55 protein-coding genes and 1 pseudogene (1 of these 56 cut by a window edge) are annotated in these 55,780 nt (G+C 64.7%); 29 read left to right on the top strand and 27 right to left on the bottom strand.

The features are described from left to right. Nucleotides 1–209: 209 nt before the first annotated feature. The 11 genes from NX782_RS19790 to NX782_RS19840 all read left to right on the top strand — a co-directional run bounded on the left by NX782_RS19790 (nt 210) and on the right by NX782_RS19840 (nt 10,058). Nucleotides 210–1,703 (top strand): B12-binding domain-containing radical SAM protein, encoded by a 1,494-nt coding sequence (locus tag NX782_RS19790; RefSeq protein ID WP_258847206.1) that lies wholly within the window; start codon nt 210–212, stop codon nt 1,701–1,703. Nucleotides 1,704–1,774: 71 nt separating this feature from the next. Further along, the gene (locus NX782_RS19795; RefSeq protein ID WP_258847207.1) at nt 1,775–2,911 is read left to right on the top strand and encodes an MlaE family ABC transporter permease; all 1,137 of its coding nucleotides are present in this window, start codon (nt 1,775–1,777) and stop codon (nt 2,909–2,911) included. Continuing rightward, nucleotides 2,911–3,756, top strand: a complete 846-nt coding sequence (locus NX782_RS19800) for an ABC transporter ATP-binding protein (protein ID WP_258847208.1) — start codon at nt 2,911–2,913, stop codon at nt 3,754–3,756. Before NX782_RS19795 ends, NX782_RS19800 begins: the two co-directional genes overlap by 1 nt. Before the next feature lies 1 nt (nt 3,757). Further along, entirely contained in the window at nt 3,758–4,705 is a 948-nt protein-coding gene (locus tag NX782_RS19805; protein WP_258847209.1) for an MlaD family protein, read from the top strand. Next, nucleotides 4,702–5,340, top strand: coding sequence for an ABC-type transport auxiliary lipoprotein family protein (locus tag NX782_RS19810; protein ID WP_258847210.1), 639 nt, complete (start codon nt 4,702–4,704; stop codon nt 5,338–5,340). Before NX782_RS19805 ends, NX782_RS19810 begins: the two co-directional genes overlap by 4 nt. Further along, nucleotides 5,337–6,464 (top strand): VanZ family protein, encoded by a 1,128-nt coding sequence (locus NX782_RS19815; RefSeq protein ID WP_258847211.1) that lies wholly within the window; start codon nt 5,337–5,339, stop codon nt 6,462–6,464. The genes NX782_RS19810 and NX782_RS19815 overlap by 4 nt, the downstream gene beginning before the upstream one ends. A gap of 52 nt (nt 6,465–6,516) precedes the next feature. Continuing rightward, nucleotides 6,517–6,843, top strand: coding sequence for a (2Fe-2S) ferredoxin domain-containing protein (locus tag NX782_RS19820; RefSeq protein WP_047821142.1), 327 nt, complete (start codon nt 6,517–6,519; stop codon nt 6,841–6,843). Between the two features lie 16 nt (nt 6,844–6,859). Further along, nucleotides 6,860–7,489, top strand: a complete 630-nt coding sequence (locus NX782_RS19825; protein ID WP_258847213.1) for an alpha/beta hydrolase — start codon at nt 6,860–6,862, stop codon at nt 7,487–7,489. A gap of 96 nt (nt 7,490–7,585) precedes the next feature. Further along, the gene (locus NX782_RS19830) at nt 7,586–8,734 is read left to right on the top strand and encodes a D-alanyl-D-alanine carboxypeptidase family protein (protein WP_258847214.1); all 1,149 of its coding nucleotides are present in this window, start codon (nt 7,586–7,588) and stop codon (nt 8,732–8,734) included. Nucleotides 8,735–8,832: 98 nt separating this feature from the next. After that, nucleotides 8,833–9,759: an aldo/keto reductase gene (locus NX782_RS19835; protein ID WP_258847215.1), complete on the top strand. Its 927-nt coding sequence runs from the start codon at nt 8,833–8,835 to the stop codon at nt 9,757–9,759. Beyond that, the gene (locus NX782_RS19840; RefSeq protein ID WP_258847216.1) at nt 9,756–10,058 is read left to right on the top strand and encodes a metal-sensitive transcriptional regulator; all 303 of its coding nucleotides are present in this window, start codon (nt 9,756–9,758) and stop codon (nt 10,056–10,058) included. The genes NX782_RS19835 and NX782_RS19840 overlap by 4 nt, the downstream gene beginning before the upstream one ends. Nucleotides 10,059–10,088: 30 nt before the next feature. Here the strand turns inward: NX782_RS19840 and pssA are convergent, their stop codons facing one another. Further along, on the bottom strand, nt 10,089–10,874 hold the full coding sequence (gene pssA / locus NX782_RS19845; protein WP_258847217.1) for a CDP-diacylglycerol--serine O-phosphatidyltransferase: 786 nt from the start codon (nt 10,872–10,874) through the stop codon (nt 10,089–10,091). Nucleotides 10,875–11,023: 149 nt separating this feature from the next. Between pssA and NX782_RS19850 the strand changes: the two genes are divergently transcribed. Beyond that, nucleotides 11,024–11,989: a CAP domain-containing protein gene (locus NX782_RS19850; protein ID WP_308633045.1), complete on the top strand. Its 966-nt coding sequence runs from the start codon at nt 11,024–11,026 to the stop codon at nt 11,987–11,989. Next, on the top strand, nt 11,986–12,546 hold the full coding sequence (locus NX782_RS19855) for an Hpt domain-containing protein (RefSeq protein WP_258847218.1): 561 nt from the start codon (nt 11,986–11,988) through the stop codon (nt 12,544–12,546). The genes NX782_RS19850 and NX782_RS19855 overlap by 4 nt, the downstream gene beginning before the upstream one ends. Here the strand turns inward: NX782_RS19855 and NX782_RS19860 are convergent, their stop codons facing one another. The 3 genes from NX782_RS19860 to NX782_RS19870 form a co-directional block, all read right to left on the bottom strand. Then, on the bottom strand, nt 12,547–12,765 hold the full coding sequence (locus tag NX782_RS19860; RefSeq protein ID WP_258847219.1) for a hypothetical protein: 219 nt from the start codon (nt 12,763–12,765) through the stop codon (nt 12,547–12,549). A gap of 322 nt (nt 12,766–13,087) precedes the next feature. After that, a complete protein-coding gene (locus NX782_RS19865; RefSeq protein WP_258847220.1) occupies nt 13,088–13,657 on the bottom strand; it encodes a DUF1439 domain-containing protein in 570 nt (189 codons plus the stop codon). A 50-nt stretch (nt 13,658–13,707) separates the two neighbouring features. Beyond that, entirely contained in the window at nt 13,708–14,475 is a 768-nt protein-coding gene (locus NX782_RS19870) for an SDR family NAD(P)-dependent oxidoreductase (RefSeq protein WP_258847221.1), read from the bottom strand. A gap of 106 nt (nt 14,476–14,581) precedes the next feature. Between NX782_RS19870 and NX782_RS19875 the strand changes: the two genes are divergently transcribed. After that, nucleotides 14,582–15,481 (top strand): LysR family transcriptional regulator, encoded by a 900-nt coding sequence (locus NX782_RS19875; protein ID WP_258847222.1) that lies wholly within the window; start codon nt 14,582–14,584, stop codon nt 15,479–15,481. A 28-nt stretch (nt 15,482–15,509) separates the two neighbouring features. On the opposite strand, the gene mnmE is transcribed toward NX782_RS19875, so the two are convergent. The 5 genes from mnmE to rpmH all read right to left on the bottom strand — a co-directional run bounded on the left by mnmE (nt 15,510) and on the right by rpmH (nt 19,580). After that, a complete protein-coding gene (mnmE, locus tag NX782_RS19880; RefSeq protein WP_258847223.1) occupies nt 15,510–16,889 on the bottom strand; it encodes a tRNA uridine-5-carboxymethylaminomethyl(34) synthesis GTPase MnmE in 1,380 nt (459 codons plus the stop codon). Nucleotides 16,890–17,056: 167 nt separating this feature from the next. Further along, nucleotides 17,057–18,721, bottom strand: a complete 1,665-nt coding sequence (gene yidC, locus NX782_RS19885; RefSeq protein WP_258847224.1) for a membrane protein insertase YidC — start codon at nt 18,719–18,721, stop codon at nt 17,057–17,059. A gap of 10 nt (nt 18,722–18,731) precedes the next feature. Then, a complete protein-coding gene (gene yidD / locus NX782_RS19890; protein WP_258847225.1) occupies nt 18,732–18,974 on the bottom strand; it encodes a membrane protein insertion efficiency factor YidD in 243 nt (80 codons plus the stop codon). Beyond that, nucleotides 18,971–19,411 carry a ribonuclease P protein component gene (gene rnpA / locus NX782_RS19895; protein ID WP_258847226.1) on the bottom strand — a complete coding sequence of 147 codons (441 nt, stop codon included), beginning with the start codon at nt 19,409–19,411 and terminating at the stop codon, nt 18,971–18,973. Before rnpA ends, yidD begins: the two co-directional genes overlap by 4 nt. 34 nt (nt 19,412–19,445) lie before the next feature. Then, the gene (rpmH, locus tag NX782_RS19900) at nt 19,446–19,580 is read right to left on the bottom strand and encodes a 50S ribosomal protein L34 (protein ID WP_040378179.1); all 135 of its coding nucleotides are present in this window, start codon (nt 19,578–19,580) and stop codon (nt 19,446–19,448) included. A gap of 359 nt (nt 19,581–19,939) precedes the next feature. Here rpmH and dnaA point away from each other — a divergent pair, with 359 nt between their 5' ends. From dnaA to gyrB, 3 genes are all read left to right on the top strand, one after another. Continuing rightward, a complete protein-coding gene (gene dnaA, locus NX782_RS19905; protein WP_258847227.1) occupies nt 19,940–21,364 on the top strand; it encodes a chromosomal replication initiator protein DnaA in 1,425 nt (474 codons plus the stop codon). A 177-nt stretch (nt 21,365–21,541) separates the two neighbouring features. Beyond that, the gene (gene dnaN / locus NX782_RS19910; protein WP_258847228.1) at nt 21,542–22,648 is read left to right on the top strand and encodes a DNA polymerase III subunit beta; all 1,107 of its coding nucleotides are present in this window, start codon (nt 21,542–21,544) and stop codon (nt 22,646–22,648) included. A 92-nt stretch (nt 22,649–22,740) separates the two neighbouring features. Next, nucleotides 22,741–25,245, top strand: a complete 2,505-nt coding sequence (gene gyrB, locus NX782_RS19915; RefSeq protein ID WP_258847229.1) for a DNA topoisomerase (ATP-hydrolyzing) subunit B — start codon at nt 22,741–22,743, stop codon at nt 25,243–25,245. A 63-nt stretch (nt 25,246–25,308) separates the two neighbouring features. Here the strand turns inward: gyrB and NX782_RS19920 are convergent, their stop codons facing one another. Both NX782_RS19920 and NX782_RS19925 read right to left on the bottom strand, forming a co-directional pair. Next, a complete protein-coding gene (locus tag NX782_RS19920; RefSeq protein WP_258847230.1) occupies nt 25,309–25,629 on the bottom strand; it encodes a BAR domain-containing protein in 321 nt (106 codons plus the stop codon). A gap of 70 nt (nt 25,630–25,699) precedes the next feature. Then, the gene (locus NX782_RS19925; RefSeq protein WP_258847231.1) at nt 25,700–28,906 is read right to left on the bottom strand and encodes a DUF3427 domain-containing protein; all 3,207 of its coding nucleotides are present in this window, start codon (nt 28,904–28,906) and stop codon (nt 25,700–25,702) included. A 308-nt stretch (nt 28,907–29,214) separates the two neighbouring features. On the opposite strand from NX782_RS19925, the gene NX782_RS19930 reads away from it, so the two are divergent. After that, on the top strand, nt 29,215–30,630 hold the full coding sequence (locus NX782_RS19930; protein ID WP_258847232.1) for a TonB C-terminal domain-containing protein: 1,416 nt from the start codon (nt 29,215–29,217) through the stop codon (nt 30,628–30,630). Between the two features lie 13 nt (nt 30,631–30,643). On the opposite strand, the gene NX782_RS19935 is transcribed toward NX782_RS19930, so the two are convergent. The 5 genes from NX782_RS19935 to NX782_RS19955 form a co-directional block, all read right to left on the bottom strand. Beyond that, nucleotides 30,644–31,798 carry an acyltransferase family protein gene (locus tag NX782_RS19935; RefSeq protein ID WP_258847292.1) on the bottom strand — a complete coding sequence of 385 codons (1,155 nt, stop codon included), beginning with the start codon at nt 31,796–31,798 and terminating at the stop codon, nt 30,644–30,646. Nucleotides 31,799–32,065: 267 nt separating this feature from the next. Then, entirely contained in the window at nt 32,066–32,437 is a 372-nt protein-coding gene (locus tag NX782_RS19940) for a hypothetical protein (protein ID WP_258847233.1), read from the bottom strand. Then, nucleotides 32,434–32,907 carry a penicillin-insensitive murein endopeptidase gene (locus NX782_RS19945; protein ID WP_258847234.1) on the bottom strand — a complete coding sequence of 158 codons (474 nt, stop codon included), beginning with the start codon at nt 32,905–32,907 and terminating at the stop codon, nt 32,434–32,436. The genes NX782_RS19940 and NX782_RS19945 overlap by 4 nt, the downstream gene beginning before the upstream one ends. Nucleotides 32,908–32,921: 14 nt before the next feature. Further along, on the bottom strand, nt 32,922–33,413 hold the full coding sequence (locus NX782_RS19950; protein ID WP_258847235.1) for an Hcp family type VI secretion system effector: 492 nt from the start codon (nt 33,411–33,413) through the stop codon (nt 32,922–32,924). A gap of 75 nt (nt 33,414–33,488) precedes the next feature. Then, on the bottom strand, nt 33,489–34,265 hold the full coding sequence (locus tag NX782_RS19955; protein ID WP_258847236.1) for a hypothetical protein: 777 nt from the start codon (nt 34,263–34,265) through the stop codon (nt 33,489–33,491). Nucleotides 34,266–34,319: 54 nt separating this feature from the next. On the opposite strand from NX782_RS19955, the gene NX782_RS19960 reads away from it, so the two are divergent. From NX782_RS19960 to NX782_RS19985, 6 genes are all read left to right on the top strand, one after another. Then, nucleotides 34,320–34,946, top strand: a complete 627-nt coding sequence (locus NX782_RS19960) for an HAD hydrolase-like protein (RefSeq protein WP_258847237.1) — start codon at nt 34,320–34,322, stop codon at nt 34,944–34,946. Nucleotides 34,947–35,071: 125 nt separating this feature from the next. Continuing rightward, nucleotides 35,072–35,548 (top strand): MarR family winged helix-turn-helix transcriptional regulator, encoded by a 477-nt coding sequence (locus NX782_RS19965; protein WP_258847238.1) that lies wholly within the window; start codon nt 35,072–35,074, stop codon nt 35,546–35,548. Beyond that, nucleotides 35,545–37,578 carry an FUSC family protein gene (locus NX782_RS19970; RefSeq protein ID WP_258847239.1) on the top strand — a complete coding sequence of 678 codons (2,034 nt, stop codon included), beginning with the start codon at nt 35,545–35,547 and terminating at the stop codon, nt 37,576–37,578. The genes NX782_RS19965 and NX782_RS19970 overlap by 4 nt, the downstream gene beginning before the upstream one ends. Beyond that, nucleotides 37,575–37,781: a DUF1656 domain-containing protein gene (locus NX782_RS19975; protein ID WP_258847240.1), complete on the top strand. Its 207-nt coding sequence runs from the start codon at nt 37,575–37,577 to the stop codon at nt 37,779–37,781. Before NX782_RS19970 ends, NX782_RS19975 begins: the two co-directional genes overlap by 4 nt. Nucleotides 37,782–37,788: 7 nt before the next feature. Beyond that, nucleotides 37,789–38,784 (top strand): efflux RND transporter periplasmic adaptor subunit, encoded by a 996-nt coding sequence (locus NX782_RS19980; RefSeq protein ID WP_370661814.1) that lies wholly within the window; start codon nt 37,789–37,791, stop codon nt 38,782–38,784. Then, complete coding sequence (locus NX782_RS19985) at nt 38,781–40,277, top strand: efflux transporter outer membrane subunit (protein ID WP_258847242.1); 1,497 nt, start codon at nt 38,781–38,783, stop codon at nt 40,275–40,277. The genes NX782_RS19980 and NX782_RS19985 overlap by 4 nt, the downstream gene beginning before the upstream one ends. 174 nt (nt 40,278–40,451) lie before the next feature. Here the strand turns inward: NX782_RS19985 and NX782_RS19990 are convergent, their stop codons facing one another. Genes NX782_RS19990 through NX782_RS20000 form a run of 3 tightly spaced genes read right to left on the bottom strand, consistent with a single transcriptional unit; the run spans nt 40,452 to nt 44,256 of the window. Next, nucleotides 40,452–42,659 (bottom strand): xanthine dehydrogenase family protein molybdopterin-binding subunit, encoded by a 2,208-nt coding sequence (locus NX782_RS19990; RefSeq protein WP_258847243.1) that lies wholly within the window; start codon nt 42,657–42,659, stop codon nt 40,452–40,454. Then, nucleotides 42,656–43,654, bottom strand: coding sequence for an FAD binding domain-containing protein (locus NX782_RS19995; protein ID WP_258847244.1), 999 nt, complete (start codon nt 43,652–43,654; stop codon nt 42,656–42,658). Before NX782_RS19995 ends, NX782_RS19990 begins: the two co-directional genes overlap by 4 nt. A gap of 23 nt (nt 43,655–43,677) precedes the next feature. Next, nucleotides 43,678–44,256, bottom strand: a complete 579-nt coding sequence (locus NX782_RS20000) for a (2Fe-2S)-binding protein (protein ID WP_370661815.1) — start codon at nt 44,254–44,256, stop codon at nt 43,678–43,680. 184 nt (nt 44,257–44,440) lie between these two features. Here NX782_RS20000 and NX782_RS20005 point away from each other — a divergent pair, with 184 nt between their 5' ends. Next, nucleotides 44,441–44,854: a hypothetical protein gene (locus NX782_RS20005; RefSeq protein ID WP_258847245.1), complete on the top strand. Its 414-nt coding sequence runs from the start codon at nt 44,441–44,443 to the stop codon at nt 44,852–44,854. Here NX782_RS20005 and NX782_RS20010 read toward each other — a convergent pair whose 3' ends face one another. The 4 genes and pseudogenes from NX782_RS20010 to folE form a co-directional block, all read right to left on the bottom strand. Beyond that, nucleotides 44,855–45,463 carry a phosphatase PAP2 family protein gene (locus NX782_RS20010; protein ID WP_258847246.1) on the bottom strand — a complete coding sequence of 203 codons (609 nt, stop codon included), beginning with the start codon at nt 45,461–45,463 and terminating at the stop codon, nt 44,855–44,857. 92 nt (nt 45,464–45,555) lie between these two features. Further along, on the bottom strand, nt 45,556–46,554 hold the full coding sequence (locus NX782_RS20015; protein ID WP_258847247.1) for an aldo/keto reductase: 999 nt from the start codon (nt 46,552–46,554) through the stop codon (nt 45,556–45,558). Nucleotides 46,555–46,610: 56 nt separating this feature from the next. Continuing rightward, nucleotides 46,611–46,886 (bottom strand): annotated as a pseudogene (locus NX782_RS20020) (transposase); the annotation flags it as partial. A 212-nt stretch (nt 46,887–47,098) separates the two neighbouring features. Further along, nucleotides 47,099–47,665, bottom strand: a complete 567-nt coding sequence (gene folE / locus NX782_RS20025) for a GTP cyclohydrolase I FolE (RefSeq protein WP_230027028.1) — start codon at nt 47,663–47,665, stop codon at nt 47,099–47,101. Between the two features lie 148 nt (nt 47,666–47,813). On the opposite strand from folE, the gene NX782_RS20030 reads away from it, so the two are divergent. Continuing rightward, nucleotides 47,814–48,692, top strand: a complete 879-nt coding sequence (locus tag NX782_RS20030; protein WP_258847248.1) for a hypothetical protein — start codon at nt 47,814–47,816, stop codon at nt 48,690–48,692. Here NX782_RS20030 and nudC read toward each other — a convergent pair whose 3' ends face one another. Next, entirely contained in the window at nt 48,693–49,526 is an 834-nt protein-coding gene (nudC, locus tag NX782_RS20035; protein WP_258847249.1) for an NAD(+) diphosphatase, read from the bottom strand. Nucleotides 49,527–49,682: 156 nt separating this feature from the next. Between nudC and NX782_RS20040 the strand changes: the two genes are divergently transcribed. From NX782_RS20040 to NX782_RS20050, 3 genes are read left to right on the top strand one after another with little or no spacing between them, the layout of a single operon-like run. Beyond that, on the top strand, nt 49,683–51,365 hold the full coding sequence (locus tag NX782_RS20040) for a carbamoyltransferase family protein (protein ID WP_258847250.1): 1,683 nt from the start codon (nt 49,683–49,685) through the stop codon (nt 51,363–51,365). After that, nucleotides 51,362–52,735, top strand: a complete 1,374-nt coding sequence (locus NX782_RS20045) for a N,N-dimethylformamidase beta subunit family domain-containing protein (RefSeq protein WP_258847251.1) — start codon at nt 51,362–51,364, stop codon at nt 52,733–52,735. Before NX782_RS20040 ends, NX782_RS20045 begins: the two co-directional genes overlap by 4 nt. A 12-nt stretch (nt 52,736–52,747) precedes the next feature. Beyond that, on the top strand, nt 52,748–53,800 hold the full coding sequence (locus tag NX782_RS20050) for a glycosyltransferase family 9 protein (protein WP_258847252.1): 1,053 nt from the start codon (nt 52,748–52,750) through the stop codon (nt 53,798–53,800). Here the strand turns inward: NX782_RS20050 and NX782_RS20055 are convergent. The 3 genes in view from NX782_RS20055 to NX782_RS20065 are tightly spaced (at most 4 nt apart) and all read right to left on the bottom strand, a layout consistent with a single transcriptional unit that may run on beyond the window. After that, complete coding sequence (locus NX782_RS20055; RefSeq protein WP_258847253.1) at nt 53,791–54,867, bottom strand: glycosyltransferase family 9 protein; 1,077 nt, start codon at nt 54,865–54,867, stop codon at nt 53,791–53,793. The two genes, NX782_RS20050 and NX782_RS20055, sit on opposite strands and share 10 nt — an antisense overlap. A gap of 4 nt (nt 54,868–54,871) precedes the next feature. Next, entirely contained in the window at nt 54,872–55,693 is an 822-nt protein-coding gene (locus NX782_RS20060; protein WP_258847254.1) for a glycosyltransferase, read from the bottom strand. Continuing rightward, a protein-coding gene (locus NX782_RS20065; protein ID WP_258847255.1) for a DUF4254 domain-containing protein crosses the window boundary here: on the bottom strand, nt 55,690–55,780 show its 3' end. Its footprint extends 551 nt past the window's final position; the window shows 91 of its 642 coding nt (coding positions 552–642); its start codon lies off the right edge, out of view — the gene reads right to left on this strand; its stop codon occupies nt 55,690–55,692. The genes NX782_RS20060 and NX782_RS20065 overlap by 4 nt, the downstream gene beginning before the upstream one ends.

Genomic DNA, 55,780 nt, shown 5'->3' on the forward strand with positions numbered 1-55,780 from the left:
GTTTCGCGCTTGTCGTCAACTTCTTTATTGCGTCGTGCCTTTCGGACACGTCTCGATGAAACTGCCGCAACTGCTTGAATCGGCGTCGTTTTCAACGAGGGAAAACATCATAACAAAGCCGGGAAAACCCTGCAAGGCCCGCCCGGCCACCGTGGAGCCGGAGCCGCGTACAATGCACCCTTTGCCGCTCCAAGCCAGATTCAAAAGCCATGACCATCCTGCTCTCCACCCTGAACGCCCGCTATACCCACGCTTCGCTGGGCCTGCGCTACCTGCTGGCCAACATGGGGGCGCTGCGGGAGCAGACCGTGCTGATGGAATTCGTCATCGGCGCGAAGACGACCGAGGTCGTGGAACGCCTGCTGGCGAAGAAACCGCGCATCGTCGGCTTTGGCGTCTATATATGGAACGTCGAAGAGACGACCAGGGTCGTCGCCATGCTCAAGCGCGTCGCGCCCGAGGTGACGGTGGTGCTGGGCGGTCCCGAGGTCTCCTACGAGACGGACAAACAGGAAATCGTCCGCCTGGCCGACTACACGGTCACCGGCTGGGGCGACGTGTCCTTCCCCAAGCTGTGCGGCGAGATCCTGCACGGTCCGAAGCCGCTGATGAAGGTCCACGCCGGCGTCCAGCCGCCGATGGCCGACATCGCCCTGCCCTACGCTCTATATAGTGAAGAGGACATCGCCCACCGCACGATTTACGTGGAAGCCTCGCGCGGCTGCCCGTTCAAGTGCGAGTTCTGCCTGTCTTCGCTGGACAAGACTGCCTGGCCCTTCAACCTCGATGCCTTCCTGGCCGAGATGGAAGCCTTGTACCAGCGCGGCGCGCGCCTGTTCAAGTTCGTCGACCGGACCTTCAACCTGAACGTCAAGACCAGCCAGCGCATCATGCAGTTCTTCCTCGATAAGCTGGCGGCCGCACCAAACGACCCGGTGTACGCCCACTTCGAACTGGTCCCGGACCACCTGCCGGAAGCGCTGAAAGCCACGATCGCGCAGTTCCCGCCGGGCGCCCTGCAGTTCGAAATCGGCATCCAGAGCTTCAACCCGGAGGTGCAGACCCTGGTCAGCCGGCGCCAGGACAATGCCAAGGCGGCGGACAACATCCGCTGGCTGCACGCGCATTCGCACGCCCACCTGCACGTCGACCTGATCGCCGGCCTGCCGGGCGAAGACGTCGCCAGCTTCGCGCGCGGCTTCGACCACCTGGTGTCGCTCGGCCCGCACGAGATCCAGTTCGGCATCCTGAAGCGCCTGCGCGGCACGCCGATCATCCGCCACACCGAACCCTTCGGCATGGTGTTCGATCCGTATCCGCCTTATACCGTGCTGGCCACCGACCGCATCGACTTCGCCACCATGCAGCGCCTGGTGCGCTTTGCCCGCTACTGGGACCTGGTCGCCAATTCCGGCCGCTTCGCCCACACCGTCAATACGCTGCTGGGTGAGGCGCCGTTCGCCAACTTCATGGCGTTCTCGGACTGGATGTACACCCGCACCGACGCCACCCACCGCATCGCCCTCGACCGTCTGGCCAAACTGGTGCAGGAATGGCTGCAGTTGCGTGGGATGAGCGAAGAGGCGGCGAAGGCGCTGCTGGCCAGCGACTACGCCGGTAACGTCGACAAGGCATCCAGCAAGCCGAAAGGCGAACAGAAACAGGCCGCGCCGGAGCGCCAGGTCCGCCACCTGGCCGCGTAAACGCGCGCCTGCGCCGGTACGCTAACGCCGCGCGTGTGGCAGCTAGTACGAATCTCTTTTACACTGCCGTAATGCGGATTGAAAATGCGCCAACATTAACTATCGAACATCCGGAAGCCGGTACGGAGCAATCCGTGGTGGCGCGCGGCGTATGGCAGGTGCATGCGCTGTCCAAGCGCGGCGCGCTCAAGAGCATCAACAAGACCCTGGCCGGGCTGGCGGACAAGCCCTCGCTGGCCTGGGACCTGTCGGAAGTGGCCAGCCTGGACCACATCGGCGCGCAGATGTTCTGGAGCGCCTGGGGCAAGAAGCGCCCCGGCAAGCTGACCCTCGATCCGAAACAGGAAGAGCTGTTCGCGCGTATCGAGGAAGCCAGCCAGATCGACCTGCCGCGCGTGCGTACCAGTCCCTTCAACTGGATCATCAAGCTGGGCGCGGGCGTGCTGTCCTTCTTCGAGCACATGAAGGCGGTCGTGGTCCTGATCGGCCAGGTGGTGCAGGACATCGGCCGCTTCATCCGCCATCCGATGTCGGGACCGTGGCGGGAAATCTCGGCCAACATCTATCACTCCGGCTTCCAGGCGCTGGGCATCACGGCCCTGGTGGGCTTCCTGATCGGGATCGTGCTCTCCTATCTGTCGGCGCAGCAGCTGCGCATGTTCGGCGGCGACATCTACCTGGTCAACATCCTCGGCATGGCCATCATCCGCGAACTCGGTCCGCTGCTAGCGGCAATCCTGGTGGCCGGCCGCTCCGGTTCCTCGATCACCGCGCAGCTGGGGGTGATGCGGGTGACCGAGGAACTCGATGCGATGCTGGTGATGGGCATCTCGCACGGCTACCGCCTGATCATGCCGAAGGTGCTCGCGCTGGCGATCGCGATGCCGCTGCTGGTGGTCTGGACCGACAGCATGGCCCTGCTGGGCGGGATGCTGGCGGCGAAGTTCGAACTGAACCTGTCGCTGCGCTACTTCATCCAGAAGCTGCCGTCGGCGGTGCCCTTCGTGAACTACATGATCGGCCTGGGCAAGGGCATCGTGTTCGGCATGCTGATCGCCATGACCGCCTGCCATTTCGGCCTGCGCATCAAGCCGAACACCGAGAGCCTGGGCCGGCTCACCACTACCTCGGTGGTCACCGCGATCACCGTCGTCATCATGGCCAACGCCGTGTTTGCGATCGTCTTTTCCAGCGTGGGGTTCGACTGATGCAAGAACAGAAACCGCAAACGCTGAACCTCAAGCCGGACGAAAAGGTCGGACCGCCGGTGGTCCAGATCCGCAATCTCTGGACCCGCTTCGGCCGCACCGTGGTGCACCAGGACCTGAGTCTGGACATCTACGCCGGCGAGATCCTGTCCATCGTCGGCGGGTCCGGCACCGGCAAGACCGTGCTGCTGCGCCAGATGCTGGGCCTGGAACGGCCGTCGAGCGGATCGGTGACGGTGTTCGGCGAGGACGTCAGCAGCGCCAGCCCGGAGCAGTTGCAGCGCATGCGCAACCACTGGGGCATGCTCTTCCAGCAGGGCGCCCTGTACTCGGCGCTGACGGTGTTCGACAACATCGCCCTGCCGCTGCGCGAACTGCGCGCGCTGCCCGAAGACGTGATCCGCGACGCCGTGCTGCTGAAGATGAACATGGTGGGCCTGGGGCCGGGCGACGCCAACAAGATGCCGTCCGACCTGTCGGGCGGGATGATCAAGCGCGCCGCGCTGGCGCGCGCCCTCGCGCTCGAACCCCAGCTATTGTTCCTGGACGAGCCCACCGCCGGCCTGGATCCGGACCTGTCGGACACCTTCGTCGAGTTGATCCAGACCCTGCACAACGAGCTCAAACTCACGGTGGTGATGGTCACGCACGACCTCGACACGCTGTTCGCGCTGTCGTCGCGCATCGCGGTGCTGGCCGAGAAGCACGTGCTGGCGGTCGGCCCCGCGTGCGACGTGCTGCGTGTGGAGCACCCCTTCATCAAACACTTTTTCCTCGGCCCGCGCGGCCAGCGTGCGCTGGAAGTGCTGGAAGAACGCTACGCAGGAAAGGAATCGGAACACTGACATGGAAAACAGATCGTATGCCCTGATGACGGGCTTCTTCACGGTCGCGCTGCTGGTGGCGGCCATCCTGGTCGGCCTGTGGCTCAATCGCGACCGCACCGAGATGCATCCCTACGAGATCGTCACCACCCAGACCATCCCCGGCCTGAATCCGCAAGCCACGGTGCGCTATCGCGGCCTCGAGGTCGGGCGCGTCGACGACATCGTGTTCGACCCGCGCGTCACCGGCCAGATCATGATCAAGCTGTCGATCGCCGAAGGTGCGCCGGTCACCACCACCACCTTCGCCTCGCTCGGCTACCAGGGCGTGACCGGCATCGCCTTCATCCAGCTGGACGACGACCGCACCGGTTCGCCGCTGCTGGCGAGCAGCAAGGAGCGCGTGGCGCGCATCCCGCTGCGCCCCGGCCTGCTGGACCAGCTGGAAAAGCGCGGCCTGTCCATCCTCGAAAAGACCGAGCAGATCACCAACAGCCTGAACAAGATCGTCAGCGAGGAGAACGCCAACAAGATCACGGGCGCGGTCGACAACATCAGCAAGGCGGCGCAGGCCTTCGGCGAGATCCCGCAACAGCTGCAGCCGACCCTGGCGCGGATGCCAGCCCTGACCGACAAGCTCGATCGCACCATGACTTCGGTGAACGAACTGTCGAACAGCGCCACCAGCGCGGCGCGTAATTACGACCGCCTGGCCACCAGCCTGCAGGCGCCGGGCGGACCGATCGACCGCGCCGCCGGTGCCGTCGCCTCGCTGGAAGGCGTGACCACCCAGCTCGAGATGCGCACGCTGCCGCACTTCGTCGAGATGACCGACGAGGCGCGGGTGTCGCTGCGCGCCGTGCGCCGCACCGTGGACAAGCTCGGCGACCGTCCGCAAAGCATCCTGTTCGGCGGACCCAAGCCCCAACCCGGCCCCGGCGAGCCCGGCTTCGTCGCGCCGACCAAATGAACCATGAGGAAACCGTGATCTTGACACCGCACCGCCTCATCGCCGTCCTCGCAGCCGGCACCCTGCTGCTGGCAGGCTGCGCTTCGCAGAAGGGCGAGCCGACCACCCAGTTCGACTTCGGCCCGGCCACACCGATGGCCAGCGCGCCGGCCACGCCGATGGCACTCGGCGCGATCGTCGTCAGCGACGCCACCGGCTCGGGGGCGCTGGACAACGAACGCATGCTGTACCGCCTGAGCTATGCCGACGCCCTGCAGGCGCGCGCCTATGCCAACAGCCGCTGGACCGCGACCCCGCTGCAGATGCTGACCCAGCGCCTCAGGACCCGCATCGCGCAAGCGGGCGCCAAGGTGCTGACCGAAAACGACATCTCGACCGGCACCCCGATCATGCGCATCGACGTCGACGAATTCAGCCACAACTTCAGCGGCGTGGCCCAGAGCGAAGGCCTGGTCACGCTGCGCGCCTCGGTATTCCAGGGGCACATGCTGGTCGACCAGCGCAGCTTCACCCGCAGCACCCCGGCCGGCAGCGCGGATGCGGCCGGCGGCGCGCGTGCGCTGGCAGCCAGTACCGACGCCATCGCCGCCGACATCGTGGCCTGGCTCGGCAGCCTGAACCTGAAGCGCCAATGACCGTATCGGAAGACGAGGCGAGGCCGCGCGCATCGCCGGTGTCGCGTGCCGCCCTGCTGGCCTACCTGCTGCTGATCGTGTATGCGAGCTGGTTCCCGTTCTCGGGCTGGCGCAGCAGCGGGCTGTCGCCCTTCGCCTTCCTGAACCTGCAGCCGCAGCGCTACTGGACCGGCTTCGACGTGATGGTCAACATCGTCGGCTACATGCCGCTCGGCGTGCTGATGGTGCTGGCCCTGCATCCGCTGGTGCGTGGCGTGTGGGCGGTGCTGGTGGCCGCCGTGGGCGGCCTGCTGGTGTCTGGCACCATGGAAGTGGTGCAGAACTACCTGCCCAGCCGCGTGCCCTCGAACCTCGACCTGCTGACGAATGCCGGCGGCTGCCTGGCCGGCGCCATCCTCGGCCTGTTCTTCGCTCCGCTGCTGCTCGACCAGAGCCGCCTGCAGCGCCTGCGCCAGCGCTGGTTCGCGGCCCACGCCAGCCAGGGCCTGGTGCTGGTGGCACTGTGGCCGCTGGCCCAGGTCTACCCGCAGGGCTACCTGTTCGGCAATGGCCAGATCCTGCCGCTGCTGTCGGAATGGCTGTCCGAATGGCTCGATACCGACATCGACCTGGTCACGCTGATCCGCGGCGGCGCCGGCATGACGGTCGAGCAGTACTGGCTGTCGGAGATCGTGATCACGGCCTGCGGCATGACCGGCGCCGCCCTGACCCTGCTGTGCCTGGCCCGCCGCGCTGCGCCGCGCCTGGGACTGATGCTGGCCCTGGTCTTTACAGGCGTGCTGGTGAAGACCCTGGCCAGCTCGCTGTTCTTCTCGCCCGATAACGCCCTCACCTGGATCACGCCCGGCGCCCAGGGCGGCTTCCTGATCGGCCTGATGATGCTGGCCGGCCTGGCTTTCGCGCCCCAGGTCGCGCAGCGCCGGCTGGCGGTGGTGACCCTGGTGCTGTCCCTGATCGTCGTGAACACGATCCCGGCCAACCCGTATTTCGTCGCCACGCTGCAGGCCTGGCAGCAGGGTAAATTCCTGAACTTCAACGGCGCGGCCCAGTTCCTGGGCATGGCCTGGCCGTTTTTGGCACTCTGGTTCCTGCTGCTGCCCTCGCACCGCCTGAACCGCCAGTGATAAGCGCGTATCATTAGCGAAAACCTTATCCATCGAGAGCGACATGAGCGACATGAGCGACGACAAACCCTTTTACGAACACCACGTGTTCTTCTGCATGAACGTGCGCGAAGGCGAAGGCTGCCGCCCCAGCTGCGGCAAGCACGGCGCTGAAACCGCCCAGAAGCACGCCAAGAAACGCATCAAGGAACTCGGCCTGAACGGCCAGGGCAAGGTGCGCATCAACCAGTCCGGCTGCCTGGACCGCTGCGAGGAGGGCCCGGTGGTCGTGGTCTACCCGCAGGGCACCTGGTACACCTACGTGGACACCTCGGACATCGACGAGATCATCGACCGCCACCTGCTCAAGGGCGAAGTGGTCGAGCGCCTGAAAATCTGATTCGCTTTCGTACCTGATGAACAAGCATTCGCAAAAGTTTTACCTGACCGGCCACGCCGGCAAGATGGAGTGCCAGCTGGACGAGCCGGAGGGAGCACCGCGCGGCATCGCCCTGGTCGCCCACCCGCATCCGCTGTACGGCGGCACCATGGAAAACAAGGTCGCGCAGACCCTGGCGCGCGCCTTCGTCGGCCTGGGCTACGTGACGGCCCGCTTCAATTTCCGCGGCGTCGGCGAGTCCGAGGGCACGTATGACGACGGCCGCGGCGAGGTCGACGACATGCAGGTCATGTACGAGCACATGACCTCCGAGTATCCAGGGCTGCCGGTCGCACTGACCGGCTTCTCGTTCGGCACCTTCGTCCAGGCCCAGCTGCAGCAGCGCCTGGAAGCCCAGGGCCGCCCGGCCGAGCGCCTGGTGCTGGTCGGCACCGCGGCCGGCAAATGGCCGATGCCGCCGGTCCCCGCGGACACCATCCTGATCCACGGCGAGCTTGACGATACGATCCTGCTTTCGCAGGTATTCGACTGGGCGCGCCCGCTCGACATCCCCGTCACCGTGATCCCGGGCGCCGACCATTTCTTCCATCGCAAGCTCGTGCACATTAAAAATCTTGTCGCGCAAATGTGGCGGCGTGACATTTGAGGCGATCACTGGCCTATAATGGTCCGTCTTTGTTTTAGGCAATGCTTACAGGCATTGCCTATGCGTCATCGTCCCTTCTGATTTCCTCTTGCTTCCATGAAAAAGTTAATCGCGGCTCTCGCCGCCAGTGCCCTCCTGATGTCGGCCGCCAACGCGCAGCAAGTGCCGGCCCCGCAAATCGCCGCCCGTTCCTGGACTCTGCTGGATGCCACCAGCGGCCAGATCATCGCTTCGCAAGATGCGGACATGCGCATCGAGCCGGCTTCGCTCACCAAGGTCATGACCGCCTACGTGGTTTTCGGCGCCCTGCGTGACAAGAAGATCGCGCTGGACCAGAAGGTCAACGTCTCGGTCCGCGCCTGGAAGGTCGACGGCAGCAGCTCGAAGATGTTCATCGACCCGGCCACTCCGGTCTCGATCAACGACCTGCTGTACGGCCTGATGGTCCAGTCGGGCAACGACGCGGCCGTCGCGCTGGCCGAAGCGGTCGCCGGCGATGAAGGCACCTTCGTCCACCTGATGAACGAACAGGCCCAGCGCATGGGCATGAAAAACACCCGCTTCGCCAACCCGCACGGCCTGCCCAGCCCGGACAACTTCTCGACCGCGCGCGACCTGTCGATCCTGGCCACGCACGTGATCAAGGACTTCCCCGAGTTCTACAAGATCGACTCGGTCAAGGAATTCACCTATAACAAGATCAAGCAGCAGAACCGCAACCGCCTGCTGTGGCTGGACCCGACCGTGGACGGCATGAAGACCGGCCACACCGAAGCCTCGGGCTACAGCATGATCGCCTCGGCCCGCCGTCCGAACGGCCCGGCCGGCGAGCGCCGCCTGATCTCGGTGCTGTCCGGCGCCAACTCGGACGGTACCCGTACCGCCGAAAGCCAGAAGCTGCTGAACTGGGGCTTCCAGAACTTCGACACCGTCCGCCTGTACGCCAAGGGCCAGGCGATCGCCACCCCGGAAGTATGGAAGGGTTCGAAGTCGACCGTGAAGATCGGCTTCCCGAACGACGTGCTGGTGACCGTGCCGAAAGGCGTGGCGCAGAAGATGAAGCCGGTCCTCGAGCGCAAGGACCCGCTGGTCGCGCCGCTGGCCCTGAACGGCCGCGTCGGCACCCTGAAGATGATGGTCGACGGGAAGCCGCTGCTGGCGCTGCCGGTGGTGTCGCTGGAAGAAGTGTCGGAAGCTTCGATCTTCGGCCGCGCATGGGACTCGATGCGCTTGATGATGAAGTAATACGTAGGGTGGGCACACCGTGCCCACCATGCGTCGGCAATCAGCAATAATTGGTGGGCACAGGGGTGCCCACCCTACGTTTACAAGGACGACTAACCATGACCCACGCCCTCCCCCGCGACCTGCACTGCCCCCGCATCGCCACCCGCGCGAACGGACTCGAACTGTCCCGCATCGTCGCCGGCATGTGGCGCATGGTCGACTGGAGCATGACGGTCGAGCAGCGCGTCGCCCTGATCGAGCAGTGCGTCGCGATGGGCGTGACCTCCTTCGACCATGCCGACATCTACGGCAATTACGGCGTCGAAGGCCTGTTCGGCGAAGCCCTGCGCGCCCAGCCCTCGCTGCGCGACCGGATCCAGCTGGTCAGCAAGTGCGGCATCAAGCTGCTGTCGAACAAGCGTCCCGAGCACAAGATCCAGCACTACGACACCACGGCCGCGCACATCGTCGCCTCCGCCGAGGAGTCGCTGCGCCAGCTGCACACCGACCGCCTCGACCTGCTGCTGATCCACCGCCCGGATCCGCTGATGGACTTCGACGAGATCGCCGAAGCCTTCACGCGCCTCAAGCAGGCCGGCAAGGTACTGCACGTGGGCGTGTCGAATTTCAGCCGCCACCAGTTCGAGGTGCTGAACCGCCGCTTCGAACTGGCCACCAACCAGGTCGAGTTCTCGCCGCTGCACGTGGCGCCGATGTTCGACGAGACCTTCGACGGCCTGCAGGACCTGGGCGTCGCGCCGATGATCTGGTCGCCCCTGGCCGGCGGCCGCCTGTTCACCTCCAACGACGCCAACGCCGAAAACCTGCGCCTGGTGGTCAAGGAAATCGCCGACCGCCTGCACCAGCCTTTCGCCAGCGTGATCTTCGCCTGGATCATGCAGCTGCCGTCGAACCCGATCCCGCTGACCGGCAGCGGCCGCATCGAGGCGATCGCGGTGGCGGTGGCCGGCACCACCTTCAAGCTGTCGCGCACCGACTGGTTCGCGATCCTGCGCGCGGCACGCGGCCACGAAGTCGCATGACGATCCCCATCGTCGAGGGCCGCGCCCTCAATGCGCAGCAGAAGAAGGACCTGCTGAACCGCCTGGCGCGGGTCGAAGGCCAGCTGCGCGGCGTGCAGAAGCTGATCGCGCTGGCCGACGCGCCTTCCGATTGCGACGCCGTGGCCCAGCAGATGGCGGCGGCGCGCAAGGCGCTCGACCGCTCCTTCGTGCAGCTGCTCACGACCAGCATCGTCAACCAGACCGGGAATGCGGCCGATCTGGACGAGGCCAAAAAAAGCGCCGCTCATCTGGCGGCGCTGCTCGATAAATTCGCGTAGGGTGGGCTCCCCGAGCCCACGCAGCGAACCTCAATCCTCATACACTTTCGGGGGCGCCACCCCGCGCCAGCCACCCTGCCACGCAATATTCAGCAGCAGGGTCGCGCTGATATACAGCACGAAGAACAGCGCAAAGAAACGCGTCTGCAACAGCGCCAACAGCACCAAACCGACGACCAGCGCGACCAGCATCCCCTTCGACTTCGGCTGCTTCGAGCTCGGGAAGCGGATCGTCGACACCATCAGCGCGCCCACCGCCACCATCAGCAGCATCACCAGGAAAGCGCGGCCCATCTCGGTGGCGATCACCGGATCGGGCCAGGCCACGACCACCGAGGCCACGCAAGCCGCGCCGGCGGTGATCGGCATGCCGACGAAGTAGCGCGGGTCGGTCCGGCCCACCATCACATTGAAGCGCGCCAGGCGCAGCGCGCCGCAGGCCACGAACACGAAGCAGGCCAGGCCGCCCATGCGCACCAAGGTCGGGTGGTCGGCGCCCATCTGCGCGAAGCCGTAGCAGTACAGCAGCAGGCCCGGCGCGCAGCCGAAGTTCATCACGTCGGCGATCGAATCGAGCTGCACGCCGAAGTCCGATTGGGTGTTGGTGGCGCGGGCAACAAAGCCGTCGAGGGCGTCGAAGATACCCGCCAGCACCAGCAGGATGGCGGCCAGACGGTAGTCGTCAGGGTTGCCCACCGGGGCGTTATCGACCGAGATGACGATGCTGCCAAAGCCGCAGGCGATCGACAACAGGGTCACGAAACTGGGCAGGGCGAACTTGGCGCGCGCGAGGCGCTGCTGGCGGTTAGGCTTCAAATTAACAGCTCAATAAAAGGAAAGAATGGCTTATTTTACATGGACTTACGTGCGAAACCGATTTATCGCAGCGCGTCGTCATGAATCGCGGAATTAGCCTAGAATGGGAGCTCTTTGACCCCGGTATTGACGGAAGTTGGGAGTATGACATGATGAGTAAAACGCATCCTGCAAAGAACCTGATCGCTGCCTGCATCGCCGCCATCGCGCTGGCAGCCTGCGGCGGTTCGGACAGCGACGGCACGAGCGGCAACAGCGGCTCGAGCGGCGCCACGTCGACCGGGTTCTCGGGGCAGGACGCCTCGGCACCGGTCCTGACCAACAGCGTCGCCACCGATGGTTTCAATTGGATCAACTACCGGCGCACCCAGGCCGGCGTTGGCGCGCTGACGCGCAACAACCTGCTCGACCGTTCGTCGCAGGCGCACTCGGACTACCAGCGCCTGAACAACACGGTCACCCACGACGAGCAGGCGAATAAACCCGGCTTCACCGGCGCCACGGTGGAAGACCGCGTGCAGGCCGCCGGCTATAAGCTGGTGCGCAACTACGCCTCGGGCGAGATCATCGCCGCGACCACCAACAACACCGGCTTCTACATGGCCGAGCAACTGGTCACCGCGATCTACCACCGCTTCGTGATGTTCGAGCCGCTGTTCAAGGACATGGGCGCGGGCGCGGCCAGCACCTCGGCCAACTACGTGTACTTCACGACGAATCTCGGCGCAACCAACGGCTACAGCCCAGGGCTGCCCAGCCATAACATCGTGTCCTGGCCCTTCGACGGCCAGACCGGCGTCGAGACCACCTTTGCAAGCAATTACGAAGAACCGGATCCGGTCCCGGACATCAACGAAGTCGGCTATCCGATCAGCGTGCATGCCAACCTGACCGAGACCATCGCCGTGCAAAGCTTCACGGTGCGCGCGCGCGGCGGCGCCGACCTCAGGACACGCCTGCTGGTGAAAGGCCAGGACGCCAACACGACCATGGCCTCGGTGGCCGCCATCGTGCCGCTGGCACCGCTGGCTGCACGCACGACCTACGACGTGAGCTTCACCGGCACCGTGGGCGGTGCGGCGGTCAGCAAGACCTGGTCGTTCACGACGAAATGAGCGCCATCAACCGCGCGGACGGGATCGCCCGCCTGATGGGCGACGCCGACCTGTTCGCGCGCGTGCTGGCGCGCTTTCGCAAGGACTATCTGCATGCCGCCGCCCGCATCCGCGAGGCGCTGGCGGCCGGCGATACCGAACTGGCGCTACGCCTGGCGCACACGCTCAAGGGCGCGTCCGGGATGATCGAGGCGGTACCGCTGCGCGAGGCGGCGCAGGCGCTGGAGCAGGCTTTGCGCCGCGGCGAAGCGCATCTTGCGCCGCGTGTCGCGCGGCTGGAGCATGCGCTCGACCGGGTACTGCGCGAACTGGGCGGGACGGAGGACGTGGCGCCGCTGGAACAGGCGGCGTTGGCGGAGAGCCACGGCGATGCGCATGAAAACCTCAGCGCACGCCTGCGCATCCTGCTCGAAGACGGCAACGGCGACGCAGTCGACCTGGTGCGGGAAGCCGCGGCAGGCTTGACGAGGGAATTGGGAGAAGAACGCTACCGCCGGATCGCGGCAGCGGTCGAGATCTTCGACTTCGAAGGCGCGCTGGCCACGCTCGGCGCGTGATCAGCGCGTGAATTCGGCTTCTTCGTCGAAGGCGTCGGAACAGGATTTGCCGCAGAACCGGCGCACGCTGTCCAAGGGTTTGTCGCAGTACCAGCACGCGCCCTTCGGCGGCAGGCTGAGACGCGTCGGCACCGGCCGGGTGCCGGCATCGATCGCCGCAGCGACGAGCGGCTCGACGGCCAGGCTCTTTTCCGGAAGACTTTCCTGTATCGTTTCCAAGGTCACCCCCTTACCGGCAGCACTTCAGTAACGCAAAGATTACTTTAGTGGAACACCGTGTGCATGAGAAAGCGCAAGCGCGGCTTGTCCATTGCATGCTGATGCGCACCGAAGTCGACTTTCAGTGTGCGCCGATTGCGCTAGCTCCGCAATGGCGTGCTCACGACAGTCTTGGTGACGCAACAGGTACGGTACTCTCCGACGTCATCGAAGCGAACGGTGCCGGACTTCTAGCTGCAAGAAATGATAGCAGTATTGTCAACAGCGGCTTGGGGCCTTTCAATCGTGCGCGCCCCACGTCTCTGATTTGCGACGGGCTGGTTCAGCGTGCCGGTTCCACGGTCACGACCAGCGCGCCGGGAACGGTATCGAGGCGGGTCGGCACGAACTGCGTGCCGGCGTAGCGCAGGTCTTCCATGCGGAAGCTGTAGATGGCGACGTCGCGCACCAGCTGGTTCATGAGGACGTCCGCCGCGCGGCCGAGATCCCTGGCGCGGGCGCTGTCCATGCCCTGGATGTCGAAGCGGTCGACGTGGGCATCGGCCATGAACACGCCGCTGCGCGCGGCGTCCACGTACAGGTGGCCGGACAGGGTCATGGTGCCGGCCCAGGACTGGCGTAGGAAAGGCGGCGACACCGACACGTCCATCGTCAGCGCCACGCGGTCGCTGTCCGCCAGGATCGCCAGTTGCGGGCGGGTGAGCTGGACGTCGAACAGTTCGAGCAGGCGATTACGCAGCGGGAAGCGGCGCTCCAGGCCGGCCTGCAGCTTGGCCTGCGAAATCTCGACGCGGCGCGGTCCGGACAGGCTCGCGCAGGAAGCCAGCAACGCGCCGGCGGCCAGCGCTGCCGCCGTCAATCCGAAACGCCGCCTCGTGATTCCCTTGTCCATGCCCGCCTCGCCTTTGCACTGTTCAGATGGGCGAAGCGTAGCACATCCTCTTATAAACCCATTCCACCGGAGGCTTCGATGCGCTGCCCGGTGATCCAGCCGCTGCCCTCGGCCAGCAGGCTGGCGGCGGCGCCGCCGATGTCGTCCGGCAGGCCGGCGCGGCCCAGTGCCGTCTGCGCCGCAACCCAGGCGTTCAGGCTGGCGTCATCACGCACCCGGCCGCCGCCGAAATCGGTGGCAATCGCGCCGGGCGCCAGCGTGTTCACGGCGATGCGGCGTGCGGCCAGCTCGCGCGCCAGATAGCGGGTCAGGACCTCGACGCCCCCCTTGGCCGCCGCATACGCCCCGGCGCCCGCCACCGTGAAGCGGGTCAGGCCGCTGGAGATGTTCAGGATGCGCCCGCCATCGTTCAGGCGCGGCACCAGGGCCTGGGTCAGGAACAGCGCCGATTTCAGGTGGATCGCGATCATGCCGTCGAACTGCGCTTCGGTCAGCTCCATCAGCGGCACTTGCAGGCCGCTGCCGGCATTGTTGACGAGGATGTCGAAGCGTTCGCGGCCCCAAGCGGCCAAAGTCATATCGACCTGCTGCGCGAAGCCGGCGAAGGCCGTGGTGTCGGCCACGTCCAGTTGGAACGCGGCGGCACGGCGGCCCAGCGCCTCGATCGCGGCCACGGCTTCCTGTGCCGCGGCCTCGTTCTGCTGGTAAGTCAGGATGATGTCGGCGCCGTCGCGCGCCAGGTGCAAGGCCATGCTGCGCCCCAGGCCGCGGCTGCCACCGGTGACGATCGCAATACGGTTCGTGGTGTTGGTGTTCATGTCAGGCCCCTTTCGTTAGAGGAGTCCAGTGTATTCTTCGGCCTGGCTGTAATAAACCTGCCAAAACCGAATTGACTTTGCAGGATTTACGAAGAATTATGGGAGCATGAAAGAACTCGATACCATCCAGGTGTTCCTGAAAGTGGCCGAACTCGAAAGCTTCAGCGGCGCCGCCCGCCAGCTTGGCCTGCCGAATGCGACCGTGTCCGCGGCCGTGCGCCAGCTCGAACAGCAGCTCGGCACGCGCCTGCTGCAGCGAACCACGCGCCGGGTGCAGATGACGCAGGAGGGCGAAGCCTTCCATGCGCGCAGCCGCGAGGTGCTGGATGAAGTCGAGGCCCTACGCGGCATGTTCCGTGGCGGGCAGGATGTTTTACGTGGCCGTCTGCGGGTCGACATGTCGGTGGCCCTGGCCAGCGAACTGGTGCTGCCGCGCCTCGGCGAATTCATGGCCATGCACCCGCAGCTGGCGATCGACCTCGGCACCGCCGACCGCCGCGTCGACCTGATCCGCGAAGGCTACGATTGCGTGCTGCGTGCCGGTGTACTGACCGATTCGTCTCTGGTCGCGCGGCCGCTGGGCAGCTACCGCGTGGCCAACTGCGCCAGCCCGGCCTACCTCGAACAATACGGCACGCCGCAGCGGCTCGAAGACCTGGCCCACCATCGCCTGATCCACTACGACGCCCAGCTCGGCGGCAGCGCCGCGGCCTGGGAGTGGTTCGACGGCGAACACACGCATTACGCGCCGGTCGGCAGCATGCTGACGGTGAACGGCACCGCGTCCTATAAAGCCGCCTGCCTGGCTGGCCTGGGCATCATCCAGGTGCCGCGCGCCGGCCTGCGCGAACTGATCGAGGCCGGCAAGCTGGTCGAGGTGATGGAGGACTACCGGCCGGCGCCGATGCCGGTGGCCTTCGTGTATCCGACCCGCAGGCACGTGCCGGCGCGGGCGGTGGCGTTCATGGACTGGGTGGCGGGGCTGTTGAAGCCCTACCTCCAATAACGCCCTCCCCGCGGACGCGGGGATCAGGTTATTTTCCGATACAGAAGCGGCTGAAGATCACCCCCAGCAAATCATCCGGCGTGAACTGCCCGGTAATGCTGGACAGCTGGTCCTGCGCCAACCGCAGCTCCTCCGCGAACAGATCCAGCGACTGATCGTCCTGCGCCGCGTGCGCCGCCGCCATATCGAGGTGCTCGCGCGCCGCGCGCAGCGCGATCAGGTGACGCTCGCGCGCCAGATACAGCGACTCGCCGGTCTGCTGCCAACCGGCGATGCGCAGCAGTTCCGCGCGCAGCAGCTCGATGCCGATCTTTTCGTGCGCCGACAGGTAGATGTGGGTCGCATCCGCGCTCACATCGAGCGAAGGCTTGTGGCCCGACAGGTCGATCTTGTTCCAGATGCGCACGACCGGCACGCCCGGCGGGAAGGCGGCGACGATCTCTTCGTCGGCCTTGGCCGGGCCCAGATTCGCGTCGAGCAGGTGCAGGATCACGTCGGCCTTGCCGACTTCGCCCCAGGTGCGCTCGATGCCGATGCGCTCGACCACGTCGACGCCCTCGTCCAGCGCGCGGATGCCGGCGGTGTCGATGATGTTCAGCGGGATGCCCTCGACCTGGATGGTCTCGCTGACCTTGTCGCGCGTGGTGCCGGCGATCGGCGTGACGATGGCGACGTCCGAGCCGGCCAGCGCGTTCAGCAGCGAAGATTTACCGACGTTCGGCTGGCCGACCAGCACCACGTTCAGGCCTTCACGCAGCAGCGCGCCCTGCGCCGCCTGGCTGAACACCTTGTTCAAGGCGTCGACGATGCCGGCCAGCTGACCGCGCGCGTTGGATTTTTCGAGGAAGTCGATTTCCTCTTCCGGGAAGTCCAGGGTGGCCTCGACCAGCATGCGCAGGTTGATCGTCTTGTCGACCAGTTCGTGCACGACCTTCGAGAAGGCGCCCGACAGCGATTGCGAAGCCGACTTCGCGGCCGCTTCGGTGGAAGCGTCGATCAGGTCGGCCACGGCCTCGGCCTGGGCCAGGTCCAGCTTGTCGTTCAAAAAAGCGCGGCGGGTGAACTCGCCCGGCTCGGCCAGGCGCAGGCCAAAGTCCGCCCCGGCTTCCAGCACGCGCGCCAGCAGCATGCGCAGCACCACCGGGCCGCCGTGGCCCTGCAGTTCCAGCACGTCCTCGCCGGTATAGGAATGCGGGCCCTTGAAGTACAGGGCCAGGCCTTCGTCGATGACGCTGCCGGCGGCGTCCTTGAACGGGATGTAGGTGGCGTGCCGCAGTGCCAGCGTCGTGCCGGGGAACAGGGCGTCGATCAGCGGCGCCAGCGATTTGCCGGACGCGCGCACGACGCCGATGCCGCCGCGGCCGGGGGCGGTGGCGATGGCGGCGATGGGGGAGGTGTCTAGTTTCATAAAGGTAGATTTTACCAACGTCGTCCACGCGCAGGCGGGGATCCAAGTTTTTGCGGTCTGCCGCGAGCTTGGGTCCCCGCCTGCGCGGGGACGACGTATAAATCGCGGGGACGACGTATAAAAAAAGCCCGTGCAAGCACGGGCTCTCTTCAGCTCAGCGAAAAAACTTACTTCGCCGGCGCATACTTCTTGGTGATCACATACTGCTGCGCCATCGAGATCAGGTTGTTCACCACCCAGTACAGCACCAGGCCGGACGGGAAGAACACGAAGATGACCGAGAATGCCAGCGGCATGAACATCATCATCTTGGCCTGCATCGGATCGGCCGGCTGCGGGTTCAGCTTGGTGGTCACGAACATCGAGATCGCGTACAGGATCGGCAGGATGAAGTACGGGTCCGGGGCGGTCAGGTCGTGAATCCACAGGATCCACGGCGCGCCGCGCATCTCGACCGCGGCCTGCAGGGTCCAGTACAGCGCCAGGAACACCGGCATCTGGATCAGGATCGGCAGGCAGCCGCCCAGCGGGTTGATCTTCTCGGACTTGTACAGCTCCATGGTGGCCTGCTGCATCTTGACCGGGTCGGCCTTGTAGCGCTCGCGGATCGCCTGCATCTTCGGCGTCACGGTCTTCATCTTGGCCATGCTGCGGTAGCCGGCTGCGGACAGCGGGAAGAACAGCAGCTTGATCAGGATGGTGAAGGCAACGATGGTCCAGCCCCAGTTGCCGATGAAGCCGTGCAGCCAGTCCATGGTCGCGAAAATCGGCTTGGCGATGATGGCCGCCCAGGCGTAGTCGCGCACCAGGTCCAGGCCCGGCGTCACTTTTTCCAGCAGCTGCTGCACCTGCGGACCCGAATACAGGCGGGTCTCGTTCGACACGGTCGCACCCGGTGCCACGGTCCCCAGCGGCATCACGGTGCCGATGGCGAACAGGTTGTTACCCAGGCTCTTGACGTAGTTCTCGCGCTGCAGCTTCTCCGGCGGGACGAAGGCCGAGACGAAGAAGTGCTGCGAGATCGCGATCCAGCCGTCGCTGGCCTGCTTGGTGTACTCGGCCGAGCCCTTGGCGATCTTCTCGAAGGTCAGCTTCTCGTAGTGGTTCTGCGAGGTCCACAGGGTCGGGCCGGTGTAGCTGCTGTTGAAATAGTTGTCGCCTTCCGGCTTGTTGCCGTCGTGCTGCAGCTGCAGGTACAGGCTCGGTGCGACCGGTGCGGTACCGATGTTGGTCACGTCGTGACGCACGCCGATCACGTAGTCGCCCTGGCGGAAGGTGAAGGTCTTGGTCAGGCGCACGCCGCCCTGCTCCGCTTCGAGCACGAGCTGGGTCTGGTTACCGTTGGTCACCAGCGGCTTCGCCACGAACGGGGTGTTGTGGTTCGGCAGGGTGCCGGTCGCGGCCGGGGTCAGGCCGGTCTGCGCCAGGTAGAGGCGGCCCTTGGCCGAGTCGACGTGGAACAGCAGCTGGTTCTTGGTGTTGTCGACCTTGTCGCGGTACTTCAGCAGTTCCAGGCGTTTGATGACGCCGCCGGCGGTGTCGATGTCGGCCTTGTAGACGTCGGTCGTGATGGTGATGACCTGGGTCTGGATCGGCGCCGGGGCTGCGGCGGCACCGTCGGCGGGTGCCCCGCCCGGGACCGAGCCCGGGGTGGCGCTTGGCGCCGGCAGATCGTTTACCTTCGGCTGTGCGGCCGGCGCAGTGGCGACCTTGGCGGGCGGCTGCGGCGAGAACATCGACTGCTTGCCGTTGGCCACCATCCAGTCGTTCCAGAGGACGACCAGCGAGACGGCGAACACGATCCACAGGATGGTACGTTTATTGATTTCCATTGGGTCTAATTCAGGAATGGTTGCAACCGCAAGCGGTTGTTGGGGGTGGCACAGGGTCGTTGCCGCCGGCGTTCCAGGGATGGCAGCGGCACACGCGGCGCACGGCCAGCCAGCCACCGCGCGCGGCGCCATGCACCCGCACTGCTTCGATCGCGTAATTGGAACAGCTCGGAAAGAAACGGCAGCTCGGCCCGAACATCGGGGAAACCAGCAACTGGTAACCGCGCAACAGCCAGACGAGCAGCCGTTTCATGATGGCTGCTGTCCAGGATGGTCCGGTGCACCAGGGGCCGCCGGCGCGGGCGCCGGCTTGCGCGGCCGCGGCGCCTGCGACGCGAACAGGCGCGCCAGCTCGGCATGCAGCAGCGTCTTCAGGGCGGTATTCGTGGCCGGACCGCTCTTGGCATTGACCGGCCGCGCCAGGCGCACGATGCAGTCGATGCCGGGAAGCGGCGTGGTGCGGAACAGTTCGCGCGTGATGCGCTTGATGGTGTTGCGCGTCACCGCACGCGGTGCGAAACGTTTGGCCGCAACGACGCCCAGCCGCGCATGCGGCAGCTCGTTCGGTCGGGTGTAGAGCACGAAGTGCGCGGTTTTTTGTGCCGGGCGCAAACGAAAAACGGATGAAAACTCATCCGTTTTTACGATACGCCGAACGCGCGCGAAGTCGTGCGAACCTTCGCCTGTCATTGCTTGAGCGCGGTCGACAGGGGCCTGTCCGGGCTTAGACAGCCAGACGCTTGCGGCCCTTGGCGCGGCGTGCGTTCAGGACTTGACGGCCACCACGGGTAGCCATACGTGCGCGGAAGCCGTGCGTGCGCTTACGACGGACGACGGAAGGTTGGTAAGTACGTTTCATGGTGGTCTCGCTTAAAGCAAATAGAATGCAAAATCGGAGCCGGCAACTCAGGTGCCGGCATTACGCCAATGACATTTCGCAGTTGTTAAGCCAGCGTCACGCCTCAGCAAAGCTTGTTCGCCCATGTGCTGAGTGCCTGAGTTGGCAATGCGTGTGGGCGGGGAACCCTGAATTAGACAGCATTTTCGGTCGAGCTGTCAAGAAAGCTGTTGCACTGCAGCGCCAGTCTGGACCGCAGGCCGCGTGGTTGCTCATGTGCATCACGCTGTTGAGATTCGGTGGAAAAAACCCGCTTCGCCTGTGGATAACTTCCGAGAAGACAGTTAAAATAGAGTGTTACGCTTTAACTTGGTCGATGTATGGAAAACTTTTGGCAAGCCTGTTCCTCGCAACTGGAACTCGAGCTGACGCCGCAGCAATATACCGCGTGGATTAAACCACTGGTCGCCCTCGACTATGAGGACGGCAAGCTGCGCATCGCGGCGCCTAACCGCTTCAAGCTCGACTGGGTCAAGTCGCAATTCGCAAATCGCATCACCGCCCTCGCCTCCGAATTCTGGGAGCGCCCGGTGGAGGTGCAGTTCGTGCTCGACCCGAGGAATCTGCCGAAGAAGCCGGACGCGGTCAGCAATCGCCAGCCGACCACTTCGACCGCCGAAATGGCGTCGGGCGCGCTCGGCATCAATGCCGCCGCCGACAACACCGTGCCGGCCACGCCGGTGGTCACGCCGGACAACGTCATCGCCAATAATCCGCGCCGCGAACAAAGCCGCGTCAATCCGGAACTCACCTTCGAGAACTTCGTGACCGGTAAGGCCAACCAGCTGGCGCGCGCCGCCGCGATCCAGGTGGCGAACAACCCGGGCGTCTCCTACAACCCGCTGTTCTTCTACGGCGGCGTCGGCCTCGGTAAGACCCACTTGATCCACGCGATCGGCAACCAGGTCATGAAGGACCAGCCGGGCGCGCGCATCCGCTACATCCACGCCGAGCAGTACGTGCGCGACGTCGTGACGGCGTATCAGCGCAAGGGCTTCGACGATTTCAAGCATTACTACCACTCGCTGGACATGCTGCTGATCGACGATATTCAGTTTTTCGGCGGCAAGAGCCGTACGCAGGAAGAGTTCTTCTATGCCTTCGAAGCACTGATCGCCGCCAAGAAGCAGATCATCATCACCTCGGACACCTATCCGAAAGAGATCACCGGCATGGACGACCGCCTGATCTCGCGCTTCGACTCCGGCCTGACGGTGGCGATCGAGCCGCCGGAGCTGGAAATGCGCGTGGCGATCCTGATGAAGAAGGCGGAATCGGAAGGCGTGGTGCTGAACGACGACGTCGCCTTCTTCGTCGCCAAGCACCTGCGCTCCAACGTGCGCGAGCTGGAAGGCGCACTGCGCAAGATCCTGGCCTACTCCCGCTTCCACGGCAAGGAGATCACCATCGACGTGGTCAAGGAAGCGCTGAAGGACTTGCTGTCGGTGCAGAACCGCCAGATCTCGGTGGAAAACATCCAGAAGACGGTCGCCGATTTCTTCAACATCAAGGTCGCGGACATGTACTCGAAGCGCCGCCCGGCCAACATCGCGCGGCCGCGCCAGATCGCGATGTATCTGGCTAAAGAGCTGACGCAGAAGAGCCTGCCGGAAATCGGCGAGCTGTTCGGCGGCCGCGACCACACCACCGTGCTGCACGCGGTGCGCAAGATCGCGCAGGACCGCCAGAAGAATGCCGAGTGCAATCACGAGCTACACGTGCTGGAACAAACGCTGAAAGGCTAAGAGCACCTGATAAAACCTCCATGGCGGCGTTGCATTGTCTCGCCGTACTAGCGTACTGTCTTCGACAATGCGCCTTGCCCTGAAGCTTTTATCAGGCGCTCTGAGGTTGGTTTAGTGATTTCTGGCAAAATATTGCAGAGACAACATTTTTACCTGATAAAAAACTGAGGGATATTTATGCAACTGGTCAAATCCACCCGAGACACGCTTCTCCGGCCACTGCAGATCGTGAGTGGTATTGTCGAGCGTCGGCACACCATGCCGATTCTGGCCAATATCCTCATCCGCAAGAATGGCGAGAGCGTTTCTTTCCTGTCGACCGACACCGAGGTGCAGATCACGACCCTGGCCAATATCGGCTCGGGTCCTGAAGAAACCGGCACCACGGTCGCCGCGCGCAAGCTGCTCGACATCCTGCGCGCCCTGCCGGAATCGGGCGACGTCACCATGACGCTGCTGAACAAGCGCCTGACCGTCCAGAGCGGCAAGTCGCGCTTCGCCCTGCAGACCCTGGCGGCCGAAGAGTTTCCGACCGTCTCGGTGGCCGACAGCTACAACGCCTCGGTCACCCTGCCGCAGAAGACGCTGAAGCACCTGTTCAACATGGTGCACTTCGCGATGGCCCAGCAGGACATCCGCTACTACCTGAACGGCCTGCTGCTGGTTCTGGACGGTAACAACGTGATCGCGGTCGCCACCGACGGCCACCGCCTCGCTTTCGCCCAGGTGAAAGCCGAGCAGACCTTCGAGCGCCAGGAAGTCATCATCCCGCGCAAGACCATCCTCGAACTGCAGCGCCTGCTGGAAGAAAGCGACGAAACTGTCCGCCTGGACATCGCCGCCTCGCAGGTGAAACTGACCTTCGCCGACATCGAACTGGTGTCGAAGCTGGTCGAGGGCAAGTTCCCGGACTACACCCGCGTGATTCCGAAGGGTTACAAGAACGACTTCACGATTAGCCGCGAAGAACTGCTGCGTTCGCTGCAGCGCGCTGCGATCATGACCAGCGATAAGTTCAAGGGCGTGCGCTGCCTGATCGCCCCGGGCTCGATGAAGATCAGCTCGACCAACGCCGACCAGGAAGAAGCGGTCGAAGAACTCGAAATCGACTATGGCGGCGATGCGATCGACATCGGTTTCAACGTCACCTACCTGCTGGACGTGCTGAACAACCTGAAGTGCGACCAGGTGAACATCTCGCTGGGCGATTCGAATTCGTCGGCGCTGATTTCGATTCCGGAAAATGGCGACTTTAAATACGTCGTCATGCCGATGCGTATTTAAAAAACGCGCAATCGCCCATATATGGTCTTGTTGGGCGAAACCGCGGACCCCGGGTCCGCGGTCTGATTTACACGTTATTTGAGAAAGCAGTCATGTCCGAGAACACTCAAGCAGTTTTGGAATCCACTCCGCCTAAGTCGGAAGAGTACGGCGCCTCGTCGATTCAGATCCTCGAAGGTTTGGAAGCCGTGCGAAAGCGTCCGGGCATGTACATCGGCGACACGTCGGACGGCACCGGCCTGCACCACCTGGTGTTCGAGGTGCTGGACAACTCGATCGACGAAGCCCTGGCCGGCTACTGCTCCGAGATCCACGTCACGATCCACTCCGACAACTCGATCTCGATCACCGACAACGGCCGCGGCATCCCGACCGGCATCAAGATGGACGACAAGCACGAGCCGAAGCGCTCGGCCACCGAGATCGCCCTGACCGAACTGCACGCCGGCGGCAAATTCAACCAGAACGCCTATAAAGTGTCGGGCGGCCTGCACGGCGTGGGCGTGTCCTGCGTGAACGCACTGTCGAAACTGCTGCGCGTGACCGTGCGCCAGAACGGCAAGGTGCACCAGCTCGAATTCTCGCGCGGCGTCCCGATGGACCGCATCATCGAAGTGGTCGACGGCGTCGAAGTCTCGCCGATGAAGATCCTCGGCGACACCGACAAGCGCGGCACCGAAGTGCATTTCTGGGCCGACGAAGAAATCTTCACGCACGTCGAATTCCATTACGAGATCCTGAGCAAGCGTATCCGCGAACTCTCCTTCCTGAACAACGGCGTCAACATCAAGCTGAGCGACCAGCGCAGCGGCAAGGAAGAGATCTTCGCCTTCGAAGGCGGCACTCGCGGCTTCGTGGAGTACATCAACAAGGCCAAGGCCGTGCTGCACCCGACCGTGTTCCAGGCCACCGGCGACCGTCTGTCGGAAAACGGCACCAACATCTCGGTGGACGTCTCCATGCAATGGAACGATTCCTATAACGAGCAGGTGCTGTGCTTCACCAACAACATCCCGCAGCGCGACGGCGGCACCCACCTGACCGGCCTGCGTGCGGCGATGACGCGCGTGATCAACAAGTACATCGACGAGAACGAACTGGCGAAAAAGGCCAAGGTCGAAATCTCGGGCGACGACATGCGCGAGGGTCTCACCTGCGTGCTGTCCGTCAAAGTGCCGGAGCCGAAGTTCTCGTCGCAGACCAAAGACAAACTCGTGTCGTCGGAAGTGCGCGGCCCGGTCGAAGAGATCGTGGCAAAGACGCTGACCGACTTTCTGAACGAAAAGCCGAACGACGCCAAGATCATCTGCGGCAAGATCGTCGAAGCTGCGCGTGCGCGCGAAGCGGCGCGTAAAGCGCGCGACCTGACCCGCCGTAAAGGCGTGATGGACGGGCTGGGCTTATCGTCCAAATTGGCCGACTGCCAGGAACGCGACCCGGCGCTGGCCGAGCTGTACATCGTCGAGGGTGACTCGGCAGGCGGTTCGGCAAAACAGGGCCGCGACCGCAAGTTCCAGGCCATCCTGCCGCTGCGCGGCAAGGTGCTGAACGTGGAAAAGGCGCGCTTCGAGAAAATGCTGTCGTCGGAGCAGATCACGACCCTGATCGCGACCCTCGGCACCTCGATCGGCCCGGACGAGTTCAACGTCGACAAGCTGCGCTACCACCGCATCATCATCATGACCGACGCGGACGTCGACGGCGCCCACATCCGCACCCTGCTGCTGACGCTGTTCTACCGCCAGATGCCGCAGCTGGTCGAGCGTGGCCACATCTACATCGCCCAGCCGCCGCTGTACAAGGTCAAGGCCGGCCGCGACGAGCGCTACCTGAAGGACGACGTCGAGGAAGCCAGCTACATGATGCGCGTGGCCCTGAACGGCGCCGCCCTGCTGCCGAAGGATGGCGCCGAGCCGATCGTCGACGGCGACCTGGGCGACCTGGTCGAGAAGTACAACCGCGCCAACGCCATCATGATGCGCCTGACGCGCGTGATCGACCGCGCCGCGCTGTCCGCCATCATGACCGGCGTGACGCTGGACCTGACGAGCCAGGAAGCCGCCGAGAAATCGGCCCAAGCGCTGGCCGACGCCATCAACGAGCCGAGCGTGAAGGTCGGCGTGCGTTCCGACGAACTGTCGGAGAAGCACGCGCTGCGCATCGAGCGCATCCACCATGGCAACGTGCAGGTGACCTCGATCGACGCCGACTTCGTGGCCGGCGCCGATTACGCGACCCTGGCCAACTCGGCCGCCACCTTCCAGGGCCTGATGGGCGCTGGCGCCATCATCCGCCGCGGTGAAGGCGAGAAGATGAAGGAATGCGCAGTGCGCGACTTCCAGCAGGCCATGGAATGGCTGCGCGACGAAGCCGAGCGTGGCGTGTCCAAGCAGCGTTATAAAGGTCTGGGCGAGATGAATCCGGAGCAGCTGTGGGAAACCACGATGGATCCGACCGTGCGCCGCCTGCTGAAGGTGCAGATCGAGGATGCGATTGCTGCGGACCAGATCTTCACGACGCTGATGGGCGATGAGGTGGAACCGCGTCGTAACTTTATCGAGTCGAATGCGCTGCAGGCGGGGAATATCGACGTTTGATGCCTGCGTGATCGCTGTTTGTTAAAAGCCAGCCTTTCGAGGCTGGCTTTTTTATTTCCTGCGCTAGCCCTTCCTTTTGGGCGTCCCGCCTTTCGGCATGGGCGCTTCCGCCGCTTCGATTCTTGCCTCGAACTGGTTCAAGAGCTGCATGATCGTCGAATTGGCGGCGTACTTCAGCTTTAACTGGGCCAGTTCCTTGTCTGTGCCGCCGCATGATTTGCGTATCTCGCGGCTGAGTTCATGCATGCGGTCCAGCTCACCGCGCATGTGGTCGCAGCCCTCGCGGCGATCGACAAAACGCTGGACGTCGCGCGGCAGGTAATCCTGGGCCAGCACGGGAAACACGGGCATCATCAAAGCCAAGCAGATGAGTAATGCTTTCACTATGTATGCTCCGTTGATTGGGCGAAGCATTTATTAAAGTGCGAGATCATCGTGGCAATGTTGAATTTGGTCAGATAGCTCGTAAAACGCTGAACTGGCTAAACGCCGCGGCAGGCAAGGAAACCGCAAGCTTCCAGATAATGCTCATCGGTCGAGCCCCATGACTTTCCTGATAGGTAACGGGCCCACAAGCGAGATAAGGGCTATCCTGGTTGACCCGAACGAACAACTGGAACTGCCAACCGTTCGGTTGTTCGCCTACGCTTCGAATATATTGCTGCCCAATAACCGTCGTTGGCGCTGCACTGTTTTGCGACTGCCAATGGAAGAGTGCATGACTTAGGGCGTAATCGTGGTAGGCAATGGTCTCGTGGAATCCGCTTCGCTTATCAAGCGTAACGAACATGAGTTCGATCTTGCGATCCTTGAGCCTCAGCACACCGGTATTGAAGAAGGGGCGGCGCTCTGCGCTCAAAAAGCCTACTGCGGTCAGGATTTCATTCAGACGATAGTGGCCATGCAGACAGAGCGTCGACCATTCCAGCCCTGGCACCAATAACGGCTGCGGCAAGGAATTTGCTTCAAGCGCAAGCGCAAGTTCGCTGAGCTCGGCAACACTATTGGGATTGCCCTGCAAGCGTTCTGCAAAAGACTTACCGCTTCCCACACGTGATGCCGTGCCATCAATCTGATAAGCCAGCATTTGCAGCCGCAGCGCTTCGCTCGTGCCAAGATCAAGCTCGCTCAACGGCATCGTTCCAATTTTCACCATCATGGCAAGCTGCGCAGGGTCGTTGGTGTGCAGCAATGCTGCGAACCGGCGACCGAAATATTCTTCTTCCGGGCCTGAATCGCTGACGGCCAACCCTGCGTCTCGACGCAGTGCCGTCCAACCACTATTTCCAGTAGTGCGATAAATGTCACCGATGTCCAGCGCTTGATCATGAAGAAAACCAGCCAGAGTAAGGTTCTGTGCTCCCTTCAGGCTGGTATATGCCTGTAGTTCAGCCGTCATGCGGCGCCAGTTCTGTTGAATCAGCCTGCGCAAATTGCCCAGGATCTGCTCGCGGCTGCGGGGTTGAAGCTGAATATAACAAGCCGCTGGTAGCTGGCTGAAACCGTTTTCGACGCCATCGATGAGTTGCCTTCGGTTCAATCCTGTGATTTGTCCCAATAGATGATCGAAACGAAAATCTGCTGAATGTTGTCCGACGAAATCGAGGACTAGGCAGCTTTCCTTGCCAGCTGACAGACGCAAGCCACGGCCAATTTGTTGTTGGAACAACACAGGGCTTTGCGTAGGACGCAATAACAGCAGAGTGTCCACAACAGGAATATCCACACCTTCGTTGAACAGATCGACCGTCACGAGAACGCAAATATCCCCTTTGGCCAGCGCCGACGGCGCAGATTCCCTTTCAGCCTGAGTGGATTGTCCAGTCAAGCACAAGGCTGGCAAACCTGCCTTATTGAATTGCGCAGTCATGAACTGCGCGTGGGCGACACTAACGCAAAAAGCAATCGCTTTGCTATGCCTCGGCGACGCGCACAGGCGGCGCCATTCGTTGATGATCAGTAGAGCGCGAGCGTGATTGCCTGTTAGAACCTTGTCCAAATACGCGCCCTCTCCTGCCTGTCGCCATGGGACATCACGCAGATTCGTATGGTCATCGCACGCAAAATATTCAAATGGCGCGAGCAATTGCAGGTCGAGCGCCTGCCACAACCTGAGCTCAACCGCCGGACTGCCATCTGGACGAGCATCAAAGTAGGGAGAAATCGGTCGGCCATCGCTACGCTCGGGCGTCGCTGTAAGCCCTAGCATGATGGACGGTTTAATCCGCTTGGCAACGGTATCAAAGCTCAGGGCCGCGATGCGGTGACACTCGTCGAACACGACTGTATGCCAGTAGCTCTCGCCAAAGCGCGTCAGTAAATCATTGCTGTGCAGGCTTTCAATTGTCGTGAACAGATGATCCGGATTCTCGAGACGGCTATTACCGCTCAGTATTTGACCAAACCCGGCGTCACGCAGGACTTCACGATAGGTTCGCAATGCCTGCTTCAAAATCTCGATACGGTGGGCTATGAACAAAAGCCGTGGCCGGCCGCCGAGCTGTGTGCAGAGCTGCCGATAGTCGAATGCTGCCACGACCGTTTTACCTGTACCGGTCGCAGCAACGACAAGATTGCGTACCCGATTGTGCTCTCGCTCGGCCCGCAATTGCTCCAGCATCTCAAGTTGGTAGTTCTTAGGCGCGATATCGAAAAAGCTAATAACGTTTTCGGCCTGAGAGACATATCCACCGCCTTTTTCCTTCGCAATTGCTTGCCGCAAAGCGGCACGATGTTCTGATTGCTCAGGATCGTAAGGTGTAAATTCACTGTCATGCCAGAGGGTTTCGAAATGTGCCTGGGCTTGTTGGAACATAGTGCCTTGGCCACGTTCCGCGAATTTCACAGTCCATTCCAACCCGCCCGCCAGAGCCGCGTGCGTTAGGTTGGCACTGCCAACGTAAGCAGTACCGAACCCGCTATCGCGCTCAAAGATCCACGCTTTGGCGTGAAGGCGCGTACGGCGCCCGTCCAGCGAAATACGCACTTCGCAATTCGGTAATCGCGCCAACTCTTCCACTGCCTGGGCTTCGGTCGCACCAATATAGGTGGTTGTGAGAATGCGTAATCTGACGCGTGCCTGACCGGTTCCATCCAGTGCAGTAATGCTCTGCAAGATATCGCGGATCTTGCGTACACCAGAGACAGTAATAAAGCTCATCAGGATGTTAATCCGATCGCTACTGGCAAGTTCGTGACGCAGTTCGCTCAATAGTGCTGGCGACGTCTTCGCAGCGGTGAATAACCATGGAGCCGTAATGCCAGTGTCAGGGGCGCTAGGGGCAGCACGTTGCCGATGCACCGCGGTCAAGCTCTTTGCTGGCGCAGCGATCAGCCGAATGTCTGCACCATGATCCTGGCCTGGATATTGACTTGCCAAACGCTGCCGCAGATCGACAAGAACAGCATTCACGAATGCAAGCTGGACCTGAAGCCGGGACGCTTTATTGTCCTGCTCTGCATCACCGCTGGCGTGAGGAGCGATATCTTGTAAAACCCTGGCAAGCTGCTCGGCAAGTGCCTCGGCCAACTGGCGTGGCCCGCTTCCAGTGTCGAGATCCTTGAGTGTGTAGTGATCGCTATGAAGAGCCCGACTTAATTCTGTTATTACATCGTCAGTCAGGAGCTTGTCATACAGGCCATCTGGCAGCGCTTGCGTCATCGAATATCGGACCAGCAAAAAGATCAGTATAGCCTGAGAATAATCCTTTCTATCGCGATAACAAGCGCTGTCGTAAGACCGCATAATGAAACTGGAACAGTTACGCGCCATTTGCCGTCCGTGGCGCAGCTGCCAGGGACTTGTACAACCGCCGCACAAATTAGCCGCAGATAGCACAGGACAAAAAACCCACGCTTTCTTTGTTTTCTATCAACAGCTACTTACTGCTGTGCTAGTCTATTCTCATGTTTTCGACAGCCAGCACCGGGCGTTTTCACGGCCCTCTTTTCCAGAGCGACCAAGGGCGCATGCGTACAGCCCTACTGGTTGCCGTCGTACTCCACGCCCTCTTGCTTAGTGTGACTTTCGGCGGCCAGACCTTTGGCCTGCCCGGTTTCAAGCTGCCATGGAAAGAAAGACGACTTGGCGCCGACGAGCTGCGGGTCATGCTCGCGCCCTTGCCGGCGCCGCCGGCCAAGGAAGCGAATCCCGTACTCGCTCTGGAAAACCTTGCGACGATGGGCAGCACGGTGTCATCGACGTCGATTTCGCCGATCGCCACCCCATTGCCCATGCCGAAACCGGCAGCGTCCTCGGCGCCTGCATCCGCCGTCGAGCCGGTGATGAGCGTGAGCAAACAAGCGATCGCAGCGCTGCCGATTGCCCCTGTAGCGCAACTTGCCCCGCCCCATCTCAGTGACACGCCAAGCCCCAGCACAAGCCGCGAGCTCGCCCAGCCGACGCTTGAGCAAGCGACCCAGGACCGCGTGGCACTCGATCAGGCAGGCGTCGAACGGGAAAAGCAGCTCGCAGAAAACCTGAAGCGAACCGAGTTAATGGCCGCCGCGCAACGTGAAGCGGCACGCCAGGAACAACTGCGCGCCGAAGCTGCACGAGCCGAGCAAGCCGCGAAGGAGGAGGCTGCCCGACGCGAGGCTGTCCGACAGGAACAGGAGAAAGCGGAGGCCCTGCGGCAGGAAGCTGCGCGCAACGAGGCCATCCAGCGGGAACAGGCAAAGCAGGTGCAACTGGAACTGCAGCGCCAGGAACGCGTTCGCCAGGAAGCCGTGCGGCAAGAACAAGCGAAGCAGGCGCAGCTCGAAGCGCAACGCCAGGAAGCCTTGCGTCAGGAACAGGCCAGGCAGGCCGAAAAGGCACGCCAGGCTGCAGAAAAGCAGGAACAGGAACGCGCCGATGCCGCACGCCGGGAAGCGGCCAAGCAGGAGCAGGCGAAGAGCGACCCAGCCGTGCTGGAAAAGGCCAGGTATGAAGCCGAACGCGAAGAACGTCTCAAAGCCATCGGCAGGCAACTGGATCTGGAAGCGGCCCAGCGCAATGCAGCGTCCCGCACGCCCCTGCCCTCGGCGAGCGCCTTGCGCCGCGGCTGGCTGTTCGGCCGTGCCGATTCAAATGGGGATCTGGTGCTTTACGCGGAGGCGATGAGCCGGAAGATTGAAAAGAACATGACCATCGAGATGGTCCGCGATGTCATCAAGCAGGCGCACAATCGACCGACGGTGACGGTCGCCGTACGGGCCGATGGGACCGTCGAAAAAGTCAGCTTCGTCACCTCGAGCGGCGTTCCCGCTATCGACGAAGCGATCCGAAAAATCATCGCCAGCCAGGCACCGTTTGGCGCTTTTCCACCGTCTTTGGCGCGCCAGTACGACGTGATCGAAATCCGCCGTACCTGGGTATTCGACATCGCGGTTCGGCTGGAGTAAGAATCCGCTCAGCTTATCGATAGGCCCGCATCTTGGCGGCTGCCCGGCTTTGCATGCCGCCCTGGATTCCCAGAGAGGCGCGAGGCCTGGCAGGCCGCGTAAAACTTGCCAGCTTTCGGCCCAGCGGTGTTTCAACCCAGCGATAAAACACGGCACCTGCAGCCAGGCTGGCGAACCATGCCACCAGCATCCCGAGCGCCTGCGCATGCGGCTGGTCCGACACGAAGCGGGTAAATGCGGCATTCACGACCAGGCACACCGGGAAGTGCACGAGGAAGACCGAAAACGACATCGCCGCCATGCGATTCACCAGCGCCCATCCCTGGCTGCGAACATCGGCAAGCTTGATACGCCCAAACAGGAACAGCACACAGGCCACCGCCAGCGCCACCGCAATCCGGCTGCGGAAATCCAGCGCCAGCGCAATCGAAGTCGGCACCACGATCATCGCCAGCAGCACCCCGACCTCGCCCGGCCGGCGCGCCGGATCGCTGGCCCACCAGGCCAGCATGCCAAGGCCATAGCTGCCGATGAAATATGGCGCCCAGACGTCCCAGTCGGCATCGCGATTGAAATAGAACAGGGAGATGCTCACGCACAGGGCGATTGCTGCCGGCACCAGCCAAGGCTGGCGTCGCGTTCCCGCGAAACGGCCCGCGCTCCACAGCAGCAGGGTCACCAGCGCATACAACTGGAAATCGATCGCGACATACCAGGCGCCCGCCGACAGCGCCTCATAACCGAGCACGTCATGCAGCAGGAGCACATGGGCGCTCAGCTGCGACAGGGTCGGCGGTGCGGAAATCGAATCATGGGTCATCCACTGACTGGCCAATGCGGAGGCAGCGATCGCCAGCAGCATCGCCATGATGAAAGGCGGCGCCAGCTTGATGTAGCGGCGCCAGATCGCCCCGAACGGACTGGCGATGCCGGGATGGGCTTGCGGAGAGAGGGATTTCGCGGCAAGGAAGCCGCCGACCACCAGGAATACCTGCACGGCGATGCGGCCGTATTCGTCGAGCCAGTCGATCAACGCCGGCATCAGCGGCCGCGCCTGGTCCGCCATCGGACCGTAGAACGCCAAATGATGCAGGACGATCAGCTGCGCAGCGCCCGCCTTGAGCAGATTAATCAGGCCAAATTGTGTGGGTCCCGTCCTTACCGTCATCAGCAATATCCTCAACAATGCGTTGCCCGACTCTCATCGAGCAACGCATGCCGTCGATATTGCCGAACCGGCGCATGATAACTGAGCAATTCCCCTTATGGCCGCTCGTTACATTCAGTAACTTCCGTCAATACACGTTCATTGCCTGCGATTTTCGGCGTTTTCAGCACTTCTTTCATAAGCATGTGCCGTAGGCGTAATAGCCGGCAGAGGTACGCCGCACGTCCGTGTAAGCCGTGGTCAGGTAATAGCCGACAAACGCTCTTCTCAGCAGATGCCACCAGCAATACTCCTACCCGTCTTGAGATCGAACCCGAAGTAGCAGGTATATCCATCTCCGGGATCGAAAGTACACCAGACATTTCCCTTGCTGCGGCTACGGGCACCCTTTTCGCCACTGCACGTCTGCTTATTGTCCGGTGGCATGGCATTGAAAACGTCTTTTGCCGGTTGCCCTTCAATGATGAAAGAGAGCTTGCGATCATCGCGAGTAGGTGACTGCTGATCGCCCAGTTCGCCAGAATAAATCGTGTATTCACCTTTGAATGGTCGGTATGGCGCCGGCCAATGCGCTTGCTCAGCGGCATATGCCAAAGACAACACTACCGTGGTGCCAAAGATCACCGCAATCTTCTTCATGATGTGCCTGCCCGTATCGCGACGTGAAAATGATTGTCGTGGTTCACCATCGGCAAAACACCAGGAATGCTCAGGTCGTTAAAGTACACCGTCATGACTGCCGGATGAGCTCGAAAAAGACCGATGAGCCGGGCCGTTGCCTCCTTATCGTAACCTGCCTGGAAATAGTTGACCGGAACATGAGCACCATCTTTTCGCAGGGGACGGATGTCTACCTGAAGGCCATTTTTATGAGAGCCGTGGGGTTTGAACCTGCCTCCACCAGACAGGCTGATGTTTCCAATGCTAAATTTTCGGTAGTCGATGGTTTGCCACTGTCGCTCGATAGAAAAGAGGGTCGTCAGCATGTCAGGATGCGCATATTGGCCGCCACCCTGATCTGGCGTGCCGTAGACGTAATAACCAGCATCCTCCGGCGCTTGCGGCAACATGAAATAGCCGCGTGAATCTTTTGGTTGAACTTCTAACATGGCCGGCCTCTCGTTCAGGCGATGCGGTTAGTGGCCAGATCCCAGCCACCGGTTGTATTGCCGCCGGCGCCACCGCCGATTTTCTGTTGGGTGTACCTCCATTTGACCTTCGAAAACTTGAGCGAGACGGAATCTTGAAGAACGCTGCCGTCATGAACCGCTTGATGAATGCCACCGATTAATACGTTTTCCAGTTCAACTTCGTAATACTTGACTGGCTTACCATCGCTGTCGGCGCGCATCAGCTCAAGCTTGGCTTTCGGGATCGTCTTCCCCGACGAGCAAAGTTGCATCAAAAGTGGTGAGGACAGGTCAGCAAGCTTGGTGATTGAGATACTGCGGTGCTCGCAGCGTTCCGCAGTATGACCTCCTGCGGTCGAGGCGGTGGCTGACTTAGGCTGCAAAACACCCCACTCTGCCGATGTGAGCTCAATCCAGCCTTGATGAGCAGAATCCTGTGATTCGCCTTTGATGCCGTCTATTTGCAGATACGCGTCGATTGCCATGAGCTTGTCTCCAGAACAGGGAAAAGCTGAAGTATTTCCTCGAAGCCCTCTAGCAAGCTCTGCGGTTCATCAACGCTAGGTCCGTTTCAGCGAAAACCCCATCCCCCGCTTACTCAAAAACTGCACCAACAACGCCGCCCCCGCCGCCACCAGGAACGCCACCCCAATCGACTGCCCGCGCAACAACAAGGACAACACCACGCAGAAAGTCGCAAACGCGTAATATCCGCGCGCCATCCCAAGCAGGATATTCACCGCATACGCCCGTCCCGAGGCGTAATGCGAAAAGCCGACCAGAATCGTGCCCATCACCGGGAACATCGCAAAGAAGCCGCTTAGGCGCGGGCCGATGCCGGCCGCGGCATACGTCACCGTAAAGCTCAGCAGTGCGCCGGCCAGCATGCGCAGTGGCAGGTCGTTGGCCTGGCGCGCATTACGCGTGCCGGCGTCCGGCAGGCGCGGGAACAGCCGCGGCGCCAGTGCCAGCACGGCGAGCACGAGGGCGAAGCCCGGCAGCAGCGGCAGCTCGATCAGCTGCAGGCCCGCCACCGCCAGCGCATACGCCCCCAAGGAAGCGCACAGGGAGCCGACCACGCCAAAGCGTCCCGACGCCCAGGCATAGGCCAGGCAGAACACCAACACCGCGATCACGGCGATGAGCGTGTGCGCAGCAGCCGTCGCCACGAACGCAGAACCCTGCTCGAGCGCCATCGTCAGCAGGATCGGGCCGGCGACGATGGGCAGCGCCGAAAACCAGCCCGCCGCGTTCGGCCCCCAGCGCCGGCCGATCAGGGTCACGAGATAAATCAGGGAGGGGACAAGGCACAGCTTCAGCAGGAGGACGGTGGTCAAGGCGGGACTCGGGCGCATTCATGTATAGTTGCTAATTATCCCACGCCGCGCGCCATGAGCTACCGACTCGCCATCTTCGATTTCGACGGCACCCTGGCCGATTCCTTCCCCTTCTTCCTCAGCGTCTTCAACACGATCGCCGACCGCCATGGTTTCAGGCGCATCGACATCGCGAACGCCGCCCACCTGCGCCACTACGGCACGCGGCAGATGATGGACTACGTCGGCATGCCGGCCTGGAAGCTGCCGGCGGTGTCGAAGACCTTCATGGCGATGATGAAGGAGAACGCGGCCTCGATCGCGCTGTTCGAGGGCATCGCCGATGCGCTGCGCTTTCTGCACGCGCAAGGCGTGCGGATCGCGGTGGTGTCCTCGAATTCGGAGCACAACGTACGCACGGTGCTGGGGCCGGAACTGGCGGCGCTGGTGCTGCAGTTCGACTGCGGCATGTCGGTGTTCGGCAAGGCCAGCCGCATCCGCGCCGTGCTGAAGCGCTGCGGCCTGGCGCCGCGCGAGGCGATCTACATCGGCGACCAGGGTACCGACGCGGACGCATCGCGCAAGGCGGGCGTGGACTTCGGCGCGGTGCACTGGGGCTTTGCCACCATCGAGGCGCTGCGCCGGCATGCCTGCGCCCACGAATTTCTCACCCCTGCAGAGCTGCGCCGGATCGCTGGCTGACCCGCCGATTTCCGCATGCGTGGGCACAGGGTGCCCGCCCTACCGTCCCTCGCGGTGCCGCCTTGAAAGAAATTACTTCGCATGCTAAACTTTCGCACTCAAATAGTACATACGCAAACTAACCCATGCGCCTCTCGGACCAGACCCTGAGCAGCCTTACCGCCGCCCTCACCCATGCCTCGCGCGCCTACCGCGCCGCCGCCGACAAGGTCGCGGGCGATTACGGCCTGTCGCAGGCGACCGGGCTGCCGGTGCTGGTCATCAGCCGCTTCGGCGAGAATGGCGTGCGTCCTGGCGTGCTGGCCGAGGCGCTCAGCCTCGAAGCCTCGTCGCTGGTGCGCGTGGTCGACCACCTGATCGAATCCGGCCTGGTCGAGCGTTATGAAGACCCGAACGACCGCCGCGCCAAGATCCTGCGCCTGACCGATGAAGGCCACAAGACCGCCGAGCGCATGGACCAGGCGCTGCGTCCGTTCCGCCGCAAGCTGTTCGGCGCCTTCGACCCGGCCGACGTCGAGGCCTGCCTGCGCGTGCTGTCCGGCCTGCCGGACGTGATCGCCAACCTCGCCCTCGAGCAGGCCGCGGAGCGCAAGAGCGCATGAAGCTGGCCAGCAGGTCGGAGATCCTGTTCTCCCTGAAGTCTTTCGCGGCAGCGATGCTCGCGGTGTACATCTCGATGCGCATCGGACTGCCGCGCCCTTTCTGGGCGATGATGACTGCCTATATCGTCGCCGCGCCCTTCGCCGGACCGACCCGGTCCAAGGGGCTGTACCGCGCCGGCGGCACGCTGCTGGGCGGGATCGCCACCATCGTGCTGGTGCCGAACCTGGCCAACTCGCCGGAGCTGCTGTCGCTGGCGCTGGCGCTGTGGATCGCCGGCTGCCTGTATTTTTCGCTGCTCGACCGTACCCCGCGCTCTTACATGCTGATGCTGGCCGGGTACACCGCCGGCCTGATCGCCTTCCCGGCGGTCGGCGAGCCGGGCACGATCTTCGACATCGCCCTCGCGCGCGTGGAAGAGATCACGCTCGGCATGACCTGCGCCACCGTGATCCACACCCTGGTGCTGCCGCAGGCCTTCGGCCCGGTGCTGCTGGCGCGCCTCGACCACGCGGTGCGCGATGCCCAGCACTGGATCCGCGATGCGCTCAACCCGGCCGGCGACAAGCGCAGCGCGGGCGACCGCCGCAAGCTGGCCGGCGACATCACCGAACTGCGCGTGATGAGCACCCACCTGCCCTTCGACACCTCGCACGTACGCTGGACCGGCAAGGCCGTGAACGCGCTGCAGGAGCGCCTGGCGCAGTTCGTGCCCATCGTCTCCGGCATCGAAGACCGCCTGACCGCGCTGCGCGAGATGGGCGCCACCGACACCTCCGCGCGCTGGAGCGCGCTGCTGAACGACGTGACCGCACTGGTCGACACGCCCAAGGAAACCGCGCTGGACGCCCCCGCCGCGGCGCTGCACGCGCGCATCGATGCGCTGGCGCCGGTGGCGGACCGCGCACTCGGCTGGAGCGAGCTGATCGAAGTGAACCTGGCGGCACGTCTGCGCCGGCTGGTCGACCTGTGCGTCGAAACCCGCACCCTGCGCCAGCACATCGACGCCGGCGTCCACGGCCGGCTGCCGGAAGCGGTGCGCCATCTGCCCGGCGTGCCGGCCAGCGCGCTGCACCAGGACCGCGGCGTGGCCCTGCTGTCGGCTTTTGCGACGGTGGTGGCGACGCTCGCCTGCTGCGCGTTCTGGATCCTGACCGGCTGGCCCTCGGGCGCGGCGGCGCCGATGATGGCGGCGGTGCTGTGCTGCTTCTTCTCGACCCAGGACGACCCGCTGCCCTTCATCAAGGGCTTTACCTACTACTCGATTTATTCGATCCCGGTGTCGGCGCTGTACCTGCTCGGCATCCTGCCGGCCCTGCACAGCTTCGAGATGTTCGTGCTGGTGCTGTTCCCGCTGTTCCTGGTGCTGGGCGTGCTGGTCGCGCGGCCGTCGACCTTCGGACGCGCCATGCCCTTCCTGTTCGGCATATGTGGCACGCTGGCCCTGATCGATACCCACAACGTCGACATGGTGTCCTTCCTGAACGGCACCTTCGCCCAGGTGGTCGGCTACGTCGCGGCGGCTATCAGCACCAGCATGTTCCGCCGCCTCGGCGCCGGCTGGACCGCGCGCCGTCTGCTGAAGGCCGGCTGGCGCGAACTGGCGCGCCTGGGCAGCGGCGAACGCGTGACCTCGCTGCCGGAATTCTCGGCGCGCATGGTCGACCGCGTCGGCCTGCTGACGCCGCGTCTGGCGATGGCTGGCGGCGCCCAGGACCTGCAGGCAGCCGATGCGCTGCGCGACCTGCGCATTGGCCTGAACATGACACTACTGCAGGGTGTGCGCAAGCAGCTGGGCCGCGGCGAGGCCGCGCTGAACCCGCTGATGACGCAGCTGTCGCGACACTTCGCGCAGCGCCCGCGCCTCGACCTGGACGGCGAGACGCGCCTGCTCGGCACCCTCGACAACGCCCTGCGCGCGATTTGCGCGGGCACCCGCGACAGCGCGCAGAACGAAGCGCTGGCGGCACTCACCGGCATGCGCCGCGACCTGTTCCCGCAAGCCGCCCCTTATGAAAAGGAGATCCGATGATCGGCGAAGTCAGCATCTACGGCCTCTACGTTCCTCCGCTCCTGCTGCTCACGCTGGCGGCGCTGGTGGTATCGAGGCTCTTCAACCTGGTCCTGGCACGGACCGGTTTTTACCGCCTGGTGTGGCACCCGGCGCTGTTCGATTTTTCCCTGTTCGTCATCGTGCTGGGCGCGCTGACCTACTTCACACGCAACTGGTCCTGATATGGCTATGAAAAATTCGCTTCCCGCTTCTTTGTCGACGATCGGCCGGATGGGTGTCACCTTGGCGTTCGCCGCCGGCGCGGTGTACGCGGGCTGGCAGCTGTGGCGCCACTACGAGGTCGAGCCCTGGACCCGCGACGGCCGCGTGAAGGCCTATGTGGTGCAGGTGGCGCCGGACGTCACCGGCCAGGTCACCAAGGTCTATGTGCACGACAACCAGCACGTGGCCGCCGGCGCGCCGCTGTTCGAGATCGACCGGGCTCGTTTCGAACTTGCCCTTCGCCAAAGCGAAGCGCAAGTCATCGCTGCCAAGGCCGCGCTGGACCAGGCGCAGCGCGAGAGCAAGCGTAACGCCCAGCTCGACGACCTGGTCTCGCAGGAGACCCGCGAGCAGGGCCAGACGCGCACCGACCAGGCACGCGCCGCGCTGGCCCAGGCCGAAGTCAACCGCGACACGGCCAAGCTGAACCTCGAGCGCACCCACGTGGTGTCGGCGGTGGACGGCATCGTCACCAACCTCGACCTGCGCGAGGGCGCCTACGCGACCGCCGCGCGTCCGGTGATGGCGGTGGTGGACAGCGGCTCGTTCTACGTCGAAGGCTATTTCGAAGAGACCAAGCTGCCCGGCATCCAGGTCGGCGACAAGGTCGAAGTCACGCTGATGGGCACGCGCCAGCCGCTGGCCGGCCACGTCGAAAGCTTCGCCGAGGGCATCGCCGACCGCGACCGCTCCACCTCTCCCAACATGCTGCCGAACGTGAACCCGACCTTCAACTGGGTCCGCCTGGCGCAGCGCATCCCGGTGCGCATCGCCCTCGATTCGCTGCCGCGCAGCGTGCGCCTGGTGGCGGGACAGACCGCCACCGTGAAGGTGCTGCCGGTGACCGCCCAGCCCGCGCCCGCCGCACCTGCTGCTGCGCCGACCACGGCACCTGCTGCCGCACCCGCTGCGCCTGCAGCCAAGGCCGTCGCCGCCGCCCCTAACACGAACCAACGATCATGAAGCTTGCGTATCAAACCCTGACGCTGACGGTGCTGGCAGCCGCGCTGGCCGCCTGCACCACCGTCGGCCCCGACTACCACGTGCCGAAAGAAGCCGTGGTCAAGCGCGACGCCGCCAACGCCCCCTTCATGGGCGCAAGCGAGCAGCCCTATAAGGCCGAGCCGCTGCCGGCCGACTGGTGGCGCCTGTACCAGGACCCGGTGCTCGACAAACTCATCGCGAAGGCCTTCGACGCCAACGCCGACCTGCGCGTGGCCGCCGCCAACCTGGAACGCGCGCACGCGGTGCTGGAAGAAGTCGAAGAGAAGAAGCGCCCCGAGGTCGAGATGAGCGCCGCGCCGATGTACGGCCGCATCGCCGGCGCCTCGATCGGCCTGCCCGAGCAGCTGCCGCGCACCGGCATCTACGACGGCGACATCAAGGTGGCCTACCAGCTCGACATGTTCGGCCGCATCCGCCGCGCCATCGAAGCGGCCGAAGCCGACCGCGAAGCCGCGCAGGCCGCCAGCGACCTGGCCCACGTGATGGTCGCCGCCGACACCACTCGCGCCTATGCGGAAGCCTGCTCGGCCGGCTACCAGCTGAAGGTGGCGCAGCAGTCGGTGGACCTGCAGCAGCAGTTCGTCAAGCTGACCGCCGAGCGCGTGCAGCGCGGCCGCGGCATCGCCATCGACAACAGCCGCGCCCAGGCCCAGTTCGACCAGCTGCGCGCCAACCTGCCGCCGCTGATCGCGCGCCAGCGCACCGCGCTGTACAAGCTGGCGGTGCTGACCGGCGAGGTGCCGAGCGCCTTCCCGGCCGAGGTGGCCAAGTGCACGACGCCGCCGCGCGTGGCAAGCAGCATCCCGGTCGGCGACGGTGCCGCCCTGCTGCGCCGCCGCCCCGACGTGCGCCAGGCCGAGCGCCTGCTGGCCGGCGCCACCGCCCGCATCGGCGTCGCCACCGCCGAGCTGTACCCGAACATCACGCTGGGCGCTTCCTTCGGCGGCGTCGGTTTCATGGACCAGTTTGGCGAAGCGAACACCTGGAAGTTCGCGCTCGGCCCGCTGATCTCGTGGAACCTGCCGGCGACCAGCTCGGCGCGCGTGCACATCGCCCAGGCCAAGGCCGGGACCGAAGGCGCGCTGGCGCGTTTCGATGCGGTGGTGCTGAATGCGCTGCGCGAAACGGAATCGGCGCTGACCGTGTATGCGCGTGAACTCGACCGCAACGCGATGCTGCGCGCGGCGCGCGACCAGAGCGCGCTGGCGGCCCGCCAGACCGGCAAGCTGTACCAGTTCGGCCGCACCGACTTCCTGGCGGCGCTGGACGCCGACCGTACGCTGGCGAGCGCCGAGAGCCTGCTGGCGGCGTCGGACGCGCAACTGGCGGCGGACCAGGTGCAGCTGTTCCTGGCGCTGGGCGGTGGGTGGGAGAATGCCCGTGCCAAGCATGAGGAAAGCAAGGGTGAGCATGGTGCGGTTGCGCACCAGGCGGCGGCTACGCACCACTGACGCATAAACGTCGTTCCCGCGCAGGCGGGAACCCAAGTTGGTCGCGAACTAGCGACGCCTACTCTAGCTCATCGTGCAAACTTGGGTCCCCGCCTTCGCGGGGACGACGGATGAAGGTGCGGGGACGACGGATGAAGGTGCGGGGACGACGGGTGAAGGGCGCCGGGATGACTGCTACAGCAGCTTATCGAGCGTAATCGGCAAATCCCGCACCCGCTTACCAGTCGCGTGATACACGGCATTCGCAATCGCCGCCCCCACACCGGTAATGCCGATCTCGCCGATGCCCTTCGCTCCCAGCGGATTCACATGCGGATCGTCCTCGTCGACGATCTGCACGTCGATGCCCTGGATATCGGCATTCACCGGCACGTGGTATTCGGCCAGGTTGCCGTTCACCGCGCGGCCGTTGCGCTTGTCGATCACCGTTTCCTCGAACAGCGCCAGGCCGATGCCCCAGACGATGCCGCCCATCAGCTGGCTGTAGCCGGTCTTCTCGTTCATCAGCTTGCCGACCCCATAGACGCCGACCACGCGCGGCACGCGGATCTCGCCCAGGTCTTCGTCGACGGTCACCTCCACGAACACCGCGCCGAAGGCGTGCATCGAGTACTTCTTCTTTTCATCGCCCGGTTCGGCCTTGGCCGTCACCTCGACCGGCGCGCCGTGGCGGGCGACGATCGCCGCCATCGATTCGCGGCGCGCGGGCTCGTCCAGCCGATACAGCTCGCCGTGCTCGAAACCGATCTGGTCGGCGGTCACACCGAACAGCGGCGACGCCTGGTCGGCCAGCGCGATGCCGGCAAGTTTCAGGCGCAGTGCGTGGCCGGCCGCCTGCACCGCCGGGCCGACGCTGGCCACCGTGGTCGAGCCGCCTGACACCGGCGACTCCGGCATCTGCGAATTCCCGAGTTCGAAGCGCACCTGCTCGACCGGCAGGCAGATCGAATCCGCCGCGATCTGCGTCATCACGGTATAGGTGCCGGTGCCGAGGTCCTGGGTGGCGGAGCGGAACAGCGCGCTGCCGTCGGGGTGCAGCGTGGCCGAGCATTCGCCGGCCGAGCGGTTGGTCGGGTAGGTGGCGGTGGCCATGCCCCAGCCGACCAGCTTGTTCCCCTGCTTCATGGAACGCGGCTGCGGCTTGCGGTCCTTCCAGCCGAAGCGCTCGGCGCCGATCTCGTAGCACTGGCGCAGCGATTTGCTCGACCACGGCAGGTCCTTGCCCGGATCCTTCTCGGTGTAGTTCTTCAGGCGCAGCGCCAGCGGGTCCATGTTCAGCTGCACCGCCAGCTCGTCGATCGCCGATTCGAGCGCGAAGGAACCGGTCGCTTCGCCGGGCGCGCGCATGAAGGTCGGCGTGCCGAGGTTCATCTTCGCCAACCGGTGCGTGGTCTGCTGGTTCGGGCTCTCGTACATCATGCGCGAGACGATGCCGCAGGGTTCGATCCAGTCCTCGATCATCGAGGTGTAGGCGATGGTGTCGTGGCTGGACGCCAGGATGCGGCCATCGTCGAGCGCGCCGAAGCGGTAGCGCTGCTCGGTGTTCGGACGCTGGCCGACCGGACCGAACATCTGGTTGCGGTCCAGCGACAGCTTGACCGGACGGCCCAGCATCTTCGCCGCCATCGCCGTCAGCGGGCCGTGCGACCAGATCGAGCCCTTCGAGCCGAAGCCGCCGCCGGTGTAGGGGCAGATCGCGGTCACGTTCTCGGGTGGGATGCCGAAGATGCTGGCGACGATGCGCTGCACGCCCTTCATGTACTGGGTCGATTCGTGGATGGTCAGCTTGTCGCCGTCCCATTCTGCGATCGTGCTGTGCGTCTCGAGCGGATTGTGATTCTCGATCGGCGTGGTGTAGGTGGCGTCGATGCGCACGGTGGACGCCAGCAGGCCATCGGCCAGGTCGCCGCGCCTGGTGTCCGTGTCTTCGGTCAGCACCTTCTCGGGCGGATGCAGGTCCTGCTTGGCCTGCTCGAAGTCGAGCACCGCGTCCTTGCGCTCGTACTCGATGCGCAGCCGGGCCGCGGCTTCGCGCGCGTGCTCGTAGGTGTCCGCGACCACCACCGCGATCGGCTGGTTGTTGTAGTAGATGTCGTCTTCCTGCAGCAGCGTGAGCCGGCGGCCGATCGGCGGCTGGATCTTGCCGTCCCTGGTGTCCTTCGGCAGGCGCATGGCGTTCTGCGGGGTCATCACCAGCAGCAGGCCAGGCACCTCCTTCGCCGCGCTGTCGTCGATGCGCAGCACGCGGCCGCTCGGGATGGTGCTGGTCACGAGTACCGCCTGCGCCAGGTTCTCGATGTGGTGCTCGGCCGTGTAGTGGGCCGCGCCGCTGACCTTGGCCCAGGCGTCGGTACGGTTGATGGGTGCGCCGATGCCGTTCATACCTGGCCTCCGGATTTGCGAATTACCGTCTGCAGCGCCCGCACGACCGCGCGCTGCGCCAGTTCGACCTTGAAGGCATTGCCCGGGTAAGGCTGGGCGCCGTTCACCGCCGCCGCGCCCGCGCGCGCCAGCAGATCCGCGCTCAGGGTCTGGCCGCGCAACACGCTTTCAGCCTCCGGCGCGCGCCACGGCTTGTGGGCCACGCCGCCCAGGGCGATGCGCACGTCGCGCACATTGCCGCCATCGATATCGAGCGCCACCGCCACCGACACCAGCGCGAACGCATAGCTGGCGCGGTCGCGCACTTTCAGATAATGCGATTGCCGTGCGAAGGGCATGGCCGGCAGCTCGACCGCGGTGATCAGCTCACCGGGCTGGATCACGGTGTCGCGTTCCGGATGGTCTTCCGGCAGCCGGTGGAAATCGATGAGCGGCACTTTGCGCTCGCCGCCGGGGCCCTGCAGATGCACGACCGCGTCGAACGCGGCCAAGGCCACCGCCATGTCCGACGGGTGCGTCGCGATGCAGTGCGGGCTGGCACCGAGGATGGCGTGGATGCGCTGGTGGCCCTCCAAGGCATCGCAGCCCGAGCCCGGTTCGCGCTTGTTACAGTGGGTGAAAGCGGGATCGGTGAAGTAATAGCAGCGCGTGCGCTGCAGCAGGTTGCCGCCGACGGTGGCCATGTTGCGCAGCTGGGTGGTGGCGCCGTTCAACAGGGCTTCGGACAGCGCGCGGTAGCGCTGGCGCACCAGCGGATCGGTACCGACCGCCGTGTTGGTCGCCATCGCGCCGATGCGCAGGCCGCCGTCCGGCAGTTCCTCGATGCCGGCCAGCGACAGGCGGCTGACGTCGACCAGGCGCACCGGCTTTTCGATGCCGCTCTTGTACAGGTCCAGCAGATTGGTGCCGCCGCCGATGAATTTCGCGCCGGGCTCGCCGCCCAGGGCGATCGCATGGTTCACGTCGCGCGCGCGTTCGTAGGAGATCGATTGCATGCAGGGTTCCTTGTTCTTGTCGTTCAGGCCTGGCGCAGCACGACGCTGTGGATCGCCTTGACGATGTTCGGATAGGCGCCGCAGCGGCACAGGTTGCCGCTCATGCGCTCGCGGATTTCATCCTCGCTCAAGGATGCCGGCTCCAGCTGCTCGCCCTCGGTGACGGCACTGGCCTGGCGCTGCTTGATCTCGTCGAGCAGCGCGACCGCCGAACACACCTGGCCCGGGGTGCAGTAACCGCACTGGAAGCCGTCGCAATCCATGAAGGCCTGCTGCATCGGGTGCGGCTGGTCCTGCTGGCCGAGGCCCTCCACGGTCGTGATCTCGCGGCCGTCGTGCATCACGGCCAGGGTCAGGCAGGAATTGATGCGCTGGCCGTCCACCAGCACGGTGCAGGCGCCGCACTGGCCGCGGTCGCAGCCCTTCTTGGTGCCGGTCAGGTGCAGGGTTTCGCGCAAGGCATCGAGCAGGGTGACGCGCGGCTCGATATCGAGTTGGTGCTCGGTGCCGTTGATGCGCAGCGTCAGCGGCTGCGGCGGCACATAGGGTGAAGAGACGGCATGGGCGCCCTGCTCCATGAGCCTCTGTTCGTCTTGTGGCATGGTTTCGCTCGCTTTCCATCGTTGCTGTTTTCCGTCGACGAATGATGGCCGAAATCGCAAAACCACGGAGCGCGCAAGGAGTTTATTCCGCTAAGAAATCAATCACTTAGGAAATTTTTGAAGTGGCAAATGCCAGGCGCCGTTGCGGCGTCGCTTTGAAGAGTCTTATACTCTGGAAATGACCATGCGCTCTCCTTTGCTCCTGTTTCCGCTGCTGCTGGCCGGCTGCGTCAACGAAACCGCCAGCTATGCGATCAACGGCAGCGATCACGCCCTGACCGTGATCGTTACGCAGGACTATTTCTGGAGCAAACAGGCCGGGCTGCGCCTGATCGCCTCCCGGCTGCCGGATTGCCAGCGCCAGTTCGATCTCGGCACGACCCCGATGGCGGACCTGAACATCGAGCTGTTCTCGACCGGCGACGACAGTTTCCTGCTGCGCTCCGGCGACGAGATGTGGCAGGTCGACACCCAGACCTGCACCAAATTGCCATCGCCTTCCGAAAACGTGCAGGCCCAGCCGATCGGCGTGTTCCACCTCGACGGTTCGAAGAAGCTGGTGTTCGAACGGGCGGAAGGCGCGGTCGCTACGCAATAATCAGGGGCGTAGCCAGCCACGTGCAATCGGCACTGCCAGCACGCGGCGATACAGCGCGCCCAGCGAGACCGTCAGCAGCGCGCACAGGCTGTCCAGCAGACGCGCACGGAACAGCAGGCTCACGCCCAGCGCCACGACCAGCGCGCCCAGCATGTCCATGGGCCAATGCACCCCAAGGAAGACGCGCGACCAGGCGACGACGAAGGCCAGCGGCAGCAGCGAGCGGCCGAAGTGCTTTGCCGCCGGCACGCTGGAGGTGGCCAAGACCAGCGCCACCGTGAACATGATGGTGCCGTGGTCGCTCGGGAAGGAACTGTCGGGCGCATGATGCATGAAGCTGTGACCGACGCCGGCGACGAAGGGACGCGCGTGGTACCACAGCAGGCCGATCACGGCATTGATGGCCAGCGCCACGCCGGTCGCCGCCAGCGCCTTCACGGCCGCCTCGCGCTCGGCGCCGGCACCGCGCATCCACAGGCCGAGCAGGCCGACCGGCACCAGCAGGATCAGCCATTCGGCACAGAACAGGGCCAGTTCCAGGCGCCAGCCATGCAGGCCGGCGTCGGAATTGATCATGGCAAACCACAGCAGATTGATGTTTTCGAGCATGATAAAGTGGCAAGCTTATGACAAAGCTCGACTTTATCAGCTCAGCCGTGGGAACTTACACGCGCACGCGCAAGCTAAGGCAGGCTTAAGGTTTAACCCATCTCACTGTCCAAGTGCGCCATTTGCGCTGCGTTATAGCGCTCGCCCGCAGCCGCGTTCGGCGGCACGATGGCATCCAGGCGCGCCAGGTCTTCTGGTTTCAACTGGACGTCGGCGGCGCCGAGCGCTTCCTGCAGGCGGTCGCGGCGGCGGGCGCCGACCAGCGGCACGATATCTCCCCCCTGCGCCGCCACCCAGGCGATCGCCAGCTGGGCCACGCTCACGCCTTTTTCCTGCGCCAATGCACGCAGGCGTTCGACCAGCGCCAGATTGGCATCCAGGTTCTCGCCCTGGAAGCGCGGGCTGGCCAGGCTGCGGAAATCCTTGTCGCTTTGCCGGTCCTTCGACCAGTGGCCGCTGATCAGGCCGCGCGACAGCACGCCATAGGCCGTGATGCCGATGCCGAGCTCGCGTGCCGCCGGCAAGATCGCCTTTTCGATGCCGCGCGAAATCATCGAGTACTCGATCTGCAAATCGCTGATCGGGTGCACGCTGCTGGCACGGCGCAGGGTATCGGCGCCGACCTCGGACAGGCCGATGTGCCGCACATAGCCGGCCTTGACCAGGTCGGCAATGGCGCCCACCGTGTCTTCGATGGGCACCGCCGGGTCCAGGCGCGCGGGGCGGTAGATGTCGATGTAGTCGGTGCCCAGGCGCTTGAGGCTGTAGGCGACGAAATTGCGCACCGCCTGCGGCCGGCAATCGTAGCCGCTCCAGGAGCCGTCCGGGCCGCGCAGGGCGCCGAACTTGACGCTGATCTGCACGCTCTCGCGCGGACGGCTGCCGAGCGCTTCCCGGATCAGCATTTCGTTGTGGCCCATGCCGTAGAAGTCGCCGCTGTCGAGCAGGGTGATGCCGGCATCCAGAGCCGCGTGGATGGTGGCGATGGACTCGAGACGGTCGGCCGGCCCGTACAGGTCCGACATGCCCATGCAGCCCAGTCCGATGCGCGAGGTGCGCGGGCCGGTGCGGCCCAATTGCGGTCTTTCCATGATGTCTTTCAGCGTTGTCCGGTCAGCTGGCGCAGCCGCGTGATCTCGGTACTGCGGCCGAGACGGTCGAGGGCGCTCTCGAGCAGGGTGCGGTCGCCATCGCGCAGCATAGTCCATTGCGTGAAATACTCGTGCACGGTACGCCAGGGCGGGAACTCGGGCGGCATGCTGCGCCAGGCGCTGCCGGTGTGCAGGAAATACAGGACGGCGCAAAAAACATCGTACAGGTCGTGCTTGCGCGGTCGGGTCTTGCGGCGCGCCGCTTCCAGCATTTCACGGACGGTATCGAACTGCTCGCGTGTTACATCGCTTGGAAAGGTTGGCCTGTTCATGTCGTTCGCCTCAAAGTGAATTGGAGACGCGTGATCCGGAACGGTTCCCGACCAGGACATTGATGGCTTCGAGGTTCCGACCAGTTTGGCCGGGTAGCGAGCTCCGTAAATACAGTGTAGCAGTGGATTCCGAACACTGCCCGGTTTTTACACACTCGCGAAAAAATAAAGGGCGGCACCTGGCCGCCCGAGAGAAGGTCGAAGCTTTGCGCTCAGTCGCGCGCCAGCGACAGGAACTCGGTGCGCAGTCCCAGGTTCGGCTGCAGTTCGCCCAGCATGGCCGAGGTGATGGTCTCTTCGCCCGGCGTGCGGATGCCGCGGCTTTCCATGCACATGTGACGGCACTTGATGACCACGCCGACGGCCTTCGGTTCCAGCACTTCCATCAGCGTATTTGCGATTTGTACCGTGAGGCGCTCCTGCACCTGCAGGCGCTTGGCGAACACATCGACCAGGCGGGTCAGCTTCGACAGGCCGACGATCTTGCCATTCGGCAGATAGCCAACGGTGGCCTTGCCGAAGAACGGCGCCAGGTGGTGTTCGCAATGGCTGTAGACCGGGATGCCGCGCACCACGATCAGTTCGTTGTATTCCTCGGCGCCATCCTCGAAAGCCTTGAGGATCTCGACCGGGTCCTGCTCGTAGCCGGAAGTCCAGTGCTTCCAGGCCTTGGCGACGCGCGCCGGGGTCTCGTGCAGGCCGGGACGGTTGGGATCTTCGCCGAGGCTGGCCAGCAGGCGGCGCCAGTCGTTTTCGGTGAAGACTTCTTTGTCAGACATGGTTAACCCTAAAATTAAAGACTGCCGTGAGTATATAGAAAATGCCGATGATCCACAGGTTGCGGGCTATTTCTTTGAGCAAAATGGAGGCAGCCGTGGTATCGATGCGCTAGCGTGGTCGACGAACTTTTCAAGCGAGGAGAACGCCATGCTCGGCAGCACTGTTCTGGAAGTCGCCATCGGCCTGACCTTTTGCTACGGCACGGTGGCCCTGATCGTCACGACCCTGCAGGAGGCGCTGGCTTCCCTGTTCCGCCTGCGCGCCAACACCCTGCTCGCCGGGGTGAAGAGCATGCTCAACGACCCGCGCTTCGACGGCCTGGCGCGCGCCGTGTATGCCCATCCGCTGGTCAATCCGCACACCGACGGCAATGCCGCGGACGAGCGCGCGCTGGCTTCGCGCCCATCCTACATCGAACCGGCGCATTTTGCGATTGCCCTGGTGGACAGCCTGTGGAAGGTGCCGGGCGACTTCGTGCAGCTGCGCAGCGCCATCGAGGCGATCCCCGATCCGCAGCTGCGGGCGGCAATGCTGAGCATGCTCAGCCGCGCGCAGAACCTGCAACAGTTCCAGGACATGCTGGCCGGCTGGTTCGACAATGCGATGGCGCGCATGTCCGGCGCCTATAAACGCAGCCAGCTGCTGATCTCGCTGCTGCTGTCGCTGCTGCTGGCGATCATGTTCAATATCGACAGCATCCACCTGTTCCGCACCTTGTGGCAGCAACCGGCCCTGGCCGTTCACCTGAAGAACGTGCCGGGCGCGCTCGACCCGGCGGTGATCGACGCCCTGATGGCCCTGCCCATCGGCTGGAGCACCTTCCCACCGGTACTGAACGCCGACTTCGCGCTGCAGGTGGCAGGCTGGCTGATCACCGCCACCACCGCGCTGTTCGGCGCTCCCTTCTGGTTCGACCTGATGCAGCGGGTGGTGCGCATGCGCGCCACCGGCACCAAGCCGGAAGAGGTGCCGCTGGCGGTGCGAATCGAGGGGAAAGTGGCGGCGACGCCGGTGCCCCTGCCCTGATTACCTGCCCGGCGGGCGGTGCGCGTCGACCAGCACGCTCGACACCGAGATGTGCGGCACGCGCTCCGGCCATTCGTCATCCGGACCGAACCAGCGTGCCTCGAGGATTTCGGCAGGGTCGGTGCGGATCTCGCCGTCCAGGTAATCCGCGGTGAAGGCGATCATCAGCGAATGCGGGAAGGGCCAGGACTGGCTGCCGAAGTATTGCAGGTTGTGCACGCGCAGGCCGACTTCCTCGAACACTTCGCGGTGCACCGCTTCCTCGATCGATTCGCCGGCTTCCAGGAAACCGGCGAGCGGCACGAAGCGCTTCACGGCGCCCAGCGTATGCATGGCCAGCAGCACCGAATCCCCCTTGCGGATCAAGACCATCATCGCCGGCGAGATGCGCGGATAGGCCATGTGGCCGCAGTTCGTGCATTTGAAACAGCGTTCGCCCGCCATGCGTGCGGTGCCGCTGCCGCAGGCGCCACAGAAGCGATGGGTGCGCGCCCATTCCGCCACCTGGGCCGCGCGACCGGCCACGCCCATCAGCGCTTCGTCGAACTCCCCGAACAGTGAGCGCAGGCCGCGCCAGGCATAGCCTGCCGGCACCCGCGCCTCGTCGTCGATCCAGCCGGCCTGGCAATAGCGCCCATCCAGCAAACCGACCGGCTGCAGCGCCTGCGGGTCGAGTTCCAGGCTGCTTACCGCCGTATAGTCGGGCAGGGCCAGATCGGCTTCGCGCAGCAGCAGGCGGTTGCCGTGGAAGATGAAGGACAGCGCGTCGACGGCTTGCTGCGGGTCTTGCGGGGGCGCCATCAAGGGCGTGAACGAGGCGGGTGTCTGGAGCATGGCGGTATCCTGTAACGAGTTCCTCGATGATACCGCGACACGCACAGCTTCGATGAGCGCACCCTGATATCCCTCGCCCGCCGGCGCAGAACTAATCGCAACTCAGCATGCTCCAAGCCTTCGCTGGACCGTTCATCCCACCGGAAGGAGGAGACCATGATGACCGATGCTCCCGTCGTGCTTGGCATAAACCGGACGCAGGATGCCAGCGTCTGCCTGATGCAGGGGTCGCGGCTCGTGTGGGCAATCCAGAAGGAACGCCTCAGCCGCCGCAAACACCACTGGGGCAAGCCTGGGGACCTGCGCGACTTCTATCTCCCGCACCTGCCCTGGCCCGAGCGCCCGATCGACGTGGTGGTCGAATGCTTTTCGTCCGACGAGGAAATCGCGCGCCTGCCGCTGTACGAGGAAGAACTGGTATCAAGCCTGCGCCTCGCCCCCGGCTGCCGGCGCGCCCGCATCTCGCACCACCTGGCGCATGTCCACAGCGTGTTCCCGTCCTCTCCCTTCCGCGAAGCCGCGGTGATGATCGTCGACGGCCAGGGCAGCCCCGTGTCCGACCTGACGGAATACTGGGCCGGCGCCGCCTACGTGCCCGGCGACTGGCGCGAAGTCGCCTCCTTTTACCGCGCCGACCGCGAACGCGTGCTCTGCCTCGGCAAGCAGCTGTGGGACCGCGACGATGCGCACCTGGTCGGCTTGGGCATGTTCTATTTCCTGCTGACCCAGGCCATGTTCCCGGGCGAAGGCAACGAAGGCAAGGTGATGGGACTGGCTCCGCATGGCGATCCGCGTGCCCTGGGCCTGCCGCCGCTAACGGTCGAGGCCGGTCAAGTCGGCATTCCGGCAGCCTGGCGCGACCTGCTGCGCGAGCGCGAACGCTTCCACTACGGCCAGCCCGGCGTCGCGTTCCAGGACTGCGCCAACCTGGCCGCGGCCGGCCAGCGCGCCTTCGAGGATGCGTTGCTGGAAGTGGCGCGCTGGCTGCACGTCCAGACCCGGCTCGACAACCTGTGCTTTGCCGGCGGCACCGCCCTCAACTGTTCGGCCAACGAACGCCTGCTGCGCGAAACACCGTTCCGCCAGATCTTCATCCCGCCGGCGCCGAGCGATGCCGGCACGGCCCTCGGCTGCGCGCTGTACGGTCTGACCGAACTGGCCGGCGAAAGCTGCGCCTACCGCTGGACCCACGACTACCTGGGGCCGGTGCCGGGACGGGAGCAGATCGAAGCGGCCCTGCTCGACCGCGACGACCTGCACGTCGAGCTGCTGCCCGACATGCACATGCTGCGCGGCCGCATGCTCGGCCTGCTGCGTTCGAACCGGGTGCTCGGCCTCTACCAGGGCGGCAGCGAATTCGGCCCGCGCGCCCTCGGCCACCGCAGCATCCTGGCCGATCCGCGCCAGGCCATGATGCGCGACTGGATCAACGCCCGCGTCAAGCAGCGCGAATGGTTCCGCCCACTGGCGCCGGTGGTGCTCGAGGAGCACGCCGCCGACTGGTTCGACCTGCCCGGCCCCTCGCCCTTCATGCAGTTCGCGGCACCGGTACGGCCGCAGATGGCGGCGCGGGTACCGGCCATCACCCACGTCGACGGCACCGCACGCCTGCAGACAGTCGGCAGCGACGACGACCCGCTGCTGCGCCGCCTGCTGCAGGGCTTTGAAGCGGCCACTGGCGTGCCGGTGCTGCTGAACACCTCGTTCAACGGCAAGGACGAACCGATCGTCGAAACGCCGCAGGAAGCGCTGGCCTCGTTCCGGCGCATGCCCCTGCACGCGCTGGCCATGCCGCCCTTCCTCATCACCAAGCGCACCGAGCCGGAGCTGCCCGCATGATCCGTGGCTACCCGCGGGACGCCAGCGTACTGCCCGGCGCCACGCTCACCCTGCACGTGGCGACCGACAGCCCGCGCTTTCGCGTTGCCTTCTACCGCTGGGGTGACGGCCCGGTACTGGTCTGCCGTACCGGCTGGTTGCCCGGCCGCCATGCCGAGGATGGCGCCGCGGACTGCGACTGGGACTGGCCGGCCTACGGCATCGAGATTCCGCCGGACTGGCCGTCCGCCGTCTACATTGCCGAGTTCGAGGAAGAAGGACGCAAGCGCGTGTTCGACCTGGCACGCGACCATGGGGCGGCGCTGTTCGTGGTGCGGGCGCACCGGTCGGAAGCGAGCGAACTACGGGGCGGCCTGCTCTACAAGCTGCCGCTGGCCACCTACCACGCCTACAACGTCAGCGGCGGCGCCTGCTTCTACCACCAGCCGCCGCGCTCGGCCAATCCGCCTGGCGCGCGGGTCTCGTTGCGCCGGCCCGGCGGCGGCATCGGCGGACCGGTGTGGGGAGCGGCCGACCATTACGATGCCAGCTCGCCGCGCCAGTCTTTCGCGCACTGGGATGCGCGCTTCATCCGCTGGCTGCTGCGCAACGGCTATGCGCCGGATTTCTGCACCGACCTCGACATCCACGCCGATCCCGGCATCCTGCAGGGCTACCGCCTGCTGCTGTCGGCCGGACACGACGAATACTGGAGCGAGGCCACGCGCGACGCGGTCGAAGACTTCGTCGCCGACGGCGGCAACGTCGCCTTCTTCGCCGCCAACCTGTGCTGGTGGCGCATCCACCTGGTCGACGGCGGCGCAGCCATGGTCTGCCACCAGGGTGGGCCGCGCGGCGCCTTCGACCACTGGTGGCCGCCCAGCGGCGCGGCGCGTCCCGAAGACATGCTGTGCGGAGTCAGCTACCGCCATGGCGGCGGCTGGTGGGACGGACCGCGCGACAGCGCCGGCTTCATCGTCCAGCAACCCGAGCACTGGATCTTCGCCGGCACCGGCTTGCGGCGCGGCGACGCCTTCGGGCAACACAGCTGGCCGCCGCTGGTCGGCTACGAATGCGACGGCGCGCCGCTGGACGCCTTCGACGCCAGCTATGGCGCCGTGCTGTCGACCATGGCCGACGAGGGCGGCACGCCGTCGAGCTACCAATTGCTGGCGGCCGCGCCGCTCGGCCCGCACTGGCAGGAACTGCCGCCGCGCGAACGGCACGGGCCGGGCGAAGGCGTGCATGCGGCCACGCTCGGCATCTACCGGCGCAACGGCAGCGTGTTCTCGGCCGGTACCACCGACTGGACCCAGGTGCTCGGCTGCGGCCGCGACCGCCGGGTCGAGCGGATCACACGTAACGTACTCGACCGGCTGGGATCTCGGTAGGAGGCATTATTCATGCAACGCCGTCCACTACTACGACGCCTTGACCCGTCGTCGATCGTTGTTTTCCGCGCACTCCAGCTGGGCGACATGCTGTGCGCCGTGCCGGCCCTGCGCGCGCTGCGCTCGGCCGCACCGCGCGCCCACATCGCCCTGGTCGGCCTGCCCTGGGCGCAGCAGTTCGCCGACCGTTTCAGCGGCTACATCGACGAATTCATCCCCTTCCCCGGCCACCCGCTGCTGCCCGAGCAGCCGGTGCAGCACGAAGCCTTGGCGCGCTTCTATACGAGCCTGTGCGCGCGCGAGTTCGGGCTGGCGCTGCAGATGCACGGCAGCGGCGACGTCACCAACGACATCGTCAGCGGCTTCGGTGCGAAAGCGCTGGCGGGTTATTGCCGCGGCGCAGCGCTGATACGCGACCGTACCGTGCTGCTGCCCTATCCGGAGACGGGCGCCGAGCCCGAGCGCCTGCTGCGCCTGGTCGAGGAACTCGGTGCCCAACCGGCCGGACTGCACCTGGAATTTCCGCTTTCGCCCGGAGACGAAGAAGAACTCGACGCCAGCGGCCTGGCGAAAAACCTGCAGGACAAGTCCTATTTCTGCATCCACCCGGGCGCACGCCAGCGCGACAAATGCTGGCCGCCGCGCCAGTTTGCCGAGGTCGGGGATCGGCTGGCGGCGGAATTCGGCCTGACCCCGGTGCTGACCGGCTCGGCCAGCGAAGCCGACCTGACGGCCGAGGTGGCGGCCCACATGCACCACAAGCCGGTCAACGCCGCCGCCCCGATCTCGATCGGCGCCATGGCGGTGCTGATGCGCAAGGCCAAGCTCCTGCTCTGCAACGACACCGGCGTGTCCCACATCGCCGCCGGCCTGAAGCTCAAGAGCGTGGTGGTGTTCAGCAAGGCCGACATCGCCCGCTGGGCGCCGCTCGACCGCCATAGCCATCGCTGCATCTGGGACCCGGACGCGCAGCGCGCCGCGGTGGTGCTGCAGCATGCGCGCGCCCTGCTGTCCGGCACGGCGCCGAGCCGGCAGCGCAGTGTCGGCATGTGGCCTTACTGGTAAGTGCGTGGCTGCAGCAGCAGCGACCAGGCCAAGTGCTGGACCTGCTCCAGGCTGACGTCCGCCACGAAGCTGTCGTCATGCGGGCAGCGTGTGCCGACGTTGTCCTGGCCGCAGACCGGGCAGCGGGTGCGCAGCGACAGCGCCGCGCGCAGGCCGGACTGGCGCAGCGGCATGCCTTCGACCAGGTTCGTGAGCCAGAAGATACCGACGCTGGGTACGCCCAGCGCCAGCGCCAGGTGCAGCGGGCCGGTGTCGTTCGACACGACCAGCGTCGCACGCGCCAGCAGACCGCACAAGCCGCCCAGGCTGAGGGATCCGGCGAGAGCGATGGCCGGATGGCGCATCTGCCCGATCACGGCGTCGACCAGCCCCGCCTCGCCGGCGGAACCGTTGACGGCGACCTGCATCCCCTGCGCCACCAGCCAGTCGCCGAGCGCCGCAAAACGCTGCGCCGGCCAGCACCGGCGCGGATCGGTGGCGCCGGGCTGCAGCACGGCCAGGCGCTCGTCCGGCAGTGGCGGCAGCGCACGTGCGGCATCGAGACGATCGGCGCCGGTCAGCGCCAGCTCGGGCGACGGCAAGGGCCCCGGCCAGGCGTCCACCAGCCCGGCGATTTCCAGCAGCGCCAGGCGGCGGTTGTTCGGCTCGCAATACGGTACCCAGCGGTCCAACGCTGGCGCGTTGCCGGCGCGCGCGCCCGCACTCAGGCGCGCGCCCAGGCGCAGCAGGAAAGGATTCGAGTAATGCCCGGCGCCGAACATCTGCAGCGCGATATCGAAGCGCTCCTCGCGCGTGGCCTCGATGAAGCGCCCGACCGCCTGGTCGTCGAAGTCCGCGTCCGGAGGGGCGCCCACGCCCGGGATCGCCGGCAGCACGGCCACGCGGTCCACCGGCCCGGGCCGGCCGCGCAGGAAATCGGCATGCCAGGCTTTGCCCAGCAGGACGATCTCGGCCTCCGGGTAGCGGTGCTTGAGCGCATGCAAGGCCGGCAGCGCGAACACGAAGTCACCGACCGCGTTGGGCCGCAGCACGGCGATCTTGCGCACCTCCTCCATGGGTTCACGCATCGGCTCACTCGATGGGGAGCACATAAGGTGCATCGATGGCCCGTGCCGTGACCGTGGTCGGCAGCTCCATGTGGTAAGCCCCCGAGGGCAGGATGGCGCAGCCGCCGTAGCGCGCCATCACGCGCTGCTGGGCCAGCACGTCCTCGCCGCAATGCTGGGCCGGCAATTCGGTCCAGAAATCGTAGCCGCCGGCGGCGCGCAGGCAGGCGGTGTCGAACAGCACGCAGCCGCCGACCCAGGCCACCTTGTAGGTGCGCGTGGCATCCGGCCCGGCGCCGAGCCGCGACTGCACGTGATACAGGTTGGCGGCGCTGTGCAGGTGATGCCGGGCCCAGGCCCTGCCGCCGGGACGCACGGTTTCCGGCGTCACCGGGCCGTCCCAGAATTCGATGCGTTCCTGCGCCGGCCTTTCCTGCCCCAGGAAACTGAGACCGTGCAGGGCGCTGCCGACGAAACCGCAGCCTTCGGCTTCGATCACGGCATACAGGCGCCCCACCAGGCTGGGCTCGAGGATGACGTCGTCGTCGAGGAACAGGCAATAGTGGGCCTGCACCCGCTCGAGCAGAAAGGCGCGCTGCTGGGCCATGCCGCGCGGCGGCAAGTTGCGCCAGGTCTCGACCTGGCGTCCGGTTGCGCGCAGGTAGCGCAGTACCGCCTGCACTTCGCCATGGGCAAAGGCGCCGGCGCCGTCGGACTGGTCGGCGATGACGATGCGCAGCGCCGGCCAGGTCTGGGCACCCAGTGCCGCCAGCGTCACCGCCAGCGCCGCCGGCCGGTTGCGGGTGGGCACCAGGACGTCGATGACTTCATGCCTGTTCCCGCTCACGGCGCCGCCTCCCCTTGATTGCTCCCATGCGCGATCCCGTGCGCCTGCGCCTGCCCGTACAGGTAGGGATTCAGGCTGGGATCGTTG

This window comes from Massilia norwichensis (genome assembly GCF_024753245.1).
Lineage (GTDB): Bacteria > Pseudomonadota > Gammaproteobacteria > Burkholderiales > Burkholderiaceae_D > Telluria > Telluria norwichensis.

Coding starts and splice junctions, on each gene's coding strand:
- NX782_RS19990 (WP_258847243.1), bottom strand. CDS start 42,659: ATGAACGGCATCGGCGCACCCATCAACCGTACCGACGCCTGGGCCAAG.
- NX782_RS19825 (WP_258847213.1), top strand. CDS start 6,860: ATGAACAAGCATTCGCAAAAGTTTTACCTGACCGGCCACGCCGGCAAG.
- NX782_RS19935 (WP_258847292.1), bottom strand. CDS start 31,798: ATGACGGTAAGGACGGGACCCACACAATTTGGCCTGATTAATCTGCTC.
- NX782_RS19965 (WP_258847238.1), top strand. CDS start 35,072: ATGCGCCTCTCGGACCAGACCCTGAGCAGCCTTACCGCCGCCCTCACC.
- NX782_RS19870 (WP_258847221.1), bottom strand. CDS start 14,475: ATGAACACCAACACCACGAACCGTATTGCGATCGTCACCGGTGGCAGC.
- NX782_RS19925 (WP_258847231.1), bottom strand. CDS start 28,906: ATGACGCAAGCGCTGCCAGATGGCCTGTATGACAAGCTCCTGACTGAC.
- NX782_RS20040 (WP_258847250.1), top strand. CDS start 49,683: ATGATGACCGATGCTCCCGTCGTGCTTGGCATAAACCGGACGCAGGAT.
- yidD (WP_258847225.1), bottom strand. CDS start 18,974: ATGAAACGGCTGCTCGTCTGGCTGTTGCGCGGTTACCAGTTGCTGGTT.
- NX782_RS19820 (WP_047821142.1), top strand. CDS start 6,517: ATGAGCGACGACAAACCCTTTTACGAACACCACGTGTTCTTCTGCATG.
- NX782_RS20010 (WP_258847246.1), bottom strand. CDS start 45,463: ATGCTCGAAAACATCAATCTGCTGTGGTTTGCCATGATCAATTCCGAC.
- NX782_RS20005 (WP_258847245.1), top strand. CDS start 44,441: ATGCGCTCTCCTTTGCTCCTGTTTCCGCTGCTGCTGGCCGGCTGCGTC.
- NX782_RS19875 (WP_258847222.1), top strand. CDS start 14,582: ATGAAAGAACTCGATACCATCCAGGTGTTCCTGAAAGTGGCCGAACTC.
- dnaN (WP_258847228.1), top strand. CDS start 21,542: ATGCAACTGGTCAAATCCACCCGAGACACGCTTCTCCGGCCACTGCAG.
- NX782_RS20050 (WP_258847252.1), top strand. CDS start 52,748: ATGCAACGCCGTCCACTACTACGACGCCTTGACCCGTCGTCGATCGTT.
- yidC (WP_258847224.1), bottom strand. CDS start 18,721: ATGGAAATCAATAAACGTACCATCCTGTGGATCGTGTTCGCCGTCTCG.
- rnpA (WP_258847226.1), bottom strand. CDS start 19,411: ATGACAGGCGAAGGTTCGCACGACTTCGCGCGCGTTCGGCGTATCGTA.
- mnmE (WP_258847223.1), bottom strand. CDS start 16,889: ATGAAACTAGACACCTCCCCCATCGCCGCCATCGCCACCGCCCCCGGC.
- NX782_RS19950 (WP_258847235.1), bottom strand. CDS start 33,413: ATGGCAATCGACGCGTATCTGCAAATAGACGGCATCAAAGGCGAATCA.
- NX782_RS20045 (WP_258847251.1), top strand. CDS start 51,362: ATGATCCGTGGCTACCCGCGGGACGCCAGCGTACTGCCCGGCGCCACG.
- NX782_RS19800 (WP_258847208.1), top strand. CDS start 2,911: ATGCAAGAACAGAAACCGCAAACGCTGAACCTCAAGCCGGACGAAAAG.
- NX782_RS19835 (WP_258847215.1), top strand. CDS start 8,833: ATGACCCACGCCCTCCCCCGCGACCTGCACTGCCCCCGCATCGCCACC.
- NX782_RS19810 (WP_258847210.1), top strand. CDS start 4,702: ATGAACCATGAGGAAACCGTGATCTTGACACCGCACCGCCTCATCGCC.
- NX782_RS19790 (WP_258847206.1), top strand. CDS start 210: ATGACCATCCTGCTCTCCACCCTGAACGCCCGCTATACCCACGCTTCG.
- NX782_RS19970 (WP_258847239.1), top strand. CDS start 35,545: ATGAAGCTGGCCAGCAGGTCGGAGATCCTGTTCTCCCTGAAGTCTTTC.
- NX782_RS19865 (WP_258847220.1), bottom strand. CDS start 13,657: ATGGACAAGGGAATCACGAGGCGGCGTTTCGGATTGACGGCGGCAGCG.
- NX782_RS19930 (WP_258847232.1), top strand. CDS start 29,215: ATGCGTACAGCCCTACTGGTTGCCGTCGTACTCCACGCCCTCTTGCTT.
- NX782_RS19805 (WP_258847209.1), top strand. CDS start 3,758: ATGGAAAACAGATCGTATGCCCTGATGACGGGCTTCTTCACGGTCGCG.
- NX782_RS20055 (WP_258847253.1), bottom strand. CDS start 54,867: ATGCGTGAACCCATGGAGGAGGTGCGCAAGATCGCCGTGCTGCGGCCC.
- nudC (WP_258847249.1), bottom strand. CDS start 49,526: ATGCTCCAGACACCCGCCTCGTTCACGCCCTTGATGGCGCCCCCGCAA.
- NX782_RS20030 (WP_258847248.1), top strand. CDS start 47,814: ATGCTCGGCAGCACTGTTCTGGAAGTCGCCATCGGCCTGACCTTTTGC.
- folE (WP_230027028.1), bottom strand. CDS start 47,665: ATGTCTGACAAAGAAGTCTTCACCGAAAACGACTGGCGCCGCCTGCTG.
- rpmH (WP_040378179.1), bottom strand. CDS start 19,580: ATGAAACGTACTTACCAACCTTCCGTCGTCCGTCGTAAGCGCACGCAC.
- NX782_RS19850 (WP_308633045.1), top strand. CDS start 11,024: ATGATGAGTAAAACGCATCCTGCAAAGAACCTGATCGCTGCCTGCATC.
- NX782_RS19980 (WP_370661814.1), top strand. CDS start 37,789: ATGAAAAATTCGCTTCCCGCTTCTTTGTCGACGATCGGCCGGATGGGT.
- NX782_RS19940 (WP_258847233.1), bottom strand. CDS start 32,437: ATGAAGAAGATTGCGGTGATCTTTGGCACCACGGTAGTGTTGTCTTTG.
- NX782_RS20015 (WP_258847247.1), bottom strand. CDS start 46,554: ATGGAAAGACCGCAATTGGGCCGCACCGGCCCGCGCACCTCGCGCATC.
- NX782_RS19830 (WP_258847214.1), top strand. CDS start 7,586: ATGAAAAAGTTAATCGCGGCTCTCGCCGCCAGTGCCCTCCTGATGTCG.
- gyrB (WP_258847229.1), top strand. CDS start 22,741: ATGTCCGAGAACACTCAAGCAGTTTTGGAATCCACTCCGCCTAAGTCG.
- NX782_RS19815 (WP_258847211.1), top strand. CDS start 5,337: ATGACCGTATCGGAAGACGAGGCGAGGCCGCGCGCATCGCCGGTGTCG.
- NX782_RS19975 (WP_258847240.1), top strand. CDS start 37,575: ATGATCGGCGAAGTCAGCATCTACGGCCTCTACGTTCCTCCGCTCCTG.
- NX782_RS19985 (WP_258847242.1), top strand. CDS start 38,781: ATGAAGCTTGCGTATCAAACCCTGACGCTGACGGTGCTGGCAGCCGCG.
- NX782_RS19795 (WP_258847207.1), top strand. CDS start 1,775: ATGCGGATTGAAAATGCGCCAACATTAACTATCGAACATCCGGAAGCC.
- NX782_RS19840 (WP_258847216.1), top strand. CDS start 9,756: ATGACGATCCCCATCGTCGAGGGCCGCGCCCTCAATGCGCAGCAGAAG.
- NX782_RS20000 (WP_370661815.1), bottom strand. CDS start 44,256: ATGCCACAAGACGAACAGAGGCTCATGGAGCAGGGCGCCCATGCCGTC.
- NX782_RS19960 (WP_258847237.1), top strand. CDS start 34,320: ATGAGCTACCGACTCGCCATCTTCGATTTCGACGGCACCCTGGCCGAT.
- NX782_RS19945 (WP_258847234.1), bottom strand. CDS start 32,907: ATGTTAGAAGTTCAACCAAAAGATTCACGCGGCTATTTCATGTTGCCG.
- dnaA (WP_258847227.1), top strand. CDS start 19,940: ATGGAAAACTTTTGGCAAGCCTGTTCCTCGCAACTGGAACTCGAGCTG.
- NX782_RS19995 (WP_258847244.1), bottom strand. CDS start 43,654: ATGCAATCGATCTCCTACGAACGCGCGCGCGACGTGAACCATGCGATC.
- NX782_RS19855 (WP_258847218.1), top strand. CDS start 11,986: ATGAGCGCCATCAACCGCGCGGACGGGATCGCCCGCCTGATGGGCGAC.